Here is a 40,594-nt window from a genome sequence, read left to right on the forward strand (position 1 = left end):
ACCCTGACCATCGATCCGACCAACAACCTGAGCAACAACACCCGGTACTTCGTGACCTTTGCCTTAGGGTCCATCAAGGACACCGCTGGCAACAACTTCGCAGGCACTTCAACCTACGATTTCACCACCATTGCGTCGGGCACAGGCCAGGTGTTCACAGGAACGCCGGGCAACGATAACTTCACAGGTACTTCAGGCAATGACACGATGTCTGGAGCTGCCGGCAACGACACACTCAGTGGTGGGGCTGGCAATGACAGCCTGGACGGCGGGACTGGCAATGACTCTTTGTATGGTGGCAAAGGCAACGACACCTACGTGGTGGACAACGCAGGCGACTTGGTCTCAGAGTTAGATACAGAAGGCACCGACACGGTGCAGTCCTCCATCAGCTACGCTCTTGGCCAGTTTGTGGAGAACCTGACCCTGACCGGTACGGCTGCCATCAATGCGACGGGCAACACCCTGCCCAACCGCTTGGTGGGCAACTCAGGCAACAACTTACTCACTGGCGGAGCTGGCAACGACACATTAACTGGTGGTAATGGGGCAGACACTCTGACAGGCGGGCAAGGCAATGACACCCTGATACTCACGGAAACGACGTTAGCCTCAGCCCTAGACGTGGTCATTTTTGCAGGCGGAAGCGGAACTGCTGGACATACTGCGCGAGTCAGTTCTCTGGGCGTGGATACCATCACAGGAATCGACTTGGGTACAAACACAAGCCCAGTGGATAAGTTGCAGTTCTCTGCTGCAGATTTTGCAATCACTGGCAGAGCATCGCTAGGAACAACTTCGTCTGATGGCAACTTCTACATCGTTACTGCTGCACCCTCATCCTTGCCTGTAGACCTCAATGGCAGCAACACCTCAAACACCGGAGCCATCGTGTTTGTTGGCGCAACCTCTGGCAGCGCAGGCGTCCAGGTTTACTACACAATCAACGAAGGATCATTCAGCTCAAACTCAGGCAACGCGGTGCTGATTGCCACGCTGACGGGCATCAACACATCCACCCTGAACGCGAGTGACCTTGAGTTTATTGCTTGATTACAACGTTCTGGCCGGTCTGATTGCCGCCAAGTGAACAAGCAGGGACCGGCTTACCAAGGCTTGGTCACTGCTGATCCAATGGTTGCAAGCAGGCAGCTTTGTGGGGCTTGTGGGTCGGCAAAAAAGCCTATCCCATAGGCTCCGTTCCAGCTGTATTCGCCCACATGATGGCCGCATCATTGCCTGAAGGGTAAAGCTTGGCGGCGGCACCGGAGGTGTCGGGTCGGCCGCCGTAGTTCAGTCTTGAGGGTTGTGATTTCATGGTGTGACGAAAGGGCGTTGGATGACGCGATCATCCTGTCACAAAGCTCTTTGCACCCTCACCATCGGGTCCATCATGGCAGGGATACCGAGCACCAATCGTCGGTTCATTTGTGTGATACTGATGCCGCCACCCTCGACGGTCGCACCCCATAACAAGGAGACAAGATGCATTTGAAACACCCCTTGAAACGCGTTCTGGCTGTGACGATCATGGCCACACTGTTGCCGCTCAGCGCGCTCGCACAATCGTACCCCTCCAAGCCGATCAAAATGATCGTGCCTTTCCCAGCAGGGGGCACAACGGACATTGTGGCCCGTTTGGTTGCGCAAAAAATGAGCGAGTCCATGGGGCAAGCTGTCACGGTCGACAACCGGGGCGGCGCTGGAGGCAACATTGGTGCAGACCTGCTGGCCAAGTCACCGGCCGATGGCTACACCATCATGATGCACAACCTGTCTTTCCCTTTGGCCGCAGTGGCTCAGGGTTTGGCCAACCGTTTGCCCTTCAACGTCGATACCGACTTTGCGGGCGTGTCGATTGCCATCTACGTTCCCTTCATCTGGACGGCCAGCCCTTCAGTACCGGCGAAAGACCTGCGCGAGTTGGCCACCTTGCTGAAAAACAACCCCAATTTGCAATACAACTACGGATCAACAGGCCCAGGCTCGACCATGCACGTTTTGGGCGAGGCCTATAAAAAAGATGCGAACGTCAACATGACGCACATTCCATTCAAAGGCGCAGCCCCCTTGAAACAAGAGATGTTGGCCGGTCGCTTGCAGGTGGGGGGGGATCAGCTGTCTTCTTCCTTGGCCGAACTCAAAGCAGGCACCCTGAAGGCCTTGGCCACCACCGCCTCCAAACGCATCGCGGGCTTGCCCGACATCCCCACGGTCAAAGAGCTGGGCTTTCCCAACTTGGAGTTAGAGGGTTGGAACGGCGTTTTTGCACCGGCCAAAACCCCCAAAGACATCATTGACCGCCTCAACAAAGAGGTGGTGGCGGCTGTGCGTCACCCCGATGTGGCCAAGCGACTGGCCGATCTTGGCGCCGAAGCGGTGGGCTCCAGCCCTGCAGCACAGGACGCCATTTTGCGCAAACAAATGGACCAGTTCCGCGGCACCATCCGCGAAATGAAGATCGACTGAGTCCGCCCTGGGCCAGCGCATGGCTGGCCCACCTTCACCTCAATGGCCGACGCCACCTTGGTTCAACCACCAAACAGGCAACTCGGTGCAGTCTTTATCGTCCAAGCCACTTTGCGCGGCTTGGTTGAATTTTTCCAAAGCCAACGACGTGAGCGGCAACTCCCTGTGTGTGCGATGACCTTGCGCCACCATCGTCCTCAGGTCTTTGCGCATGGTGGCCACATTCACAGTCACCTGATCGCTCTTTTTTTGCCTCAAGGTTTGGGCGATCATGGTGCCGCGAACCTTGAGCATGTTGGGCCCTCCGGAGCTGTCCGACAAAATGTCGATCACCCGCTGCGGGTCCAAGCCCAAGGGCTCGACCAGAGAGAGCGCTTCGCTCAGCGTTTGCCAGTACACCATCAGCGGCAGGTTGACCGCCAGCTTCATGGTGGCGCCCGCGCCATGCGGGCCCACATGCTCAACCCTTTTGCACAGGGTTTGCAGCAAGGGCAACACCTTGTCCAAATCGAGCGCATCGCCGCCCACAAACCCCAACAGCTTGCCTTCTTTGGCCGGCCCCACACTGCCGCCCACGGGGCACTCCAAAAAGACCGCGCCCAACGCAGCAATTTGGGCGGCCATGTCTTGCGCTTTGGCCGGTTGAACGGTGCTCATGTCGATGAAGATTTTGCGCTTGTCTGAGGGCGCCAGATCGCTGGCGTTGGATGTGCCGTCCATGGCAGTCAATTCGGCCAGCAAGCCGTTCGGGCCCGCATAGACCTCGTTCAAGGCCGCCTCGTCCGTGAGCAAGGTCAACACCACGTCAACCGCTGCGGTGAGCGCTTGGGGGCTTTGCGCCCACTTGGCCCCAGCATCTCGCAAGCCTTGCGCTTTGGGCGCACTGCGGTTCCAGACCGTCAGGTCATAGCCCTGCGCCAACAAGCGTGTGCCAATGGCTGCGCCCATTTTGCCAATGCCTGCGATACCGATTTTCATGGGGTCTCCTGTAGTAAGTTGTCTATTTTGCTTGGAAAACTGGCTTTTCAACAAATGGACGAGCGCCCATCAGTGGCCCGCCTTGTTCAAGAACCAAGTGCTCATCTCGCCCTTGCCTTTGACGTCAATGACACCGCGATGCTCCAATTCAAACGACTGCGTCAAGGCTTGATGGGTCGCGCCACTCATTTGGATCCGGCCCGCCAAGCCATGCGACTCCATGCGGCTGGCGGTGTTCACCACGTCACCCCAGAGGTCATACAAAAATTTGCTCTTGCCAATGACCCCAGCAACTGCCGCACCCGTGCTGATGCCAATGCGGATGTTCAGCGGGTACGGACTCTTTGCATTGAAGTCTTCAATGGCATCCAGCATGTCCAGCGACATGTGCGCAGCGCGATCGGCATGGTCGGTCACCACCACGGGCAAGCCCGCCGCCGCCATGTAGCAATCGCCAATGGTTTTGATTTTCTCAAGACCGCGGTGCTCGGCGATGTGGTCAAAACGCGTGAAGAGATCGTTCAACACGCCCACCAACACCTCGGGGCTCACGCCTTGAGAAAAAGTTGTAAAACCCACAATGTCGGCAAACAAGACGGTCACGTTGGCATAGCTGTCCACAATCGCTTGGTTCAGGTGATCGGCCGTGAGTCTGGATCGCCCTTTCAGACGCTCAGCAATGGCTTGGGGCAAGACGTTGTGCAGCAGCATCTCCGACAGCTCTTGCTCCACCAAAACTTGTTCGTACAGTTTTTGAGTCTCCAGGTTCAACAAACGCACTTGCAGCAGGTTTTTCACCCGTGCCAAAACCTCGGCAATGTCAAACGGTTTGCTGACAAAGTCCAAAGCACCGACCTTCAAGGCCCTGAGTTTTTCATTGGGCTGGGCGGTGATGACCAGAACCGGCAGGGTGCCGTCTGTCTCTATCGCCTGCAGACCCTCCATCACTTGGAAACCATCCATCTGCGGCATGTTGAGGTCCAAAAGGATCAGGTCGTACCGGTTTTGTCGGTGCAAATCACTGACCTCGGTCGGGTTTTGCGTCGAAGTGATAACGCTGTAGCCTGCGCTGCGCAGCAAGCGCTCGAGCAAGAGCACGTTGGCGGCTTGGTCGTCCACGATGAGCAGTTTGGCTTTCAGGATGTTGGAGGTGTGGATCACGCTTGATTCCGTCGGTGAATGAATGAGGGGGGGGTAAGACTCCAACAGTGCGACAAAGGCTTCAGGTCTGGGACCCGTCGGTTGGCTTGGGCGAGCCGGGATTTTTTTGGGCCCAATCGAGCGCCAAGTCCAAGGTGCTCATCAACTCTTCCACCACGATGGGCTTGGTCAGGTACCGAAAGAAACCCAGTTGCCGGCCCACTTCAATGTCCCGCGCCATGGCATTGGCGCTCAAGGCCACCACAGGGATATGCGCTGTCGCCACGTCTTCCCTGAGCGCCTTCAAGGCATCGATACCGCTGATGCCAGGCAAGTTGATGTCCATCAAAATCAAGTCTGGCAAGGCCGAGCGTGCCAGCGCGATGCCGGCTGAGCCATCGACGGCCTTCAGCAGCGCCATGTCTGTACGCCGATCGATCAAGCGTTCGACCAACTTCATATTGGCCGGGTTGTCTTCGATGTACAAAAGCGTTTTCACAGGGGCGTCCACCGGTTCACTGGCCAGCTTGGGCACCACCTCCTCCCGCGTGATGGCCTTGAGTTCTGGGGCCGGCGTGCTGCGCAACTCCACCCAAAACACACTCCCCTTGCCTACTGTGCTGTCCACCCCCAAAACACCCCCCATCAGTTCGACCAATTGCTTGGTGACCACCAAACCAATACCGGTACCGGCCACACTGCCTGCCTCTTGTCCTAAGCGGTTGAACGGTTGAAACAGTTGCGCCAGTTTGTCGGGTGGCAAACCCGCACCTGTGTCTTGGAAACTGATGCGAACGCGGTCCGATGACCCCAAGGCGTATGTCACATTCACTTGACCCTTGCTTTCGTTGTATTTGATGGCGTTCGACAGCAAATTGATGACGATTTGCTTGAGCCTTGTCTGATCCGCCCACACGAAGCTGGACTGCTCAAACTGCGGAAAAGTCATGAGGATGCCCCGCTCTTGTGCCTGCGCTTCCATCATGGCTTGGCATTCGGACAACACCTCTGACAAGGCCACGGGTTCCAGCGACAAAGACACTTTCCCGGACTCGACCACGGAGAGGTCCAGAATCTCGTTGATCAACTTCAAAAGGTGCCAACCTGCCTGGAGAATTTGGGTGATGCTTTCTTTTTGGGAATCGGAAGGCGCAGGCGTGGCCGTGGCCATCAGCTGCGCGAACCCCAAAATGGCATTCAGTGGCGACCTCAGCTCGTGGCTCATGCCCGATAAGAAATCAGATTTCGCCAAGTTGGCCTTTTCTGCGGCAGATTTGGCACTCTCCATTTCCACATTGGTTTCTTGCAAAGCTTGTTCAAAGCGCTTGCGCTCGGTGACATCCCGAGCGGCAGCAAAAACGCCTTGCAAAGTGCGGTCTCGGTCATAAAAGGTGGTGGCGTTGTATGAAACCACCGTTTTCTTGCCATCACGGGCACAGGCTGTGAGCTCGTAATCGGTGACTTTTTTGTCGCTCAGCACCAGCTTGATGCCCGCCTCCGCCCGCGCTGGATCGGTGAAATAACTTTTGAATGGCGCGCCAATGAGTTCGTCACGGGTGCAGCCAGTGAGCGCTTCCATTTGCTTGTTGACGTCGGTGATGATGCCGGCCGGATCGGTCGTCATCAAGGCATCGATGTTGGACTCGATCAGCGAGCGCGTGTAGAACTGTTGGTCCCGCAAGCGCTGGTCCAGCTTCTGCTGCTCGGCCTCCACCTGTTTGCGGGCGGTGTTATCGGTGCCAATCAACAAATACCCAATGATCACCTTGTCGATGTCACGCAAGGCCGTGACCGAGACCACCGCCGGAAAACGGCTGCCGTCTTTGCGGATGTAGGTCAGCTCGTAAATGTCTTCGATGCCCCGCGATGCTTTGAAAACCAGCGCCTCAAATCCCGGCGTGATGGGCGTGTGAAACTCTGCACTCAAGGCACCTGCGCGGGTGATCAGCTCTTGGGGGTCTGAGATCTCGGCCGGGGTGATGGTGTTCATCACCTCGGCTGCCAAATACCCCAACATGCGCTCAGCGCCCACATTGAAAATCTGGATCACGCCCTTGGCATCGGTGGCGATGCTGGAGAAGTTGGCGCTGTTGAAAATGGCGTTTTGCAACGCCCCTGCTTTGATGACCGCTTCTTCTCGTCGAACTTCAGTGACGCCCTCCTGCGTAACGCGACCAACATCTAGAGAATGGTGTGGATTCATGAGGTGGTGTGGCGATCGGTCGCGCAGGTTTGAAAAGTGAGCATGCTTGCATGATGGGTCTGAGCGACAAGCCCTTTCAACAAAGAGGGGTGATATCCAAGAAATGCGGGCCCAAGGCCCAAGGCAAAGAGGTCAGGCCTGAAGGTGTCCCACGATAGCAGCAGACGCGGCCTTGTGCGGCATGCCCTTGTGCTGGGTTGCTCGTCAAACGGGCTTCCAACAGGTCAATGAACCCATACAGCCCCCATGGGTAACAGGACGCACTGCCCCTTTAAGGGGTCTATCGGTATCTTGCCGCCGTGATCAATTGACCTGCGGTTTCACACCCCAAACTTGAGTTCACTTGCGTAGATGCCCCCCGCAAAGCCTGCGCCCGCGAATGCCAGATGCGATGCCACAAGCAGCACTCGTTTGCGGGTGCTCATGACGGTGTGTGACCGCTGTGCGCCGCCAGCGCCTTGCCCACTTCCAGTGCGCCTTGGGCTGAGCCCGAAAGCGGCACCGTCTCGCCTTGGCGATCGGTCACCTGCGCCATAGCGGCAGCCAGGCGCTCTGCGGTATCGGGGCCGGTGCCCAGGTACACGCCTTGGGTCAGGGTGATGTGTGCCACCTCAAAGCTGCCAGCACCCGCGCAAATGATGGTGCGATTGGGCGCGTCAATGCTGGCCATGACCAGCATGGCCGGCACCACAGCGCTGGGCTCCAGCGCCTGCAACACTTGTTCGGGCATCAGGCCTTCGGTCATGCGGGTGGCGGCCGTCGGGGCCAGGCAGTTCACCCGGATGTTGTTTTTTTCGCCCTCAATGGACAAGGTTTGCATCAAGCCCGCCAAGGCCATTTTGGCGGCGCCATAGTTGGCTTGGCCAAAGTTGCCATACAAACCACTGGACGAGGTGGTCATCACCACGCGGCCATAGTTTTGCGCTTGCATGAGGGGCCACACGGCCTGGGTGCAGTGCACCGCCCCCATCACATGCACATCCATCACCAACCTGAAGTCGGCCAAGGCCATCTTGGCAAAGCTCTTGTCGCGCAAGATGCCCGCGTTGTTGACCAAAATGTCCACCCGGCCCCAAGCGTCCACCGCTTGCTGCACCATGGCTTTGACCGCCTCCAAGTCGGTGACCGATGCACCGTTGGCCATGGCTTCACCCCCCGCAGCGCGGATCTCGTCCACAACGGCCTGCGCCGCCGACACCGAGCCGCCCACGCCGTGCACATCGCCCCCCAGGTCATTCACCAGCACTTTGGCCCCGCGTGCCGCCAACGCCAGCGCGTGCTGCTTGCCCAAGCCGCCACCTGCACCGGTGACGATGGCCACGCGGCCTTTGAAATCGATGCTCATGCGTTTTCCTTGCTTTGAATGGGTGTGAACAGGTGACAGGTCTTGGGCCAAGCGTCTGATAACCTGACTTCGTACCCCGATCAACACCCACTTTAAATCAAGCAGCCCTTGGGCTGTGTTGCACGATTGACAGATTGCCCATGGAACTGAACACCCAAACCATCACCACACCGCCGCTGGACTCTGCCTCGGTGGTTTTGCTGCGAGACAGCGCACAAGGTCTGCAAGTGCTGCTGCTCAGGCGTCACCAAGCGTCCAGCGTGTTCGGCGGGGCTTGTGTGTTTCCCGGCGGCAAACTCGACCTTGCCGACCAAAGCCCCGAGGTGCTGTCTCGCCTGAGTCAAGACACCAACACCTTGCACCGACGTCTGGGCGAGCCGGAATTGAAGCCAGATCGGGCCGCAGGCTTGTTCGTCGCGGCCATTCGGGAAGCGTTTGAGGAGTGCGGCATCTTGTTGGGTCAGGCTTTGACCGAGGATGCCCACACCGGCGTGTCGACTGACTTGCAAGCCCTGCAAAAGGCTTTGGCCAGCGGGCAAAACTGGTCACAGGCGTTTCAAACTTTGTCGCTTCGGCTGGCCACCGATGCCTTGGTGCCTTGGACCCGGTGGATCACGCCTCGGCAAGCCTCGGTGGCGAACAAGCGCTTTGACACCCGCTTTTTCATGGCGCGTGTGCCTGAAGGCCAAACTGCTGCGCACGACAACCACGAGACCACCGAAACGCTGTGGACCACCCCCCGAGAAGCACTGCTGCGCTATTGGGACCACGACATTGAGCTGGCACCACCCCAAATCATGGGCTTGGTCCATTTGGCAAAGCACCCAAACACCCACAGTGCCCTGTCGGAAGCGCAAAGCCGCCAGCCACCGGTGGTAGAGCCCGAACCCTATGACCAAGATGGGGTCCGCACCATTTGCTACCCCGGAGACCCCAGGCACTCGATCCCCAAAGCGGCTTTCCCGGGCCCGACGCGCTTGATGTTCAAAAACAAACGTTTCGAGCCCGTCACAGGTCTGGCCGGTTTGTTGGATTGACCGACTTGGAGGTTACAATTTGTAACCTTATTGGACATGACCCCTCTTGACTTTATGAGCTCATCCACTTCGCCCACTTACCTGTCTGTTGAACGGGCCATGGAATTCATTGGTGATGCCAACGGGGTCTTGACCCTGCTGAAAACTTTGCACCAAACCCTGGGGGAAGAATTGCCGCGCATCCAAGCCATGCTGGACCAAGGCGATCTGCACGGCGCCAACCGCTTATTGCACCAACTCAAAGGCTTCACGCCCGTGTTTTGTGTCGACAGCCTGGTGGAACAGGTGGTGAGTGTGGAACACCTGAGCAAACACGCCGAACCCTCGGATGTCCTTAGCGCTTACATGCGCCTGGCCCCCCAACTGGCGACGCTTCGAAGCGAAGTCGCGCACCACCTGAGTCTTCACTCGACGGCCTGAACGGCCAGCCACTGGTCGATCTTGGAAGGGTCGTGCAGCAGGCGCAACTGATCGAAGGCCTCTTGCGCCTCTGGATAGACCCGGCGCAAGTAATTGAGCCATTGCTTGAGCCGTCCCGCCCTGTGTCGAGGCGCCACGCGCAAAGCAATGCCCTGCCAAAACAGCCGCATCAAACCCACAATCTGACGCCATGACACGGCGCTTGGCACAGCGCCACTGGACCTCGCATCGTGCTGCGCGATCGCCAAAGCCAGCCCCGGATCCGCCACCATGCCTCGCCCGATCATCAAGCGCTCACAACCGGTCACCTCACGGCAACGCAAAGCGTCCGACAAAGTCCAGATTTCGCCATTGGCCACCATGGGCATGCGCACATGCTGGCGCAAGTCGGCAATCCGGTCCCAATAAGCCGGTGGTCGGTAGCCATGGGCCTTGGTGCGGGCATGCACCACCAAATCGCTGGCCCCGGCGGCTTCGATGGCTAAGGCACACGCTTCGGCTCGGCTGTCGTCGTTGTAGCCCAAGCGCATCTTGGCCGAAACCGGGATATGCGCAGGCACCGCCCGGCGCACCGCCGCCACGATTTGGCCCACCAACTCGGGTTCATCCAACAAGACCGCGCCACCTCGGTGCTGGTTCACGGTTTTGGCGGGGCAGCCAAAATTCAAATCAATGCCCGCCGGCCCCAGCTGGGCCAAGGCCGCCGCATTCGCCGCCAAATAATCGGGGTCAGACCCCAATAATTGCACCCTGACGGGAACCCCCGCCACAGTGCGGCTTTGGTTGAGCAACTCGGGGGCCACGCGAATGAAGGCGCGGCGCGGCAGCACCGTGTTGGTCACGCGGATGAATTCGGACACGCACAAATCCACCCCGCCTACCCGTGTGAGCATGTCGCGCAAGGTGTGGTCGAGCAGCCCTTCCATAGGGGCCAGCAGGACGCGTGCCCCCAAAGTCATCCGCCCAGCTTGCGCTTGAGGCGCACCTCTTCCACTTTCACGCCGCCCAAGGGCACGGTGCGGGCGGTGTTCATCTCGCGCTTGAAGCCAGCCAGGTCATGAAAGCGCAAGGTTTGTTCGTGCAGCAAAGGCAGCCAAACCGTGACATCGGTGCAGTCTTCGTCTTGAAGGCCTTCGCGAGCGGCGTCCCACAGGGCCAAACCCACGCCTTGGCCGATGCGGTTGGGCGCAGCGTAAATGGCCCAGATCTCGCCCGTGGTGTTTTTGGACTTCGGATCGCGAGAACGGTCAAAACCCACAAAACCCACAATTTCTGAACCATCGACCGCCACCATGACTTGCGGCTCACCGTATTCGATCGCTTCTTTCCAGAACGACACGCGTTTGGGCATGGGCGTGGCATCCCAATGGGCTTCTGGCACTTGCCCTGCATAGGCGGCGCGGCAGGCGCTCACATGCAATGCAGCCACAGCAGGGGCGTCTTGGAGGCTGGCGAATCGGACTTGGATATCGGACATGGCTTGAAAAGATGAGTAAAAACAAGAGGCCAAAAGCCTGGGGTTTTGGCGCAAAGCCCGACATTGTCGCCGCTTCGGTTATCTTCAAACCATGAGGACCTTTTTCATTGCACGATTTTTGCACTCAGGGCTGGGCTCACCCCAGCGAATTGAACACGCCCGCCAGACCGCCGTATCTGCTTTCAACCGTGTCGCCATCGTTGCGCTGCTCATCTCAGCTGCGCTGACAGCATGGCCCGTCAACGCACAAACACCCGCCCGATTTGCCGATGACATGGCCGAGCGCACCCGCGCATGCACCGCTTGCCATGGTGACCAAGGCCGCGCCGGGCCGGATGGTTACTACCCCCGACTGGCGGGCAAACCCGCAGGTTACCTGCACAACCAGCTGCGCAATTTCGCGCAAGGCCGACGCCATTACGAACTGATGACCCGTTTGGTCGACCCTTTGACAGATGACTACATGGGCGAGATGGCGCAATACTTTGCCAACCTGAAACTGCCCTACCCCGCCCCCACCGCGAGCAATGCCATCACGACCGAGCGCCTGGCCAAAGGCCAGCAACTGGTCTCGCAAGGTGACGCCACCCGTGGCCTGCCCGCTTGCACCCAGTGTCACGGCACCCGCCTGACGGGTGTTCAGCCGAACGTACCCGGTCTGCTGGGCTTGCCGCTGGACTACTTGAACGCCCAATTGGGCGCCTGGCAAACCGGGCAACGCCGCGCGCACGCCCCAGACTGCATGGCCGAAATCGTCAAGCGCATGCCGGCACAAGACCTGATCGCGGTGTCCAGCTGGCTGGCCCGCCAGCCCCTGCCAGCGGACGCACGACCCGCCGATCGCCCTCCAGCCGGTCCCGCCTTGCCCGAAGCCCTGCGCTGCGGCAGTGCGCCGGAACTCTCGGCCGCACGCCAAGCGAACGCAGGAGCCCGCCCATGAAGCCAGCGCTCCAGCTTATGCATCCGGTCAAACGACTGGTGTGGGTCACCCTGCTGAGTCTGATCATGCTGGCCCTTGGCGTGGTGGTGGACAACTGGGGCGACCTGTTGCTGCCGTCCCAAGCCTCCCCTTCTGCTCGGGTGCAAGCCACAAAAGCCCAAGTTGAACAAGGCCGTTACCTGGCCTTGGCCGGTAACTGCATGGCCTGCCACACCAACCGGGGCGGCACACCTTGGGCGGGCGGGCGACGCATCCAGACGCCCTTTGGTGGCGTGTACAGCAGCAACCTCACGCCCGACCCCGAAACGGGTTTGGGCCGATGGACCGCCCAAGACTTTTGGCAAGCCATGCACCTGGGCCGCTCGAAAGACGGACGCTTGCTGGCCCCGGCTTTTCCCTACAACCACACCAGTGTGGTGACGCGTGAAGACAGCGACGCGGTGTTTGCATGGCTCAGCAGCATGCCCCCCGTGACGCAAGCCCAACCGGCCCACACCCTGGCCTGGCCCTTGGGCACGCAGCCGGCCTTGGCCGTTTGGCGCAGCCTGTATTTCCAACCCAGCCCCTTTGAGGCTGACAAAGCCCAAACAGCCGAATGGAACCGTGGGGCCTATTTGGTCAAAGGCCTGGGCCACTGCGCTGCCTGCCACAGCCCGCGCAATGCCTTGGGAGCCAGTGGCGCGGTGGACGACTTGTCGGGCGGGCTCATACCGGTGCTCAACTGGTACGCCCCTGACCTGACCCGTGACGCCGAAACTGGCATGGCCAGCACGCCTTTGCCAGAGATCGTGCGCCTGCTGCGAACTGGCGCTTCGAGCACGGCACAAACCAACGGGCCCATGGGAGAGGTGGTGCAGCACAGTCTGCAACACCTGACTGAGGCAGACCTGCAGGCCATGGCGGTGTATTTGCAATCGCGGGCGCAACACACAGCGCAAGCCTTGCCTGCACAAGCCAAGCCCACCCGCGTCACGCTGCAGGTGGCCAACCAAGGCGCCAAGGTTTACGAACGCCAGTGCCTGCAATGCCATGGCGAACAAGGCGCGGGTGTGAAAACCGCATCAGGCGAAGTCGCTTATCCGGCCTTGGCCGGCAACCGCGCCGTGTTGCTGAAAGACCCGACCAACCTGGTGCAACTGGTGCTTTACGGTGGCTACGGCCCCACCACGGCAGGTCACCCTCGCCCGTTTGGCATGCCGCCTGCTGTTTTGGAACTCGACGATCGGGACATTGCTGCGGTGCTCACCCACCTGCGCACCCAATGGGGCAACCAAGCAGGGGAAGTCACGCCTTTGCAGGTCAACCGGATTCGGGCGGCTCAAGGTCAGTGACCCTGTTCAAGCTCTGACAAAAGCGGGGGCGAACTGTCATGTTCGGCAACTTGAAGGCCCTATGACACCGCTAGCATGTGGACATGTCACAACACCTTTACATCCTCACGGGCGCCTCGCGCGGCATGGGCCTGGCCATGGCCCAGCAATTGTTGAAACCCGGCAACACCCTGCTGTGCCTCTCACGCCACAGCAGTTCTGATTTGACCGCCGCCGCCCAAAAGGCAGGCGTCACACTGATCCAATGGCACCAAGACCTGGCCGATGGCGAAGGTGCCAGTGAGCGCTTACATGCATGGTTGCAGGGTCAAAATCCAGCAGATTTCGCCAGCGCCCACTTGATCAACAATGCAGGCGTCATCCCACCGATCTTGCCCATGCGGCAATCCAAGCCCGCAGATCTGGCCAAGGCCTTGCGGGTGGGTCTGGAAGCCCCCATGGCTTTGTGCGCGGCTTTTTTGGCAGCCACACACCTTTGGACCCTGCCACGCAAAGTGCTCAACATTTCATCGGGCTTGGGCCGTTACCCCATGGCCTCACAAGCGGGTTATTGCGCGGCCAAAGCGGGCATGGACCATTTCACACGCTGCATGGCGCTGGACGAGGCCCTGAGCAGCCATGGGGCCAAAGTCTGTTCACTGGCCCCGGGCGTGATCGACACCGACATGCAGGTGCAAATGCGCGGTGCTGCGGGTGAAGCTTTCCCCGATCAAAACAAGTTTTTGCAACTCAAGGCGCAAGGCCAGCTGAGCACACCCGAGCAGGCTGCCGGGTTGGTGTTGCGTTTTCTGGCCCGGCCAGACTTCGGTCATGAACCTGTGGCCGACGTCCGGGCTTGATTGTCAGGCCGCTGTAGCCTTCCCGCACGACACTGTGGTGATGTTGGCCATTTCATTTTTTCAAATCGGAGACCTTTCCCATGAGCCGTGAAGTTGTTGTTGTCAGCGGTGTGCGCACCGCCATTGGTACCTACGGCGGCAGCCTGAAGGACATCGCCCCCACCGAGTTGGCCGCACAAGTGGTGCGCGAAGCCCTGGCCCGTGCGGGCACCGAAGGCCAAGACGTGGGCCATGTGGTGTTCGGCCATGTGGTCAACACCGAACCCAAAGACATGTATTTGTCCCGCGTGGCGGCCATCAACGGCGGCTGCGCCGAAGGCACCCCGGCTTTCAACGTCAACCGCCTGTGCGGTTCGGGCTTGCAGGCCATCGTCAGCGCCAGCCAATCCATTATGTTGGGTGACTGCGACATCGCGATTGGCGGCGGCGCTGAAAACATGAGCCGCGGCCCCTACGCATCTCTCAGCGCCCGCTGGGGTGCCCGCATGGGTGACAGCAAGATGGTTGACATGGTGCTCGGCGCCCTGCACGACCCGTTCCACACGATCCACATGGGCGTGACGGCTGAAAACGTGGCCGCCCGATATGGCATCACCCGCGACATGCAAGACGCGCTGGCCGTTGAAAGCCACAACCGCGCCGAACGCGCTACGGCAGCCGGTTACTTCAAAGACCAGATCATGCCGGTCATGCTGAAAAGCAAAAAGGGCGATGTGGCCTACGTCACCGACGAGCACGTCCGCCCCGGCTGCAAATTGGAAGACATGGCCAAGCTCAAGCCCGTGTTTTTGAAAGAAAACGGCACCGTGACCGCAGGCAACGCCTCGGGCATCAACGACGCCGCCGCCGCTGTGCTGCTGATGGAAGCCAGCGCGGCCAAGGCCCGGGGTGCCAAGCCGATGGCCCGCTTGGTGGGTTATGCCCACACCGGTCTGGACCCCAAGATCATGGGCGTGGGCCCGATCTCGGCCACACACGCGGTGCTCAAAAAAACCGGCCTGAGCGTGAACGACCTGGACGTGATCGAAGCCAACGAAGCTTTTGCTGCCCAAGCCTGCGCCGTGACGCGCGAGTTGGGCCTGGACCCGGCCAAGGTCAACCCCAACGGCTCAGGCATTTCTCTGGGCCACCCGATTGGGGCCACGGGTGCTTTGATCACCGTGAAAGCCCTGTACGAGCTGCAACGCGTGAACGGCCGCTACGCGCTGGTGACCATGTGCATCGGCGGTGGTCAAGGCATTGCGGCGATTTTTGAGCGCATGTGATGCCCTGGGACTGATCTGAAGCGAAAATTCAGGTCAGCACAGCGCCGCCGTCACCACCACCTCGATCCAATAGGCCGGATCGGCCAGCGCTGCTTGCACTGTGGCGCGGGGTGGGGCGCTGCCTGGCACCACCCAGGCGTCCCACACCTCGTTCATGGCCTTGATGTCGGCGATGTCTTTCAAGTAGATCTGGGTGCGCAAGATGCGGGTTTTGTCACTGCCCGCCTCCAACAGACGCTCCTCAATTTGGCGCAGCACATCGGCGGTCTGGCTGCGGATGTCGGTGGCCTCGCACTCGGGCACCATGCCTGCCAAATACACCACACCATTGAAAATGGCCGCTTCGCTGTAACGTGCTGCCACATGCAGCCGCTTCAACTCTGTGTTCATGGCTTTTTGAGGCCCAGTTTGGATTCGGTGCCCGCCAACAGGCGGTGGATGTTGTCACGGTGACGCCACACCAAAAGCAAGGCCATGGCGGCCAAACACACAACTTCAGGGGCCGTTGCCTGCCATGCCACCCCACTGCCAAACAAATAGAAGGTCGGCGCAAACACCGCCGCCACCATCGACGCCAAGGACACATAGCGGCTGAAGTACACCACGATGGCAAAAGTCAAAACAGTCGCCAAGGCCAAGGGGCCATTGACACCCACCACCACGCCCACCGCCGTGGCCACGCCCTTGCCGCCCACAAATCCGAAAAACACCGGGAACAAATGCCCCAAAAATGCGGCCAAGCCTGCGGCAGCAGCCACGCCAACACCCAGACCCCAGTCCGGCCCCAGCGTCAACACCAAAGCCACGGGCAACCAGCCTTTGGCGGCATCCAGCAGCAAGGTCAAAATCGCGGCTTTTTTGCTGCCCGAGCGCAGCACATTGGTGGCACCGGGGTTTTTACTGCCATAGCTGCGCGGGTCGTTCAGCCCCATCCAGCGGCTGACGATCACTGCAAAACTCAGCGAGCCCAGCAAATAACTGGCCACGACCACGACTACGGGCATCATCCAATCCATCAGCGTCTCCCTTGTTTTCTTCAGGGCTTCATTCTGCCAGCGCGCAGTTCACAGCTTGCGCATTCAGCAACTGCATGCAAACCTGCGGCGCAATGCCCACCAGATAACCCCGCCTGCCACCGTTGATGCAAATGCGCGGCAAAGTCAGAATCGTTTCTTCGATGTAGACCGGCATGGCCCGGCGCGTGGCAAAAGGAGAAGTCCCGCCCACCAGGTAGCCGCTGTGCCGGTTGGCCACATCGGGGGCGCAAGGTTCGATGGATTTGAGGCCCACTTGCCTGGCCAGGTTTTTGGTGGACACCTTGCGGTTGCCGTGCATCAACACCACCAGCGGCTTGGCATCCTGGTCTTGCATGATCAGGGTCTTGACCACGGCAAACGGGTCCATGCCCAGCACTTGGGCGCTGTGCTGTGCTCCGCCATGTTCCAAATACTCGTAAGGGTGCTCGGTGAACGCCACCCCGTGCTGGCGCAAGAATGCCGTGGCCGGGGTTTCGCTGACTTTGTCTTTCTTGACCATTGCCTCAATTCACAAAGCTGGGTCGCGCAATTCCCAACGGATATCGTCAATCGCCTTGAGCACTTCGGGCGTCAGCTGTGTGCTCCACGCGGCCAAGTCTTCATTCAGTTGCGCCAGCGAGGTCACCCCGATGATGGTGCTGGTCACGCTCCAGCGGTGGTAGCAAAACGCCAAAGCCATCTGCGTGGGCGTCATGCCGTTGTCCCGCGCCAACTGGTTGTAGCGGCGAGCAGCCACCAGCGCCTCAGTACGGCCCCAGCGCTGCTTGCGCATCGAGTCGTAGCGGGCGATGCGGCCGCCGTCGGGCACCAGCGGGCCTTTCAAATCGTCGTGGTCGTACTTGCCAGTGAGCAAACCAAAGGCCAGGGGCGAATAAGCCAGCATGGACACGTTCAGGCGGTAGCAGGTTTCGTCCAGCCCGTTGTCATAGGTGCGGCTGACCAGGGCGTATGGGTTTTGCACCGTGGCCACTCGGGGCAAGCCGTGCTGCTCGGCCAAGCGCACAAATTCGTGCACGCCATAAGGCGTTTCATTGGACAAACCGATGTAACGCACCTTGCCTGCCTTGACCAGCTTGGACAAAGCTTCGAGCTGTTCATGGATGGAGGTGATTGACTTGTCTTTGGCCGGGTCAAAGTAGGTCATGCCAAACACTGGCACGTGACGCTCGGGCCAATGGATTTGGTACAGGTCGATCACATCGGTTTTCAGACGGCGCAGACTGGCGTCGCAGGCGTTCAGGATGTCTTGCCCCGTCATGCCCGAGCCTTCACGAATCCAAGGCATGCCCCGCGAAGGGCCAGCCACTTTGGTGGCCAATACCAATTTTTCGCGGGCACCGGGGTTGTGAGCGAACCAGTTGCCAATGAAAGTTTCTGTCGCGCCGCAGGTGTCGGCCGAAGCGGGCACGGCGTACATCTCGGCGGTGTCGATGAAATTGATCCCCGCTTCCAGCGAACGGTCCAAGATGGCGTGCGCGTCGGCTTCGTTGACCTGCTGTCCAAAGGTCATGGTGCCCAAGCAAATGGGGGTCACTTGCAGGTCGGATTGACCCAATTGAACGAGTTTCATGGTGTGTCCTGTGTTGAATTCAAGCCAGCCAGATTTCCCTGAGCAGGGAAACAAGGGGGTGGTTGGATTTTGTCACGCGTCAACGTGCCTGGGCGTGCAGCGCTGTCGCGCGTGCTTCTTCCTGCAAGCGCAGCACCCGGCGCTGCACCTTTCCCGTGGTGGTCATGGGCAGCTGGTCGATGAATTCGATCTCTTTGGGGTATTCATAGGGCGCCAACAAGCCTTTGACATGGGCCTGGAGTTCGCGGCGCACCTCGCTGTCAAAGCTGTCCCCGCCCGGTCCGGCAGGTCGGCGGGCCTGCCAGTCCGGTGACAGGACCACATAGGCCTTGACCACTGCGCCCCGGTCGGCGTCGGGCTTGGGCACCACGGCGGCGTTGGCCACGGCCGGGTGCTTGACCAGGCAGTTCTCAATCTCGCCCGGGCCAATGCGGTAGCCGGCCGCTTTGAACATGTCATCGGTACGGCCTTGGTACCAAAGGTAGCCCTCCTCGTCCGCGACGGCCATGTCGCCTGTGCGGCACCAGTCACCCGTGTATTTGGCCTGGGTGGCTTTGTCGTTGTTCCAGTAGCCCAGAAAGAACACCGGGTCGGGCTGGCCATGCACATCCAAACGGTTCACAGCCACCTCGCCGGGTGTGCCTGTGGGGCACAAGTTCCCCGCGTCGTCGATGACCGCGACCTGGTGGCCCGGATAACCCTTGCCCATGCTGCCAGGTTTGGCAGGCCAAAGGCGGGCGCAGTTGCCCACCACGTAATTGATTTCGGTTTGGCCGAACATCTCGTTCACCGTCACACCCAACTGCTCTTGGCAGTAGCCAAACACCGCATCGCCCACGGCCTCGCCCGCGCTCATCATGGCTTGCAAATTCAATTGATAGCGGACTTTCACATCGGGGACGGCCTTCATCATGGCTTTGAGCGCTGTGGGGAACAAAAAGGTGTGTGTCACGCCGTGGCTTTGCAAAATCTCGAACGCCGCCTCAGGTGAAAAACGCCCATTGAAAGCCACGATGGGCCTGCCAAAGTACAGGCTGGGCAACAAGGCGTCCATCAAGCCGCCCGTCCAAGCCCAATCGGCGGGCGACCAAAAGACGGCCTTGGACGGTCGATTGGCTTTGAATGGGTCAAAGCCAAACCAGTTTTGGCTGCACACAAAGCCCGTCAAGTTGCCGATCAGCGCCCGGTGCGGGATGAGCGCGCCCTTGGGGTTGCCCGTGGTGCCGCTGGTGTAGATCAGCACCGCCGGGTCTTGCGCCCGTGTGTTCACGGCTTTGAACGACGCGGCCTGGCTGGCCACCGCTTGCGCGCAGTCCAAGTCGGCCAGCGCCCCTGCTGAGCCGACCCCGATCAGGGTCTGCAAGCCGGGACAATCGGGCCGGGCCTGCAGCAAAGCCTGCACGGTCGATTCGTCGCACACCGCCACGTGGGCCTGGCTGTCGTTGATGCGAAAAGACAGCGCCTCGGGGCCAAACAGCATGGAAAGTGGCATGGCCACCGCGCCCATTTGCAGCACTGCCATGTAGGCCACCGCCGTTTCAAAACGCTGAGGCAACACAATCGCCACCCGGTCGCCGCGTTGCACACCCAGGCTCTGCAAAACCCGGCTCAGGCGGTTGGCCGCGGTTTGCAATTGACCGAATGTCCAGCTCTGGCCCAAGCCCTGCCCCGCCACATGCTCGCGAATGGCCACATGCCGGGCCGTGGCAGGTTGAGACGCCCAACGACCGCAACAAGCCTGCGCCATGTTGAAGCGCTGGGGCACTTTCCAGCCAAAGCCCTGGTGAATGGCCGCATAACGGTCTAGGTTGGCGGGGTTTGGGCGGTCTTGGTTGCGACTGACGCTCATCGTTTGTCTCCTTATGATGGAAAGTATGTACCAAGTCCTACGTGAATCACAAAGCTTCTGGGTGCCGCTGCGCGGCTGCCGATACCACATTCGCCAATGGGGCACACCCGCGCCGGGTGCCACCCCACTGGTTTTGGCCCACGGCTGGATGGACGTGGCCGCCTCTTGGCAATTCATGGTGGATGCCCTGAGCGAGGCCTTTGTCGCCCAACGCCCCATCATCGCCATGGACTGGCGGGGGTATGGCCTGACCGAAGCCCCTGCGACCGACAGTTACTGGTTTCCGGATTACCTGGCCGACCTGGACGCCCTGCTCGATGCGCTCTACCCGAACCAAACCATTGACTTGGTGGGCCACAGCATGGGCGGCAACGTGGTGATGATGTACGCAGGCTCTCGCCCTGAGCGAATCCGCCGACTGGTCAATTTGGAGGGCTTTGGCTTGGCTGCCACTCGGCCAGCGCAAGCGCCTGGCCGCATGACCCAGTGGTTGGACGAAGTCAAAGCCCAACGCACAGACGAGAAAGGGCTCAAGCCCTATGCCGATGCCGCAGGTGTCGCTGCCCGATTGATGAAAACCAACCGACGCTTGGGCCAGGATCAAGCCGACTGGCTGGCGCAGCATTGGGCTCGCCCGGGCTCAGACGGCCAGTGGCACATTTTGGGCGACTCTGCGCACAAGGTGATCAATCCGTATTTGTTCCACGTCGAAGAAGCGCTGGCCATGTACCAGCGCATCAGCGCCCCTGTGCTGGCCATCGAATCGTCAGACGATTCCCTCTCGCAATGGTGGAAAGGCAAATACAGCTTGGCCGAGTTTCACGAACGGCTCAAATCGGTGCCACAGCTTGAAAAAGCCACGATTGAAGACGCGGGTCACATGCTGCACCACGACCAGCCCCAAATACTGGCGGAGTTAATTGAGCCATTTTTGGCGAGCAAAGGCGCTTGATTTTCAATTCCGCTCCACCGTTGTACCGCTAGGGGCCCGGTCGAAGTGGCAACTCATGAGAAAATACATGGTTTACCGAACCGGACACTTTTCCCATGGACGCAGAACACATCAACCAAATCGGCGCATCCCTCACAGACCTGACCGCTCGTACCCACGAGCTACGGGGGTATCTTTGACTACGATGCCAAGTCTGAACGACTGAGAACCGTCAACGCATCCCTCGAAGATCCCTCGGTCTGGAACGACCCGAAAAAAGCCCAAGAGCTGGGCAAAGAGAAAAAAGCGCTCGACAGCGTGGTGGTCACCATCACCAATCTCACCCGCGAGCTGGCCGACAACCTGGAGCTCTTCGAGATGAGCAAGGAAGAAGGCGATGACGATGGCCTCAAGACCATCGAAGCCGAAGCCGTCAAACTGGCCCAATTGGTGGAAGACCTCGAATTTCGCCGCATGTTCCGCCACGAAGCCGATCCGCTCAATTGTTTTGTGGACATCCAAGCAGGTGCTGGCGGCACCGAAGCTTGCGACTGGGCCAGCATGCTGCTGCGCCAGTACATCAAATACGCCGAACGCAAAGGTTTCAAAGCCACCGTTGAAGACGAGACGCCTGGCGATACCGCAGGCATCAAGGGTGCCACCATCAAGATCGAAGGCGAGTACGCTTTTGGACTGTTGCGCACAGAAACCGGCGTGCACCGCTTGGTACGTAAAAGCCCATTTGACTCCTCGGGCGGTCGCCATACCTCGTTTGCGTCATTGTTTGTCTACCCCGAGATCGATGACTCGATCGAGATCAACATCAACCCCTCCGACGTGCGAACCGACACGTTCCGAGCCAGTGGCGCAGGCGGTCAGCACATCAACAAAACCGACTCGGCGGTGCGCCTGACGCACATCCCCACGGGCATTGTGGTGCAGTGTCAGGATGGCCGAAGCCAACACAGCAACCGCGACGTGGCTTGGCAGCGTCTGCGTTCACGCCTTTACGACTTCGAGATGCGCAAACGCATGGAAGAGCAGCAAAAGCTGGAAGACACCAAAACCGATGTGGGCTGGGGTCACCAGATCCGCAGCTATGTGCTGGACAACAGCCGCATCAAAGATTTGCGCACCAATGTCGAAATTTCGGCCACACAAAAGGTGCTCGATGGCGACCTCGATGCATTCATCGAAGCCTCACTGAAACAAGGCCTCTGACCCGGTCAGACCTCAACCAAAACGGAGTTAGTGATGCGTGAAGGACAACCCACTGCGATTCACCGGGAGGCTTATACCGCCCCGGCTTTTTGTATCGATACGGTCGATTTGACCTTTGATCTGGAGCCCAGCAAAACCCGCGTGCTCAACAAGATGCGCCTGCGTCGCAACCCACAGGTTACGGCACAAGCGCTGCGCTTGGATGGCGAAGACCTCAACCTGGCACGCGTGCTGGTCAACGGTGCGGGCACCTCTTTCAAGATGGATGGCGGGCAGTTGGTGCTGGAAAACCTGCCCGAAGGCCTGGACGCCTTTGATTTGGAAATCTTCACCACCTGCAACCCCGAAAAGAACACCCAGCTCATGGGTTTGTATGTCAGCAACGATTCTTTCTTCACCCAGTGCGAGGCAGAGGGTTTCCGCCGCATCACTTACTTTCTGGACCGACCGGACGTGATGGCCAGCTACACCGTCACGCTGCGTGCCGACAAGGCCAAGTACCCGGTGCTGCTGTCCAACGGCAACCTGGTCGAGCAAGGCCCTCTGGAAGACGGTCGCCACTTTGCCAAGTGGGTCGACCCGCACAAAAAGCCTTGCTACTTGTTTGCCTTGGTGGCGGGCCAATTGGTTGCCCGTGAGCAGCGCATCCTCAGCCGCAGTGGCAAAGAACATTTGCTGCAAGTGTTTGTGCGTCCCGGCGACCTGGACAAAACCGAACACGCCATGAACTCGCTGATGGCCAGTGTGGCCTGGGACGAAGCCCGCTTTGGCCTGCCACTGGACCTGGAACGCTTCATGATTGTCGCCACCAGCGACTTCAACATGGGCGCAATGGAGAACAAGGGTCTGAACATCTTCAACACAAAATACGTGTTGGCGAACCCGGCCACCGCCACCGACGTGGATTTCGGCAACATTGAATCGGTCGTCGGCCATGAGAACTTTCACAACTGGACCGGCAACCGCATCACCTGCCGTGACTGGTTCCAGCTGTCACTCAAAGAGGGCCTCACGGTTTTCCGCGATCAGGAATTCAGCCAAGATATGGCCGGTGAGGTCAGCGCCCGCGCCGTCAAGCGCATCGAAGATGTGCGCGTCTTGCGTACCGTGCAATTTGCAGAAGACGCTGGCCCCATGGCGCACCCTGTGCGCCCTGACAGCTATGTGGAAATCAACAACTTTTACACCGTCACCATCTACGAAAAAGGCTCCGAAGTCGTTCGCATGATGCAAACCCTGGTGGCCACCCCGACCGACTTGCAAGGTCGGGATGGTTTTGCCCAAGGCATGAAGCTTTACTTTGAGCGCCACGATGGCCAAGCGGTCACCTGCGACGATTTTGCACAGGCCATTGCCGACGCCAACCCGGCCTCGGCGCTGGCGCTGAATCTGGCCACATTCAAGCATTGGTACAGCCAAGCGGGCACACCGCGCCTGCAAGCGACAGGGGTTTTCAATGCGGCAGAACGCACTTACACACTCACGCTCAGCCAAAGTTGTCCAGCCACGCCAGACCAGGAACGCAAAGCGCCTTTCGTGATCCCGGTCACCCTGGGCCTGCTCAACCGGGATGGCCAAGCACTGACTTTGCAGCTGGCAGGCAGCGCGGAGGTGTCCACACAGCAAACCCTGGTGCTGACCGAGGCCAGCAGCAGCTACACCTTTGTCAACATCGACAGCGATCCTGTGCCCTCGCTGCTGCGCGCTTTCAGCGCCCCCGTGGTGCTGGAAGACGGTTTGTCTGCCGATGACCTGCTCATCTTGTTGGCGCATGACACCGACCCGTTCAACCAGTGGGAAGCGAGCCAGCGCCTGATGCTGCAAAGCGCCTTGTTGGCCATTCAGCAAAACAAGGACGTGACCGGCACGCCCGTGTTGTCGGATGCGCTGGTCGCAGCTTTGCGCAATGTGTTGCGCCACCCCCAGCTGGATGCGGCTTTCAAAGACTTGGCACTCACCCTGCCTTCAGAGAACTACATCGCTGACCAACTGGACGTGGTGGATCCGCAACGCGTGCACGGTTTGCGCGAAAACATGCGCCTTCAACTGGCCATGGCCTTACAGCCCGATTGGCAATGGGCTTGGGATGCCCACAAGCACAATGGATCCTACGTGCCAGACGCCAAGTCCAGTGGCCGCCGCGCTCTGTCGGGTTTGGCCATGGGCATGCTGTGCGTGGCTGCGGTGCAAAGCGGTGACGCCGTCACACCTGGACGTGTCTACCAGCAGTTCAAGGATGCCAGCAACATGACCGACCGTTTCAATGCCTTGTCAGCGTTGGTGGTCAGTGGGCATGCACTGGCGCAAGACGCCTTGGCGCTTTTCCACAAAATGTTCCGACAAGAACCATTGGTCATTGACAAATGGTTTGCCCTTCAAGCCAGTGCGCCCGACCGCGGTGGCGACGTTTTGCCACGCGTGCGGCAGCTCATGCAACATGCCGACTTCAGCCTGCGCAACCCCAACCGCGCCCGCAGCCTGATCTTCAGCTACTGCAGTGCCAACCCCGCAGGTTTTCACCGTGGCGATGCAGCAGGCTATGTGTACTGGAGTGAGCAGGTCTTGGCGCTGGACGCCATCAACCCGCAAGTGGCTGCGCGCTTGGCACGCGCCATGGACCGCTGGAGCCGATTGGCCGAGCCTTACCGCAGTGCAGCACGCGTGGCCATTGAACGCGTTGCGGCAAAAGCCGACCTCTCCAACGATGTACGCGAAGTGACCCAACGCGCTCTGAGCAGCAACTGAGCCCCTCCGCTGGCAACAGAATCCAAGGAAAGAACATGAGCAGCAAAATCTCCCTGTCCCGCTACTTGGTGGAGCAACAACGCGACAAAGGCCATATTCCGGCTGACTTGCGTTTGCTGCTGGAAGTGGTGGCCCGTGCTTGCAAAAGCATCAGCCATGCCGTGAACAAAGGCGCATTGGGTGGTGTGTTGGGCAGTGCTGGCAGCGAAAATGTGCAAGGCGAAGTGCAAAAGAAGCTCGACATCATCGCCAACGAAGTGCTGCTCGAAGCCAACGAATGGGGCGGCCACCTGGCCGCCATGGCCTCTGAGGAGATGGACAGCATCTATTTGGTTCCCAACCGCTATCCACAAGGCGAGTACCTGCTGATGTTCGATCCTCTGGACGGTTCGTCGAACATCGACGTCAACGTCAGCATCGGCACCATCTTCAGCGTGTTGAAAAAAGCCGGCGAAAACCAAGGCGTGACCGAACAAGACTTCCTGCAACCTGGCAAACAGCAAGTGGCCGCAGGCTATTGTGTCTATGGCCCTCAAACCACCTTGGTGCTCACCGTGGGTGACGGTGTGGCCATGTTCACGTTAGATCGCGAACAGGGCTCTTTTGTGCTGACACAAGAAAACGTGCAGGTGCCCGCCGACACCCAAGAATTCGCCATCAACATGAGCAATATGCGCCACTGGGACCAACCGGTGCGCCGCTACATCGACGAATGTTTGCAAGGCAAAGATGGCCCACGCGGCAAAGACTTCAACATGCGCTGGATTGCCAGCATGGTGGCCGATGTGCACCGCATCTTGACGCGTGGCGGTGTGTTCATGTACCCCTGGGACAAGCGCGAACCGCACAAGCCCGGCAAACTTCGCCTGCTGTACGAAGCCAACCCCATGAGTTGGCTGATCGAGCAAGCCGGAGGAGCTGCCACCAACGGCAAGGAACGCATTCTCGACCTGCAACCCAGACAGTTACACGAACGAGTGAGCGTGGTGCTGGGCTCCAAAAACGAAGTTCAGCGGCTGACCCAGTACCACACCCAGCCTTGAATACAGGCAAGTGCATGGCGTTGAGGCATCAGCAGCGCTCAGCCCGCCAATTTGTGGGTTGACTCACTCTTCGTCGTCAGGTGGCATACCGTCCACAAGGGGAACGGCCTGCGCCAAGGGCTCTGCAACCACAGCACGCAAAGTTTCGCGCAGCATTTTCTTTTCTGGCAAGCTCAAGGCCCGGGCCAAACGCTGGCGCATGCGCAGCAAGAGCTGACGATCCACCTCTTGCGGAATACCTCGGCTGACCTGCAGCGCATCGCGCAGGTCCTCACGCAAGTCTTCAGGTTCGTCTGCCCACCAAGCGGTGATGACTTCGTGCATCGACTTGCGCAACTCTTCCACATCTTCCAAAGCCAAGCCCATACCGCTGGGCAACTTGCCTTGCAGCATATCGGCCAGCGCTTGCGAATTGACCACCACGCGGCGGTCACCCTGGGCCAACAAACGGGCCCAACCCGGATCGGTGCGCACCATTTGGGGCATGTTGCGGGCAGATTCGTCGGCCAGCAAATGCACGCTGACACCACTGAGTTGGGCTTCGTCTATGGTGGCCAAGAAACGCTCGTCGTCGCTGGCCACCAACACATGGTCGCACGCATGGTGCTCGGCCAGTTGCTTCATGTCATGGCCCAAGGAGCGAAGCAGTGAGGCACCGCCATCGGCATCGTGGGTTTGCACCAAACGCACGATCTGGTCGTCGATGATCAAGCCGTCAGAGCGGTCGCTGTACCAATAAATTCGACGCAAATCCACATCCAGCCCGGCGTTGGCCAGCGCTTGCGACAACAAGCCGAGCAAACCCTGGCGATTGACCGACTCACCCGTGGCCCCCACGGCACCTTGTTGGGCCATCCAGATCAAAAAACGACCATCGATCAAGGCCATGCAGGTGCCAGAGCGATGGTCAACAAAACGGCGGTCGGACGGGGTGTTATGAGAAAAGTAATCACGCTTCATGCTGTTAACCTAAATCAATAAAAATAGCGCTGCTAAAAAATGCAGCATCGGGTATTCTAAAGCGGTCAGCCTCCGTGTCGGTTATAAATCACCCCTGTGTCCACTCCTTTGTCTTTTGATCCCCGAAATGTTCCGGTCTGGCGCATCGATCACGATATGCCAGCCGTCCCGACGGCCCACTGGCTGCCCGATGCATTGAAAGCGCGCTTTGCCACACCACCCGTTTGGCAACCAGAGGTCGAGCGGGAAACCTCCTTTTCGAATCGAAAACCTGCCCAAGCAGCTGTGTTGGTGCCCATCGTGATGCGTGGGCCAGAAGGTGCACAGTCCACCATCTTGCTCACGCAAAGAGCCAACCACATGAGCACGCACTCTGGTCAAATTGCTTTTCCGGGCGGCAAGGTGGATCCGCAAGATGCCAACCATCAAGCTGCGGCGCTTCGGGAAGCCCAAGAGGAGGTCGGACTGGCCCCCCAGCATGTTCAGATCATTGGCGAAATGCCGGTTTATGTGACGGGCACTGCGTTTTGGGTCACTCCTGTTATCGCACTGGTGACGCCAGAATTCGAACTGAAGCCCAACGCCAACGAAGTACAGGATGTGTTTGAAGTGCCACTGTCTTTTTTGATGAATCCGGCACACCACCGCCGTCACGCCTTTGAATGGCAGGGCGCGAAACGACAATGGTTTTCCATGCCTTACCAAGAAGCACGCTTGGGGCCGAACGGGCAAAGCGATGTGGTGGAACGCTTTATTTGGGGAGCGACAGCCGCTATGCTTCGCAACTTCTACCGTTTTTTAGTGGTCAATCCAGCCGCATGAGGAAGCCATGAGTTTTTTCGCCATTCTGTTGGCCCTGGTGCTGGAGCAAGCCCGCCCACTGAAGGCCGTGAATCTGATTTACACCAGCATGAACCGCTGGGTGGCCTGGGTGGCCCGCACATTTGACGCTGGCGTTCAACACCAAGCTTGGATCACCTGGGGCATCACTGTGATCGGCCCAGCCCTTGTGACCATGCTGGTGCACTGGACGCTCGAATGGGGTGTGGGTTGGCTGTTTGCAGTGATTTGGAACGTGGCCTTGCTCTACGTCACCTTGGGGTTTCGACAGTTCAGTCACCATTTCACGGCCATCCGCGAAGCCCTTGAAAATGGCGATGAAACCCTAGCCCGGGAATTGCTGGCCGAATGGCAACAGGTGCAAGTCGGGTTGATTCCCCACAGCGAGATTGTGCGACACGTCATTGAATACTCGATGATTGCAGCCCATCGCCATGTTTTTGGGGTGTTCTTTTGGTACGCCGTTTTGTCCATCGTGGGCTTGGGGCCCTTTGGCGCTGTGGTTTACCGCCTCACTGAACTGGCGCAACGCCGCTGGCAAGAACCCACAAAGGTCGGTTCGTTGGTGAGTCAATCTCTGCGCTCAGTGGCCTCGCAAGCTTGGCTTGCATTGGACTGGTTGCCTTCGCGCATGACCGCATTGGGTTTTGCCATTGTGGGCAGTTTTGAGGATGCCATGGACGGCTGGCGCAACCATGCACAGAACTTTCCAGAGGACAACGATGGGGTGATCTTGGCCGCCACCGCGGGCGCCATCAACATCCGATTGGGCGGCGCTTCTTTGCAAACGCCAAAGGACGATGACGACAAACCAGACACATCGGGTGGCAGCAGTACACCTGGCCGAATCCCTGAGGTGGCTCACTTTGCACAAGTGGTCGGACTGGTCTGGCGAACGGTGATCATGTGGTTGGTGTTGGTGGCTTTGTTGACCATGGCCAATCTGGTGGGCTGACTTGTGCCTGAACTCACCACCGCTTTTGGCCCAGTTCCTCAAACAACTGCGCATAAATGCGGTGACGCCTGACACTGATGGTGCCCAGGTTTTGCGCGCTTTCCACCTGCGCCAGCACGGCACAACCGGGTTCGTGCAAATGCGTGCAGTTGTAGAACTTGCATCCCCCCAAATGCCGGCGCAAATCGGGCATGCAATCGGCCAGGCGGGTCGGCTCAATGTGGTTCAAGCCAAACTCTTGAAAGCCCGGAGAGTCAATCAGAGCACCACGCACCAGGCCTGTCTGTGCCATTTTGTCTAGCGCGGGGACCCAATACCAACGCGTGCTGGTGGTGGTGTGTTTACCCGAGTTGAGGGCCAATGAAATTTCACCCGTCTCGACCAGCGCATTGGGCACCAAGCGGTTGATCAAGGTGCTTTTACCACTGCCTGAAGGCCCCAGAACCAGCGTGGTGAGGCCTTGCAATTGAGCACACAAATCCGCCACGCCATCTTCAACCACCGGGCTGCGCGGGCTCAAACTGATGGGCACCACGCTGTAACCCATGGCACGGTAGGGGGCCAAACGCGCCCACGCTTGCGCGAAAGGTTGCGCCAAATCGCTTTTGTTGAGCGCGATGATGGGCTGAATACGCTCGGCTTCGGCGGCCACCAAGGCGCGCGAGAGTTGACTTTCTGAATACTCGGGTTCCGCAGCAATCAAGATCAACACGCGGTCCAGGTTGGCGGCAAAGGATTTGGTGCGGATTTCGTCTTGGCGGTAAAAAAGGTTACGACGCTCCTGCAGTTTTTCGATGCTGCCCTCGTCACCTGTAATTTGCCAAAGGACTTGATCGCCCACCACCACCTGGTTTTTTTTACCACGGGGGTGGCAAATCAGCCGCCGTCCTTCGGGAGTCTCCACCAGGCAATGGCGACCATAAGTGGCCACGACCAAGCCAGGCTCTAAATCGACCGCCAGATTGACCGCATGAGGCAACGACTGACGCGCTTTGGGTTTATTCATGCCGTCATGCCGGCAACAATGCATCGGTTTGGGTGGCCGCTTCGAAATCCAAACGACTCAAACCTCGCACATCGTGCGTGTTCCAGCGAAGCACACATTTTTGATAGGTCAACACCAATTCGGGATGGTGGTTGAGCTTTTCAGACAACCAGCCCACACTGTTGACGAACAGCAGTGCGTGCGAATGCTGGGCAAATTCAAAACTTTTTTCAATCGCAATGTTTTCCCCATCGCCAGACAAACGCCAGCCCGTCAACTGGCTGAGCGCCAGGATCACCTCGGTAGGCTTGAGGGCGCGAACTTCAGGCGTATTCATGCGGTTTTCATTTTCTGCAAACGCTCACTGGCCGGAGGGTGTGAATAATAAAACTTCACATACCAAGGGTCTGGCGTGAGGGTCGAAGCATTGTCTTGGTAAAGCTTGAGCAAAGCCGAAGACAAATCAGCGCCAGGTGTTTGCGACACAGCATAAGCATCGGCTTCGAATTCTTGTTGGCGCGAGCGCCAAGACGACACGGGTGCAAAGAACAAGGTCACCAACGGTGTTACCAACATGAACAAGACCAAAGCCAGCGCGTCGTTGCTGCCCGACAAATTGGGCGACACGCCCAAGCCCGTATAAAACCAGATCTGTTGTGCCAACCAACCCAGCAAGGCCAAGCCCGCCAGCGTCATGGCGAAGCTGGTCACCATCATTTTGACGATGTGTTTGTGCTTGAAGTGCCCCAACTCATGGGCCAGCACGGCTTCCATTTCGGCCGGGCTCAGTTGCTTGAGCAAGGTATCGAAAAACACCACGCGTTTGCTGGCCCCGAAACCGGTGAAAAATGCATTCGAATGGGCCGAACGGCGACTGCCGTCCATCACAAAAAACCCCTTGGCTGTGAAACCTGCGCGTTGCATCAAGCCTTGCACACGGGCCTTGAGCGCGTCGTCATCAAGTGGCGTGAATTTGTTGAACAGCGGCATGATCACATTGGGTGCGATGGCCATTAAAAAGAGCTGCCAACCCACCAACACGCCCCAGGCCCACAGCCACCACCACTGCCCCCCCGCTTGCATGAGCCAGAGGACCACCCACAGCAGCGGCAGTCCCAGCGCAAAACCCAGCAACAAACCCTTGACCATGTCCCCCAACCACAAGGATGGCGTGATCTTATTGAACCCAAAGCGCTGCTCTACACCAAAGGTTTGCATGAGCGACAAGGGCAATCCGATGATGCCGCCCACAAGCGTGAAAGCCAACACCAGCAACATTTGCTGCGCCATGCCTGGGCCCATCCAGCCAAGCAGGACTTGGTTCAGCGCATTCAGGCCACCCAACAGTGTCCAGCCCAGCAAAACCGCGGCATCCACAGCGATGTCGATTTGCGACAAACGGGCTTTGGCCAGGGTGTAGTCGGCTGCTTTTTGGTGGTCTGCCAGGCTGATGGTGTCGGCATAGGATGGGGGTACCTCGCTTCGGTGGTGCGCCACATGCCGCACTTGGCGGGCATTGAGCCAAAATTTCAGCGCCACATGCGCCAGCAAGGCGATCACCAGCGTCCATGTCAAAGTTAAGGATGAGTTCATCGGCATATTGTAGGAGCGGGGGGCGGCTCACCTTCAGAGCCGTCCTTCTTGCTGATGGTCTGCATCGGCGACAATTAGCAGATGTCTGAAGTGAACATCACCCCCCAAGAGACGGCAGAGCTGCCCAAGTCCGACCAGAATCTGGTCTGGATCGATTGCGAAATGACGGGGCTCGACCCCGAAAAAGAACGCTTGCTGGAAATTGCCGTGATCGTGACAGGGCCGCACCTCTCGCCGCGCATCGAAGGGCCTGTGCTGGTCATTCACCAAAGTGACGAACTGCTCAACCAAATGGACAACTGGAACAAGGGCACCCACGGCAAAAGTGGGCTGATCGACAAAGTCAAAGCCTCCACGACCAGTGAAGCCGATGCCGAGGCGCAAATTTTGGCTTTCTTGAAAAAGTATGTGACCAAAAACACATCCCCTCTTTGCGGCAACACCATCAGCCAAGATCGTCGATTTTTGGTCAAGTTCATGCCCCATCTGGAAGCATTTTTTCATTACCGTAACTTGGATGTGAGCACCCTGAAAGAGTTGTCGCGCCGTTGGAAGCCCGAGGTGTATGCCAGTTTCAAGAAGCAACAAATGCACACCGCACTGGCCGACGTGCACGAGTCCATCGACGAATTGGCGCATTACCGAGAACATTTCATTCGGATGTGATATTCACAAGGGAAAACCCTAGCGCATTTCCCTTGCGCGTGTCATAATCTGTCGCTTGCTGCATTTCAGGTGCAGCATTTCTTACATCTCCCTTCATGCCTTGACCCAAAGATAGGGTCACTCACAGCGGCCAGGCTCCACGCCAAGCGCCACTCGCGAGCACCGTTTGATGGTTGATGTTTTTTCAACCTTGCGGTGCCTGCGGCCCAATCCAACATCCATTTGTTGGCTGCCGTTGTTCCGTGCGAGTTTTTATACACACATGACTGACACTTTGAACACAGTGCAGGACGACTTGTCGCCTGCCGAAATCACATCCCTCGTTACCGAATCGTCTGCACAGACTTCTTCGACCAACTTGGCCACTGAAATCATGGTCGCTGCGGCGGCGGAAATTACCCCTGAGCCAGCACCTGAAGTCACAACGACTGCGGCCGAAGAAGTCGAAGCCATCGCCGACGTGCCCAACGGCTTCGTTGAATTGGGCTTGGCCCCTGAACTGGTGCAAGCCGTGGCCGATCTGGGTTACACACAACCCACCGCTGTGCAATTGCGCGCCATTCCATTGGCTCTGCCCACCGTCGGTGGCTCCAAAGACGGCAAATCCAATGGCTACACCGACTTGATGGTCTCGAGCCAAACCGGCAGTGGGAAAACCGCCGCTTTCTTGCTGCCCGTGCTCCACACCCTGATTCAGCAAATGGCCGAGCAAGAAGCCGCTGAGCGCGCCGAATTCGACCAAGCCTGTGCCGACGCCACCGCCAAGGGCGAACCCGCCCCCAAGCGCGCCAAACGCAAAGACCCCACCAACCCCCGCAACTTCAAGGCCCCCGCCCCTGGCGCCCTGATCGTGTGCCCCACGCGTGAATTGGCCCAACAGGTGGCGCAAGACGCCATCGAGCTGGTCAAGCACACACGCGGTCTGCGCGTGGCCAACGTGGTCGGCGGCATTCCTTACCAATTGCAAATCGCCAAACTGCAAAACGCCAACCTGGTGGTGGCCACACCTGGCCGTTTGCTCGACCTGCAACGCTCCATGCAAATCAAGCTGGACCAAGTGCAGTTTTTGGTGGTGGACGAAGCCGACCGCATGCTCGACCTGGGCTTTTCGGACGATCTGGCCGACATCAACGACATGACCAGCCAGCGTCGCCAGACCATGATGTTCAGTGCGACGTTTGCACCGCGCATTCAGCAACTGGCCATGCGCGTGATGCACGACGGTGGTTCTTCGGTCCAGAAAATCCAGATTGACAACCCCCAAGAAAAGCATAACAACATCAAGCAGGTGCTGTTCTGGGCCGACAACGCCCAACACAAGCGCCAGATGCTTGACCACTGGTTGCGCGATGCCACGATCGACCAGGCCATCGTTTTCTCGAGCACCCAAATCGAGTGTGACGGCCTGGCCGCTGACCTGCAACAAGACGGCTTCTCGGCTGTGGCTTTGCATGGTGCCTTGAGCCAAGGCATGCGCAACCGCCGCTTGATGGCTTTACGCAATGGTCAAGTCCAGATTTTGGTGGCCACCGATGTGGCTGCTCGTGGGATCGACGTGCCCACCATCACCCATGTATTCAACTTCGGCTTGCCGATGAAGGCCGAAGATTACACCCACCGCATTGGCCGTACAGGCCGCGCGGGTCGCGATGGCTTGGCCGTTACTTTTGCCGAAATGCGTGACCGTCGCAAGATCGGTGACATCGAGTCCTACACTCGCCAACCCTTCAAGGCCGAAGTCATTCCAGGCATGGAGCCCAAAGCCCGCATGCCTGAACCCCGCAAGCCCATCGGTCGTGGTGGTGACCGCTTTGGCGGGGAGCGCAACTACGCCAACGCAGGCGGTGGCTTCCGAGGCGGTCGTCCAGCCGCTGGCGGCCGCGACTTTGGTGGCAACCGCGAACGCGATGGCGGTGGTTTTGACAACCGCGCCCCCCGTGGTAACTTTCGCGAGGAGCAGCCCCGCTTTGACACGCGCAAAGAAGGTGGCCGTTTTGACGCACCCCGTGGTGACAACCGCGGTGGCGATCGCTTTGAACAGCGTGCTGCCCCAGCGCACCCGTGGGACCGCGGCGACAGCCGCCCTGCGCCTCGTGCAGACGCTCGCCAAGGCGGCCGCTGGGAAGAACGTGGCGGTGACAACCGCAATGCCGCGCGTCCTGCACCACGCGGCGCAACAGGTTCTGTAGACAAGTTTGCTCGCGGTCCCAAGCAGTTTGGTGCCAGCAACTTCAAACCTCACGCTGCTGCTGGCGAAGGTCCTGCAAAACGCGGAGGCACGCGCGTGCTGAAAGTCACACGCGGTTAATGGCCCTTCAGGGCTTTGCCCTGGACTCTTTGACCGTTCTCAAGGTCTTGCTTCAACGGCAAGGCCTTTTTTCGTGGCTTGCGCGTTTCAATCGGCAATAAAAAAACCGCCATGGGCGCAAACCCGGGCGGTTTTTTGTTAAGGCCGAAAAGGCTTTACGCTTTGACTGCTGGTGCAGCTTTACGTTGAGGCAACTTTTCTTTGATACGTGCCGACTTGCCGCTGCGGTCACGCAGGTAGTACAGCTTGGCGCGGCGAACATCACCGCGACGCTTGACTTCAATGCTGGCGATCACGGGGCTGTAGGTTTGGAACGTACGTTCCACGCCTTCGCCACTCGAAACCTTGCGCACAGTGAAACCGCTGTTCAGACCACGGTTGCGCTTGGCGATCACAACACCTTCGTAAGCTTGGACACGCTTGCGCGCACCTTCCACCACGTTGACGCTGACGATCACGGTGTCGCCGGGGGAAAATTCAGGAATCACTTTACCCAAACGGGCAATTTCTTCCTGCTCAAGAGTTTGAATCAAATTCATTTTTGAACTCCGTCCGATCATGCCTCGCTACACAAGGGGCGTTCTGTGCTGTAAAGGCCATGCATCAAGCAAGACTGAGCCAGATCGCGGCGGGTAGAGGATCGAAAAGCCTTTGATTATAACTTTTTCACCGGCCGATACAACACTTAGGCATCGGACAAGTCAACATTGCTTGAGAAAGGTCTCATCTTGCAAGCTGAGGTGGCCCGCCACACGGGCTTGTTCGATCAACTCAGGTCGGTGCAAAGCCGTCAAGCGCAAGCTCTGCTCGCGCCGCCAGCGCTCGATGTGTGCATGGTGACCCGACATCAACTCAGGCGGTACAGCGTGGCCGTGCCAAACTTCGGGACGGGTGAAATGGGGGCTGTCCAACAAACCATCCAATGCCGGGTTAAAGCTGTCCATTTGGTGGCTGCCCTCATCATGGAGTACACCCGGCTGCAAACGTGCCACCGCATCCAGCAAAGCCATGGCAGCAATTTCACCACCCGACAGCACAAAGTCACCCAGACTGATTTGCTGGTCGACCCATTGATCGATGAAGCGCTGGTCCACGCCTTCATAACGGCCACATAACAAGACCGCACCCGCGCTGTCCGACCAGTGCGCCACAGCGCCGTGGTTGAGCATTTGTCCAACTGGAGAAAACAACACCAAGGGCGCAGGCTGAACTTCTTGTCGATCTGCGCGAATGGCCATGAGGCACTTGAACAACGGTTCGGCCAGCATGACCATGCCGGGGCCACCTCCGAAAGAACGGTCGTCCACTCGGCGGTAATTGCCATCGGCGTAGTCACGGGGGTTCCACAACCGAACATCGACCAAACCACCCTCGTAAGCACGGCGCGTGATGCCGTTGGTCAACAACGGAGCAAACAGCTCGGGAAACAGCGTGATGATGTCAAAGCGCATGGATGGCCCTCCACGGCCGAGAGAGCGATCAGTAATCGGGCTGCCAGTCAACGGTGATGCGTTGCCCAGGCAGGTCGACGCTGTCGACGAAAGCCGAGACAAAAGGAATCATGCGCTCAAGAGGTTTTCCGCCTTCAGTTTCAGGCGCAGCCTCGATCACAAGCACCGTTTGTGGGCCCGTGGACATGAGGTCACGCACTTGGCCCAAGTCAAGACCCTCACGGTTGACCACGCGCAAGCCCAAGAGATCGACCCAATAGTATTCGCCTTCGGCCGCAGCCGGAAAGCTGGAACGGGGCACGAAAATGCGTGCGCCTCTCAAAGACTCTGCCGCGTTGCGATCGCCAAGTCCTTGAGCGCAGGCCACGACTGTGTCCGAATGGTTTTTGACTTCTTCAATTGCGAGCAGCAAAGGCGCTGTCCAAGTTGACATAGAAACCGCTGCTTGTGCCGAGTCTGTGGCGCGTTTAGGCTTGATCGGCCTGTCAGGCGGCAACAAAAACCATTGCTTGGAAGAAAAAAGCGTCTCGGGCGAGGCGCTGTGGGGCAAGACCTTGAACCAGCCTTTGATGCCCCAAGCATCGGTGATGCGCCCGATTTCGATGGCGTCTTCCGGCAAAGCGGCAGTTTCCAAAGCGGGGCGCATGACCTTTGTGGGCCGATCAAGCAGCGACTTTGCCGGCTTGACGGATCAGGCGATCCACCGTGGGAGAGGCTTGGGCGCCAACGCTTTTCCAGTAGGTCAGGCGGTCTTGTGCAATGCGCAGACCTTCTTCGCCACCTTTGGCGGTGGGGTTGTAGAAACCAATGCGCTCGAGGAAACGGCCATCGCGACGCACGCGCTTGTCAGCAACGACGATGTTGAAAAAAGGACGTGCTTTAGAGCCGCCGCGGTTCAGACGAATAACAACCATGATTTATCCTTGGGTGGTTGGACCTCTCCGGAACAAATGCCGGGAAGCCCGTTTTCTTTCAGCGTTTGAGACACGCAACTGGCCACCCGGCCAGTGACACACTGAAAAGCCCATCATTATACAACGGGAGCCTTGCATTGATTCTGATCCGACCCAGCCGCGACGAAGACCTTGTCGCCATCACCCCCATTTACCGCCACCATGTCCTGACGGGCACTGGGACTTTCGAGATCGATCCACCAACCGAGGCCGAGATGGCGAGACGCCGCGCCGATGTGCTGGCCAAAGGACTGCCTTACTTGGTGGTGGAAGACGAAGGTCGTGTGATGGGCTTTGCCTATTGCAACTGGTTCAAACCCCGTCCAGCTTACCGTTTTTCTGCAGAAGATTCGATTTACATGGCCCCCGATGTGCAGCGCAAAGGCATGGGCCGGGCATTGCTGGCCGAGTTGTGCGCCCAAGCTGAACGCGTTGGCGTGCGCAAATTTTTAGCGGTGATTGGCGACTCTGCCAACGCAGGCTCGATTGGCGTGCATACCGCATTGGGGTTTAGCCATGTGGGTGTTCTCAAGTCCTGCGGCTGGAAGTTTGACCGTTGGCTCGATGTCGTGATGATGGAAAAGCCTTTGGGCGCGGGCGACAGCAGCGCTCCGCAATAATCAGCCTCATGAAAAACAAAACAATTGCAACTTGGTTGGCTTTTTGGACAGGCCCTTTGGGCCTGCACCGCTTTTACCTTTACGGGTTGACCGACATGCTGGGTTGGTTGTTGCCCATCCCCACAGCGCTGGGTGTTTATGGACTGGAGCGTGTTCAAAAGTTGGGGCAAGACGACATGCTCAGCTGGTTGCTGATTCCTTTTCTGGGCTTCACCCTGGCAGGGTGTGCGCTGAATGCGATTGTTTATGGCCTGACGCCCATTGAAAAATGGAATGTCAAATTCAATCCTCAAGGCGAAGAACTCAACCCCGCTGGTCGCACAAATTGGGGCACGGTGATTGGTGTCGCCATCGCACTGCTGCTGGGGACCACTGTGCTGATGTCCAGCTTGGTGTTCAGCTTTCAGCGTTATTTTGAATACCAAATTGAAGCAGCACGGCTGATCAGCCAATGATGGTTAGCGTGAGGGCCAACCTCGAGACAAAGCCCCAAGGGATTTGGCCTGAATAGAAACGGACGAACTGTTCAGGCCACCCTGGTCACATTCTCCGGCAAACGGTCAACGCCTTGCCCCGCCACACGGCTCAGGTCTTCGGGTTTGACGCGCTCGGGCCACACATCGGCCAAGGGGTAGAGCACAAAGGCCCGCTCTCGCCAGCGCGGATGGGGCAATGTCAGGCGCGGGCTGTGCATCTGGGCATCGCCATAGAAAAGCAAATCCAAGTCCAAGGTGCGCGGGGCATGGGCATAAGGCCGCAAACGCCCGGCTTGGTTCTCGATGGCTTGTAAAGCCTCCAACAAATCGGGTGCTGTCATGCGTGTATCGATGCGGGCCACGGCGTTGACGAAATCCGGCCCCTTGGCCTCATGGGGGGCTGTTCGGTACAGCAGCGATCGATGGGTGAGTTCGGTACTGGGCAACAGCGCCAATGCGTCGAAAGCCTTCAGCACGGTGTTCCGGGCATCGCCCAAATTGGCCCCAAGAGCCACACAAGCCCTCACACTTTGGCGTTGCAAATGGGCCATAGACCAGCTCAAAGTCCGTTTCAGGCAACGTTGCCCGAATCACCCACCGAATCACCCACCGAATCGCCACCCTCGCCGGGCTTGCGGCGTCGACGGCGGCGTTTTTTCGGTGCGCCAGCTTCCCCGTTTTCAGTTTCGATCGAGGCTGCTGCATTGGCCTCAAGGGTTACGGGGCCGGGAGCGCCTTCTGGTCGGGGTGCTCGCCGCACACGCGGCTTGACCGCTTGCAGGGCTTGTTGCTCGAGCTTGGCAGACTGCAACAGATCTTCACGTTCAGCGTCACTGGCCATGCTGAATTCTTGCCACCAGTCGGCCAATCGCACATCCACTTCATCGATGTCGGCGCGAAGTCGCAAAAAGTCAAAGCCAGCACGAAAACGGGGCTGCTCGACCAGGCCAAACGGCGTACTGCCCACGCGCTTTTCAAAGCGCGGCTGCATCATCCAGATTTCGCGCATGTCCGCCGCCAATTTGCCCCGCCCGGAAACGTCACCAATGCGGGCATAGAACACCTCATCGATCGCGTCTTGCAGGGCTGGGTGGGGGTGTTCTTTGCGCGTTAGCCGCTTGGCCCATCCTTCGCGCACGTCGGCCCACAACACGCATGCGAGCAAAAAGCTGGGGACCACGGGTTTACCTTCGCCCACGCGGCGGTCGGTGTCTGCCAGTGCCACGTTCACAAAGGCACTGTCAGCACGCTCCACCACCACATCCAGCAGAGGGTAAATGCCGGTGGCCAAGCCCAAGTGTTTCAACTGGGCAATCGACGCCAGAGAGTGCCCCGTCTGCAGCAATTTGAGCATTTCATCGAACAAGCGGCTTTGCGGCACATCGGCCAATAAAGTGGCCGATTGCGTCAGCGGCTTGGCGGTTTTCGCTTCGATCTTGAAACCCAAAGGGCTGAGCTTGGCGGCAAAACGCACGGCGCGGATGATGCGCACAGGGTCTTCGCGGTAGCGCGCGACCGGATCACCGATCATTCGCAACACCCGCTTTTTTGAATCCTGTATGCCTCCGTGGTAATCCACCACGATTTGTGACTCGGGGTCGTAGTACATGGCATTCACCGTGAAGTCGCGGCGCGTGGCGTCTTCGTCTTGCGGGCCCCAGACGTTGTCTCTCAGCACTCGGCCCGATGAGTCCACCGCATGCTGCATGCCCTCGAGCTGGCGTTTGCTGGTGCGCTCGTTGCCTTTGACTTGCTCAGCCGCCGCGTTGTCCAAATGGGCCCGAAACGTGGAGACTTCGATCACCTCGTTGTCGCGCCCACGGCCATAAACCACGTGCACGATCCGAAAGCGACGACCAATGATGAAGGCCCGGCGAAACAGCCCTTTGACCTGCTCGGGCGTGGCATCGGTGGCCACATCAAAGTCTTTGGGGCGCAGTCCCAACAGCAGGTCGCGCACCGCGCCACCCACGATGTAGGCCTCAAAACCGGCTTGCTGTAGTGTGGAAGTCACATGGATGGCACGCTCGTCCACCAAGTTGGGGTCGATGCCGTGCATGGAGGCGGGCACCTCTGTTCGGCGGCCAAAATGCGGTTTGTTGCTTTTGGGGGTTTTACCCATCAGCTTGTCGATGAATTGTTTGATCATTCTTGAAAGAGTTCGAGGATGCGCCAGCCACGCTCTGTGGCGAGTTGACGCAAGCGAGCGTCAGGGTTCGTTGCCACCGGATGGTGGGCTTTTTCCAAAAGTGGCAGATCGTTCATGGAGTCGGAATAAAACGTGATCTCCACATCAGCCCACCCCCAACCCTGCTGGCCCAGCCACTGGTCCACCCGGATCACTTTACCTTCGCGAAATGACGGCGTGCCCCGGATCTCGCCTGTGATCCAGTCTCTGGCATCGCGTTCGAGCTCCACCGCGATCAACTCGCTCACACCGAAGGCCTGGGCAATCGGTCGGGTCACAAATTCGTTGGTGGCGGTCACGATCACGACCGCGTCACCTGCCAGTTGGTGAGATCGTACCAGCGCCAGCGCCTCAGAAGTGATCCGCGGTCGAATCACTTCGTCCATGAAACGGGCGTGGGCGTGGGCAGATTCGGTGGCACCGCGTTCGCGGGTCGCGCGCGTAGCAAAGCGCACATAATCGTAGATGTCCAGCGTGCCGGCCTGGTAATGCGCATAAAACTCGTCGTTGCGCTGGCTGAAGACGACCGGGTCGTTCCAGCCCAACGCGGTCGTGAACACGCCCCAACTGTGGTCAGAGTCCAGCGGCAGCAAAGTATGGTCCAAGTCAAACAGTGCGAGTTTCATTCGTTATCCAGCATGGCACGCACCAAAGGAATCGTCAGGGCGCGTTGCGTTTGCAAAGCGTATTGATCCAAGTGGTCGAGCAACTGCATCAAACTGCCCAAATCACGCGAAAAGCGCTTGAGCACGTAAGACA

At 58.8% G+C, this 40,594-nt stretch carries 40 protein-coding genes and 1 pseudogene; 18 read left to right on the top strand and 23 right to left on the bottom strand.

All coding sequences use genetic code 11. The annotated features are described in order from the left end of the window. Both Q0O19_RS04115 and Q0O19_RS04120 read left to right on the top strand, forming a co-directional pair. Positions 1 to 1,053, top strand: a 1,053-nt coding sequence (locus Q0O19_RS04115) for a calcium-binding protein (RefSeq protein WP_295520309.1), incomplete at its 5' end; no start/stop codon positions are given. Positions 1,054 to 1,485: 432 nt separating this feature from the next. Further along, positions 1,486 to 2,469, top strand: a complete 984-nt coding sequence (locus Q0O19_RS04120; RefSeq protein WP_295520311.1) for a tripartite tricarboxylate transporter substrate binding protein — start codon at positions 1,486 to 1,488, stop codon at positions 2,467 to 2,469. Positions 2,470 to 2,508: 39 nt separating this feature from the next. On the opposite strand, the gene Q0O19_RS04125 is transcribed toward Q0O19_RS04120, so the two are convergent. The 4 genes from Q0O19_RS04125 to Q0O19_RS04140 form a co-directional block, all read right to left on the bottom strand. Further along, complete coding sequence (locus Q0O19_RS04125) at positions 2,509 to 3,501, bottom strand: NAD(P)-dependent oxidoreductase (RefSeq protein ID WP_366939026.1); 993 nt, start codon at positions 3,499 to 3,501, stop codon at positions 2,509 to 2,511. A gap of 15 nt (positions 3,502 to 3,516) precedes the next feature. Beyond that, entirely contained in the window at positions 3,517 to 4,608 is a 1,092-nt protein-coding gene (locus tag Q0O19_RS04130; RefSeq protein WP_295520315.1) for an adenylate/guanylate cyclase domain-containing protein, read from the bottom strand. A gap of 61 nt (positions 4,609 to 4,669) precedes the next feature. Next, positions 4,670 to 6,712 carry a PAS domain S-box protein gene (locus Q0O19_RS04135; RefSeq protein WP_295520383.1) on the bottom strand — a complete coding sequence of 681 codons (2,043 nt, stop codon included), beginning with the start codon at positions 6,710 to 6,712 and terminating at the stop codon, positions 4,670 to 4,672. 499 nt (positions 6,713 to 7,211) lie between these two features. After that, a complete protein-coding gene (locus tag Q0O19_RS04140; RefSeq protein ID WP_295520316.1) occupies positions 7,212 to 8,135 on the bottom strand; it encodes an SDR family NAD(P)-dependent oxidoreductase in 924 nt (307 codons plus the stop codon). A gap of 140 nt (positions 8,136 to 8,275) precedes the next feature. Between Q0O19_RS04140 and Q0O19_RS04145 the strand changes: the two genes are divergently transcribed. Further along, a complete protein-coding gene (locus Q0O19_RS04145) occupies positions 8,276 to 9,172 on the top strand; it encodes an NUDIX hydrolase (RefSeq protein ID WP_295520318.1) in 897 nt (298 codons plus the stop codon). A 54-nt stretch (positions 9,173 to 9,226) separates the two neighbouring features. Then, positions 9,227 to 9,592, top strand: coding sequence for an Hpt domain-containing protein (locus tag Q0O19_RS04150; protein WP_295520319.1), 366 nt, complete (start codon positions 9,227 to 9,229; stop codon positions 9,590 to 9,592). Here Q0O19_RS04150 and Q0O19_RS04155 read toward each other — a convergent pair. Both Q0O19_RS04155 and Q0O19_RS04160 read right to left on the bottom strand, forming a co-directional pair. Beyond that, positions 9,577 to 10,551: a tRNA-dihydrouridine synthase gene (locus tag Q0O19_RS04155; protein ID WP_295520321.1), complete on the bottom strand. Its 975-nt coding sequence runs from the start codon at positions 10,549 to 10,551 to the stop codon at positions 9,577 to 9,579. The two genes, Q0O19_RS04150 and Q0O19_RS04155, sit on opposite strands and share 16 nt — an antisense overlap. Then, the gene (locus Q0O19_RS04160; protein WP_295520323.1) at positions 10,548 to 11,069 is read right to left on the bottom strand and encodes a GNAT family N-acetyltransferase; all 522 of its coding nucleotides are present in this window, start codon (positions 11,067 to 11,069) and stop codon (positions 10,548 to 10,550) included. Before Q0O19_RS04160 ends, Q0O19_RS04155 begins: the two co-directional genes overlap by 4 nt. A 274-nt stretch (positions 11,070 to 11,343) precedes the next feature. Here Q0O19_RS04160 and Q0O19_RS04165 point away from each other — a divergent pair, with 274 nt between their 5' ends. From Q0O19_RS04165 to bktB, 4 genes are all read left to right on the top strand, one after another. Next, positions 11,344 to 12,009 carry a c-type cytochrome gene (locus Q0O19_RS04165; protein WP_295520385.1) on the top strand — a complete coding sequence of 222 codons (666 nt, stop codon included), beginning with the start codon at positions 11,344 to 11,346 and terminating at the stop codon, positions 12,007 to 12,009. Further along, a complete protein-coding gene (locus Q0O19_RS04170; RefSeq protein WP_295520325.1) occupies positions 12,006 to 13,340 on the top strand; it encodes a cytochrome c in 1,335 nt (444 codons plus the stop codon). The genes Q0O19_RS04165 and Q0O19_RS04170 overlap by 4 nt, the downstream gene beginning before the upstream one ends. An 83-nt stretch (positions 13,341 to 13,423) precedes the next feature. Then, a complete protein-coding gene (locus Q0O19_RS04175; protein ID WP_295520327.1) occupies positions 13,424 to 14,179 on the top strand; it encodes an SDR family NAD(P)-dependent oxidoreductase in 756 nt (251 codons plus the stop codon). An 80-nt stretch (positions 14,180 to 14,259) separates the two neighbouring features. Next, entirely contained in the window at positions 14,260 to 15,444 is a 1,185-nt protein-coding gene (gene bktB, locus Q0O19_RS04180) for a beta-ketothiolase BktB (RefSeq protein ID WP_295520329.1), read from the top strand. 33 nt (positions 15,445 to 15,477) lie between these two features. Here bktB and Q0O19_RS04185 read toward each other — a convergent pair whose 3' ends face one another. The 5 genes from Q0O19_RS04185 to Q0O19_RS04205 all read right to left on the bottom strand — a co-directional run bounded on the left by Q0O19_RS04185 (position 15,478) and on the right by Q0O19_RS04205 (position 19,900). Next, positions 15,478 to 15,834: a RidA family protein gene (locus tag Q0O19_RS04185; protein WP_295520331.1), complete on the bottom strand. Its 357-nt coding sequence runs from the start codon at positions 15,832 to 15,834 to the stop codon at positions 15,478 to 15,480. Continuing rightward, entirely contained in the window at positions 15,831 to 16,460 is a 630-nt protein-coding gene (gene plsY, locus Q0O19_RS04190) for a glycerol-3-phosphate 1-O-acyltransferase PlsY (protein ID WP_295520333.1), read from the bottom strand. The genes Q0O19_RS04185 and plsY overlap by 4 nt, the downstream gene beginning before the upstream one ends. Positions 16,461 to 16,488: 28 nt before the next feature. Continuing rightward, positions 16,489 to 16,980 carry an aminoacyl-tRNA deacylase gene (locus Q0O19_RS04195; protein WP_295520335.1) on the bottom strand — a complete coding sequence of 164 codons (492 nt, stop codon included), beginning with the start codon at positions 16,978 to 16,980 and terminating at the stop codon, positions 16,489 to 16,491. A gap of 9 nt (positions 16,981 to 16,989) precedes the next feature. Continuing rightward, a complete protein-coding gene (locus Q0O19_RS04200; protein ID WP_295520337.1) occupies positions 16,990 to 18,051 on the bottom strand; it encodes an aldo/keto reductase in 1,062 nt (353 codons plus the stop codon). Between the two features lie 79 nt (positions 18,052 to 18,130). Next, a complete protein-coding gene (locus tag Q0O19_RS04205) occupies positions 18,131 to 19,900 on the bottom strand; it encodes an AMP-binding protein (RefSeq protein WP_295520339.1) in 1,770 nt (589 codons plus the stop codon). 25 nt (positions 19,901 to 19,925) lie between these two features. Between Q0O19_RS04205 and Q0O19_RS04210 the strand changes: the two genes are divergently transcribed. The 4 genes from Q0O19_RS04210 to Q0O19_RS04225 all read left to right on the top strand — a co-directional run bounded on the left by Q0O19_RS04210 (position 19,926) and on the right by Q0O19_RS04225 (position 25,840). After that, the gene (locus Q0O19_RS04210; RefSeq protein ID WP_295520341.1) at positions 19,926 to 20,852 is read left to right on the top strand and encodes an alpha/beta hydrolase; all 927 of its coding nucleotides are present in this window, start codon (positions 19,926 to 19,928) and stop codon (positions 20,850 to 20,852) included. Positions 20,853 to 20,947: 95 nt separating this feature from the next. After that, a protein-coding gene (gene prfB, locus Q0O19_RS04215; RefSeq protein WP_295520344.1) for a peptide chain release factor 2 occupies positions 20,948 to 22,052 on the top strand; the annotation gives its coding sequence in 2 pieces (ribosomal slippage) (positions 20,948 to 21,028 and positions 21,030 to 22,052; 1,104 coding nt in all). Between the two features lie 33 nt (positions 22,053 to 22,085). Next, positions 22,086 to 24,797 carry an aminopeptidase N gene (pepN, locus tag Q0O19_RS04220; RefSeq protein ID WP_295520346.1) on the top strand — a complete coding sequence of 904 codons (2,712 nt, stop codon included), beginning with the start codon at positions 22,086 to 22,088 and terminating at the stop codon, positions 24,795 to 24,797. Between the two features lie 35 nt (positions 24,798 to 24,832). Beyond that, positions 24,833 to 25,840, top strand: coding sequence for a class 1 fructose-bisphosphatase (locus tag Q0O19_RS04225; protein WP_295520348.1), 1,008 nt, complete (start codon positions 24,833 to 24,835; stop codon positions 25,838 to 25,840). 63 nt (positions 25,841 to 25,903) lie between these two features. On the opposite strand, the gene Q0O19_RS04230 is transcribed toward Q0O19_RS04225, so the two are convergent. After that, on the bottom strand, positions 25,904 to 26,800 hold the full coding sequence (locus Q0O19_RS04230) for a hypothetical protein (protein WP_295520350.1): 897 nt from the start codon (positions 26,798 to 26,800) through the stop codon (positions 25,904 to 25,906). A 156-nt stretch (positions 26,801 to 26,956) separates the two neighbouring features. Here Q0O19_RS04230 and Q0O19_RS04235 point away from each other — a divergent pair, with 156 nt between their 5' ends. Both Q0O19_RS04235 and Q0O19_RS04240 read left to right on the top strand, forming a co-directional pair. Next, positions 26,957 to 27,622, top strand: a complete 666-nt coding sequence (locus Q0O19_RS04235; RefSeq protein ID WP_295520352.1) for a CoA pyrophosphatase — start codon at positions 26,957 to 26,959, stop codon at positions 27,620 to 27,622. Positions 27,623 to 27,629: 7 nt separating this feature from the next. Continuing rightward, positions 27,630 to 28,595, top strand: coding sequence for a CobD/CbiB family protein (locus tag Q0O19_RS04240; RefSeq protein WP_295520354.1), 966 nt, complete (start codon positions 27,630 to 27,632; stop codon positions 28,593 to 28,595). Between the two features lie 13 nt (positions 28,596 to 28,608). Here the strand turns inward: Q0O19_RS04240 and rsgA are convergent, their stop codons facing one another. The 3 genes from rsgA to Q0O19_RS04255 are packed head-to-tail and all read right to left on the bottom strand — an operon-like array spanning position 28,609 to position 31,173. Further along, positions 28,609 to 29,601 (bottom strand): ribosome small subunit-dependent GTPase A, encoded by a 993-nt coding sequence (rsgA, locus tag Q0O19_RS04245; protein WP_295520356.1) that lies wholly within the window; start codon positions 29,599 to 29,601, stop codon positions 28,609 to 28,611. Positions 29,602 to 29,605: 4 nt separating this feature from the next. Beyond that, positions 29,606 to 29,917: a 4a-hydroxytetrahydrobiopterin dehydratase gene (locus Q0O19_RS04250; RefSeq protein ID WP_295520358.1), complete on the bottom strand. Its 312-nt coding sequence runs from the start codon at positions 29,915 to 29,917 to the stop codon at positions 29,606 to 29,608. Beyond that, entirely contained in the window at positions 29,914 to 31,173 is a 1,260-nt protein-coding gene (locus tag Q0O19_RS04255) for a M48 family metallopeptidase (protein ID WP_295520360.1), read from the bottom strand. Before Q0O19_RS04255 ends, Q0O19_RS04250 begins: the two co-directional genes overlap by 4 nt. Positions 31,174 to 31,254: 81 nt before the next feature. Here Q0O19_RS04255 and orn point away from each other — a divergent pair, with 81 nt between their 5' ends. Next, a complete protein-coding gene (gene orn / locus Q0O19_RS04260; protein WP_295520362.1) occupies positions 31,255 to 31,839 on the top strand; it encodes an oligoribonuclease in 585 nt (194 codons plus the stop codon). A 262-nt stretch (positions 31,840 to 32,101) separates the two neighbouring features. After that, a complete protein-coding gene (locus Q0O19_RS04265) occupies positions 32,102 to 34,147 on the top strand; it encodes a DEAD/DEAH box helicase (protein ID WP_295520364.1) in 2,046 nt (681 codons plus the stop codon). A gap of 155 nt (positions 34,148 to 34,302) precedes the next feature. Here Q0O19_RS04265 and rplS read toward each other — a convergent pair whose 3' ends face one another. From rplS to rpsP, 4 genes are all read right to left on the bottom strand, one after another. Beyond that, positions 34,303 to 34,686 (bottom strand): 50S ribosomal protein L19, encoded by a 384-nt coding sequence (rplS, locus tag Q0O19_RS04270; protein WP_295520366.1) that lies wholly within the window; start codon positions 34,684 to 34,686, stop codon positions 34,303 to 34,305. Between the two features lie 162 nt (positions 34,687 to 34,848). Beyond that, on the bottom strand, positions 34,849 to 35,598 hold the full coding sequence (gene trmD / locus Q0O19_RS04275; protein ID WP_295520368.1) for a tRNA (guanosine(37)-N1)-methyltransferase TrmD: 750 nt from the start codon (positions 35,596 to 35,598) through the stop codon (positions 34,849 to 34,851). A gap of 28 nt (positions 35,599 to 35,626) precedes the next feature. Further along, a complete protein-coding gene (gene rimM, locus Q0O19_RS04280; protein ID WP_295520370.1) occupies positions 35,627 to 36,244 on the bottom strand; it encodes a ribosome maturation factor RimM in 618 nt (205 codons plus the stop codon). 16 nt (positions 36,245 to 36,260) lie between these two features. Continuing rightward, on the bottom strand, positions 36,261 to 36,512 hold the full coding sequence (rpsP, locus tag Q0O19_RS04285) for a 30S ribosomal protein S16 (RefSeq protein WP_295520372.1): 252 nt from the start codon (positions 36,510 to 36,512) through the stop codon (positions 36,261 to 36,263). A 137-nt stretch (positions 36,513 to 36,649) separates the two neighbouring features. Here rpsP and Q0O19_RS04290 point away from each other — a divergent pair, with 137 nt between their 5' ends. Both Q0O19_RS04290 and Q0O19_RS04295 read left to right on the top strand, forming a co-directional pair. Next, positions 36,650 to 37,171 carry a GNAT family N-acetyltransferase gene (locus Q0O19_RS04290; protein ID WP_295520374.1) on the top strand — a complete coding sequence of 174 codons (522 nt, stop codon included), beginning with the start codon at positions 36,650 to 36,652 and terminating at the stop codon, positions 37,169 to 37,171. An 8-nt stretch (positions 37,172 to 37,179) separates the two neighbouring features. After that, a complete protein-coding gene (locus Q0O19_RS04295) occupies positions 37,180 to 37,626 on the top strand; it encodes a hypothetical protein (protein WP_295520376.1) in 447 nt (148 codons plus the stop codon). A 71-nt stretch (positions 37,627 to 37,697) separates the two neighbouring features. Here Q0O19_RS04295 and folK read toward each other — a convergent pair whose 3' ends face one another. The 4 genes and pseudogenes from folK to Q0O19_RS04315 all read right to left on the bottom strand — a co-directional run. Beyond that, complete coding sequence (gene folK / locus Q0O19_RS04300; RefSeq protein WP_295520378.1) at positions 37,698 to 38,198, bottom strand: 2-amino-4-hydroxy-6-hydroxymethyldihydropteridine diphosphokinase; 501 nt, start codon at positions 38,196 to 38,198, stop codon at positions 37,698 to 37,700. A gap of 20 nt (positions 38,199 to 38,218) precedes the next feature. Continuing rightward, positions 38,219 to 39,796 carry a polynucleotide adenylyltransferase PcnB gene (gene pcnB / locus Q0O19_RS04305; RefSeq protein ID WP_295520380.1) on the bottom strand — a complete coding sequence of 526 codons (1,578 nt, stop codon included), beginning with the start codon at positions 39,794 to 39,796 and terminating at the stop codon, positions 38,219 to 38,221. After that, entirely contained in the window at positions 39,793 to 40,461 is a 669-nt protein-coding gene (locus Q0O19_RS04310; RefSeq protein WP_295520381.1) for an HAD family phosphatase, read from the bottom strand. Before Q0O19_RS04310 ends, pcnB begins: the two co-directional genes overlap by 4 nt. Further along, a pseudogene (locus Q0O19_RS04315) lies at positions 40,458 to 40,594 on the bottom strand (DnaA regulatory inactivator Hda); the annotation flags it as partial. The gene Q0O19_RS04310 and the pseudogene Q0O19_RS04315, both read right to left, overlap by 4 nt.

It is taken from the genome of Limnohabitans sp. Rim8, from assembly GCF_945869175.1.
In the GTDB taxonomy this organism is placed as follows: Bacteria; Pseudomonadota; Gammaproteobacteria; order Burkholderiales; family Burkholderiaceae_C; genus Limnohabitans_A.

Bases quoted from the DNA above. Each gene is read 5' to 3' on its own strand.
- Q0O19_RS04120 (WP_295520311.1), top strand. From the start codon at position 1,486: ATGCATTTGAAACACCCCTTGAAACGCGTTCTGGCTGTGACGATCATG.
- Q0O19_RS04140 (WP_295520316.1), bottom strand. From the start codon at position 8,135: ATGAGCATCGATTTCAAAGGCCGCGTGGCCATCGTCACCGGTGCAGGT.
- Q0O19_RS04145 (WP_295520318.1), top strand. From the start codon at position 8,276: ATGGAACTGAACACCCAAACCATCACCACACCGCCGCTGGACTCTGCC.
- Q0O19_RS04150 (WP_295520319.1), top strand. From the start codon at position 9,227: ATGAGCTCATCCACTTCGCCCACTTACCTGTCTGTTGAACGGGCCATG.
- Q0O19_RS04155 (WP_295520321.1), bottom strand. From the start codon at position 10,551: ATGACTTTGGGGGCACGCGTCCTGCTGGCCCCTATGGAAGGGCTGCTC.
- Q0O19_RS04160 (WP_295520323.1), bottom strand. From the start codon at position 11,069: ATGTCCGATATCCAAGTCCGATTCGCCAGCCTCCAAGACGCCCCTGCT.
- Q0O19_RS04165 (WP_295520385.1), top strand. From the start codon at position 11,344: ATGGCCGAGCGCACCCGCGCATGCACCGCTTGCCATGGTGACCAAGGC.
- Q0O19_RS04170 (WP_295520325.1), top strand. From the start codon at position 12,006: ATGAAGCCAGCGCTCCAGCTTATGCATCCGGTCAAACGACTGGTGTGG.
- Q0O19_RS04175 (WP_295520327.1), top strand. From the start codon at position 13,424: ATGTCACAACACCTTTACATCCTCACGGGCGCCTCGCGCGGCATGGGC.
- bktB (WP_295520329.1), top strand. From the start codon at position 14,260: ATGAGCCGTGAAGTTGTTGTTGTCAGCGGTGTGCGCACCGCCATTGGT.
- Q0O19_RS04185 (WP_295520331.1), bottom strand. From the start codon at position 15,834: ATGAACACAGAGTTGAAGCGGCTGCATGTGGCAGCACGTTACAGCGAA.
- plsY (WP_295520333.1), bottom strand. From the start codon at position 16,460: ATGGATTGGATGATGCCCGTAGTCGTGGTCGTGGCCAGTTATTTGCTG.
- Q0O19_RS04195 (WP_295520335.1), bottom strand. From the start codon at position 16,980: ATGGTCAAGAAAGACAAAGTCAGCGAAACCCCGGCCACGGCATTCTTG.
- Q0O19_RS04200 (WP_295520337.1), bottom strand. From the start codon at position 18,051: ATGAAACTCGTTCAATTGGGTCAATCCGACCTGCAAGTGACCCCCATT.
- Q0O19_RS04205 (WP_295520339.1), bottom strand. From the start codon at position 19,900: ATGAGCGTCAGTCGCAACCAAGACCGCCCAAACCCCGCCAACCTAGAC.
- Q0O19_RS04210 (WP_295520341.1), top strand. From the start codon at position 19,926: ATGTACCAAGTCCTACGTGAATCACAAAGCTTCTGGGTGCCGCTGCGC.
- pepN (WP_295520346.1), top strand. From the start codon at position 22,086: ATGCGTGAAGGACAACCCACTGCGATTCACCGGGAGGCTTATACCGCC.
- Q0O19_RS04225 (WP_295520348.1), top strand. From the start codon at position 24,833: ATGAGCAGCAAAATCTCCCTGTCCCGCTACTTGGTGGAGCAACAACGC.
- Q0O19_RS04230 (WP_295520350.1), bottom strand. From the start codon at position 26,800: ATGAAGCGTGATTACTTTTCTCATAACACCCCGTCCGACCGCCGTTTT.
- Q0O19_RS04235 (WP_295520352.1), top strand. From the start codon at position 26,957: ATGCCAGCCGTCCCGACGGCCCACTGGCTGCCCGATGCATTGAAAGCG.
- Q0O19_RS04240 (WP_295520354.1), top strand. From the start codon at position 27,630: ATGAGTTTTTTCGCCATTCTGTTGGCCCTGGTGCTGGAGCAAGCCCGC.
- rsgA (WP_295520356.1), bottom strand. From the start codon at position 29,601: ATGAATAAACCCAAAGCGCGTCAGTCGTTGCCTCATGCGGTCAATCTG.
- Q0O19_RS04250 (WP_295520358.1), bottom strand. From the start codon at position 29,917: ATGAATACGCCTGAAGTTCGCGCCCTCAAGCCTACCGAGGTGATCCTG.
- Q0O19_RS04255 (WP_295520360.1), bottom strand. From the start codon at position 31,173: ATGAACTCATCCTTAACTTTGACATGGACGCTGGTGATCGCCTTGCTG.
- orn (WP_295520362.1), top strand. From the start codon at position 31,255: ATGTCTGAAGTGAACATCACCCCCCAAGAGACGGCAGAGCTGCCCAAG.
- Q0O19_RS04265 (WP_295520364.1), top strand. From the start codon at position 32,102: ATGACTGACACTTTGAACACAGTGCAGGACGACTTGTCGCCTGCCGAA.
- rplS (WP_295520366.1), bottom strand. From the start codon at position 34,686: ATGAATTTGATTCAAACTCTTGAGCAGGAAGAAATTGCCCGTTTGGGT.
- trmD (WP_295520368.1), bottom strand. From the start codon at position 35,598: ATGCGCTTTGACATCATCACGCTGTTTCCCGAGCTGTTTGCTCCGTTG.
- rimM (WP_295520370.1), bottom strand. From the start codon at position 36,244: ATGCGCCCCGCTTTGGAAACTGCCGCTTTGCCGGAAGACGCCATCGAA.
- rpsP (WP_295520372.1), bottom strand. From the start codon at position 36,512: ATGGTTGTTATTCGTCTGAACCGCGGCGGCTCTAAAGCACGTCCTTTT.
- Q0O19_RS04295 (WP_295520376.1), top strand. From the start codon at position 37,180: ATGAAAAACAAAACAATTGCAACTTGGTTGGCTTTTTGGACAGGCCCT.
- folK (WP_295520378.1), bottom strand. From the start codon at position 38,198: ATGGCCCATTTGCAACGCCAAAGTGTGAGGGCTTGTGTGGCTCTTGGG.
- pcnB (WP_295520380.1), bottom strand. From the start codon at position 39,796: ATGATCAAACAATTCATCGACAAGCTGATGGGTAAAACCCCCAAAAGC.
- Q0O19_RS04310 (WP_295520381.1), bottom strand. From the start codon at position 40,461: ATGAAACTCGCACTGTTTGACTTGGACCATACTTTGCTGCCGCTGGAC.